Genomic DNA, 56392 nt, shown 5'->3' on the forward strand with positions numbered 1-56392 from the left:
CGCCAACAGCGACGGCACGGTGCAGACGCGCGGCACCAACGGCACGGTGATCAACAATGTGACGCCGGCAACCTGCAGCACGGTGAAGGGCGTCGATGCGACCGGTTCCGGTTTGTGCGCGCAGGCCACCAAAGACGGCGCAACGGCATTCGGTTCCAACGCCCAGGCAACCGATACCAATACCACTGCTGTCGGCTTCCGTGCCTTGGCGTCGCAGGCCGGATCGGTGGCGATTGGCAATAACGCTCAGGCGACTGGCGATCCTACTGTCGCGATTGGTCAGAATGCGCTGGCCTCGGGGAATAACTCTGTCGCCACCGGTGCAGGGGCGCAAGCCACAGCGAGCAATTCAGTTGCGTTAGGTGCTGGCGCAATAGCGGATCAGGCAAATACGGTGTCGATTGGAGCCCCTGGTAGCGAACGCCGGATTACCAATGTGGCACCAGGGATCAATCCTACTGACGCGGTAAATGTGTCTCAGCTTCAAAATGTGCAAAACCAGGTTGGTGACGTAAAACGCATTGCCTACTCCGGTGTCGCTATGGGTGCAGCTCTTTCAGGTGTGGTAATGCCGACTGTGAATCCTGGGAAGAAGGGGGTAGGAGTGGGGTTGGGCTCGTATCAGGGCTATAACGCGCTTGCATTGCAATTCAAGCAGGTTAGCAGTAGCGGCAATAGCGCTTGGGGAGCGGGTGTCAGTACTACAGGTCAAAACACCGTCCTCCAGGTTGGATACGGTTTCACCTGGTAGGTTTGACCGGCAGCACATCATGTTGGTGTGCTGCCGCAGCAGTTCTTAATTTTCGTTGACACCTCGTCGACCATGTATTAGTTAAAAATATCCCTCAGCACCCTGGAAAGTCGTCGTTTTTTCTGTGGGTTTTTCAAGGGTATAAGTGGGGGGAGTGCGGGGGTATACCGTCCTACGACACCTCCGCAAAAGCGCATGAAATAGAGGCCTTAAATTGGTTCGAGTCCAATCGCATGGGCAAGTGGTGAATTGATCGTTTGAATCATCGAAGAGGGACTGGGATAAGAGGTCCATATTCCATGGCATCGAACGGCATGAGTTCCTATGGAGTATGACCCTTGGTTGCCTTAAAAATACCCTTGCAACAGAAATGCATTGCCGATCAAAGGTCATTTGGACAAACGATGCAAGCGGGGTTTTTGCGGAGCAAACCATGGATTGCGGAGCGCAAGAAAAAAGGCCCTCATCGCTGAGAGCCTTTTAGTAATTGGTGCCCGAGGCCGGACTTGAACCGGCACACCCTTACGAGCGAGAGATTTTAAGTCTCTTGTGTCTACCGATTTCACCACTCGGGCAAGTTTGCGGGTTTGCATGAAAACCGCAAAAAGTATCGACAGAAACGGCCTGCGATACTGGGCAGGGCCGAATTTTAACAGGTTCTCCCTGCTAAGGCCATCTTCTCGTAAGCAGTTGCTTTGACAATGAAATTGACTGCCTAGGCGGCGAAACTGACTTCAGCTGTCGCCACCGCCGTGATTTTCGGGCCAAAACTGTCGACGTTCTGCAATGTCGCATTTTCATGGATGCGTATCTGCAGTCCTGTGGCATGCGGCTTGTCATGGGTAGTGTGGGCATCGGACACCAAGGTTACCGGATATCCCAGCGCGGCAGCGCGCCGGACGGTGGTGTCGACGCAGAATTCCGAGGCATAGCCGCAGATCACCAGGCGATCGATGTTCCATGAGGTCAGCAGATCCTGCAACGCGGTACGGAGGAAGGAATCGCTGGTCTTCTTGCGCAGCTTGGTGTCGCTGTCTTTTACCTGTAAGCCAGCTTGCAGTTGCCAACCCTGGGAGTTGTACTCAAGCGGACTGGCGGGTTCCTCGTGCTGGATGAAAACTACCTGGGCGCCGGCGGAGCGCGCCTTGGCGGTGAGGGCGTTGATGCGTTCGACAACCGCATCGGCTTCAAACGGCCGCCTGGCGCCTTCAAAAAGATCGTGCTGGACATCGATGATTAACAGAGCGGATTTCATATTGTCCTGCAGATGAAAAACGGATGATTCCGTCAGATTTTCATTGTGCGGCATCCGCCTAGGTGGAAGGCGGGCGCCGTTGTTCGCCTGATTTTCAGGTTTCCGGCAGTGCCTGGCTGGCCGGTGCTGAACCGAATCTGTTCGGGTCTTTCGGTTCCTGGATCAGGAAGTAGATTTCGATGATCCAGCCCAGGACCGGGACAAACCCCAGTAATTGCCACCAGCCGCTACGATCCGTATCGTGCAAGCGGCGCGTTGCCACGGCGATGGAAGGCAGCAGCGTGGCGAGGGAAAAAAGCCCGCTCAGCTTATTGCTGACTACGCCTGTGGCAACCGTCCCCAGCACGAGAAAAAGTATGAACCACCAGTATTCGGAGCGCGATGCTCTGCCATTGAAATCGACGTACTTGGAAAAGCAGATCTTGATTGATTCTGTAAATGTCATGTTTATCCCCTGAAGTTGTGCCGGCATGGGCGAGGCCTCCGTTTGTGACGATGCGATGCCCATGCAGTTCGGTAAGGTTACCGGGAAGTAATAATAACAAAAGCTGCCGCAATTCTCGTAAAAAGTTAGTTGATCGTAAATTTCGCGGCCTCGTCATATTTCATCCATTCCTCTCGTCAAGACTTCTCCCGCGCCATCTGCTGTGTGTGGTTATCTGGCTGCAAAAATATATCCATGTAGAAATATTTCTATGAAGTAATGAAATGTAAGAAAAAGGCGTGCATACTTTAATTGCCGAAGAGAAACAATAAGACTTATTACTATAGATGCACGACTGAGTATGTGAATGCAGCAGGCCGATATGCCGATCGTTGATCGGATTGAAGTTAATGCACATATATGTGGGAGGCGTTATGGGAAAAGAATTGTCTCGCCAGAATTCGCTGTCGATCATCTCAGTTGCCGTATTGATAATGATGTCAGGTTGCGGCGGAGGCGGAGGAGGCAGCAGCAATCCAAATCCGGTCGCTACTCCCGTACCCAGCGTCCCGCCTGCTCCAAGTCCCGCACCAGCCCCTGCTCCTACCCCGCCCGGCAATACCAGCTCTGTAACTCCACCACCAGTCGTGACGCCGCCAGCCATGCTGAATGTACTTGACCCCAGCAATGTCGCTGCCGCCCGCGCGCAGGGAATAACTGGCGCAGGCGTTACCGTGGGGGTGATCGATACCGATTTCGATGTCAGCAATCCGCAGATTGCCGGACGCATCAGCAAGACGGTGTATAACGCCAGCGGCGCGGACGGCAATATGCACGGCACCGAAGTGGTGGAAGTCCTGGCCGGCAACACCCTGGGCGTGGCCTCCGCTGTGCGGATACAGGCGGCTGCAGCCGGCACCACGGACAACAACGTGCTGTTCAACAGCCAGATGTACCAGGACATGTTCGCTAAGGGCGTGCGGATTTTCAATCAGTCCAGCGGCATCAGCAGCAGCGGCGCGACAGTCGGCCAGGCGCTGGCCCTGCACGCCATGTACCAGCCGCTGGTGGCGCAGCAGGGTTTGTTCGTCTGGTCCACCGGCAACGATAGCGGCGCGCAGCCGAATTTGAACGCCAGCCTGCCCAAGCTTTTTCCAGATCTGCAAGCCGGTTGGCTGGCCGTGACAGCCGTCAATGCCGCCGGCGGCAGCAACGGCTACAGCGCCAGCGATACGGTGCCGGGCATGATTTCCAGCTACGCCAACCGCTGCGGCGTCGCTGCCAACTGGTGCCTGGCGGCGCCCGGCGACTTCATTTCCAGCAGCAGCGGCGGCCGCGTCTTCGGCACCTCCTTCGCCGCACCCGCCGTGACCGGGGCGGCGGCGCTGGTGCAGCAAGCCTATCCCTGGATGAATGCCGACCTGATCCGCCAGACCATTCTCTCCACCGCGACCGACATGCACGATACCGCCACCTATGGCTGGGGCTTGCTGAACGCCAGCAAGGCGGTCAACGGCCCGGCCTTGTTTGCCCAGAGCCTGGCGCTGGGACCTAACGTCAATGTGCAGTTCGACAACGCCTCTTCTGTCTTCAAGAACGATATCGGCGGCGATGCCGGCCTCAACAAGAGCGGCAGCGGCCAGCTGACCCTGGCCGGCAACAATACCTACCTGGGCGACAGCAATGTCCTCGGCGGCAGCCTGAACATCACCGGCGCGGTCGCTTCCAATGTGAATGTTGCCAGTCTGGGCCGACTTTCTGGCGCCGGCGGCACGGTGCATGGCAATGTCAGCAACAGCGGCCGCCTCGACAACAGCGGTGCCGGATTGACGATCGGCGGCAACTATGTGGCCACGCCAGGCGCAATACTGGCCAACCAGCTCAACAGCACGCTGACGGTAGGCGGCGCGGCCATCCTCGGCAACTCGCACCTGATCGCCACCACGCCGGCCGGCAGCAGCGATCCGTCCGGCTATGTGACCCAGCAAGCCGGTCTTACCGGCAAGGTGCTCACCGCTGCCGGCGGCGTCAGCGGCCAGTTCGGCACGCTCAGCTTTGAAGCCGATGGCGTCAGCTTTACGCCGGGCGTATTCATCGTGGCCAACTTGTCTTACCAGGCGAAGGAAGTCGACCTGCTCATCAGCCGCACGAATGTCGCCACCATGGCGGCGCAGGCTTTCGCCGGCGACGCCACCCGCAACAATGCCGCCGCGGCCCTGGAGAGCGGCTTGCAGGCGGCTGACCGGATGGTCGCCAGTGGTAATGTCAGTGGCGTGAACGGGCAATTCCTGGCTAGCGCCGCCGCCGTGCAGAAGAGCGCCAGCGTGGCGGTCGCGGGGCAGGTGCTGGACAGCCTGTCGGGCCAGATCCACGCCTCGGCGCAAGCCTTGACCTTCCAGCAATCGCAGGCCATCAACCGCGACCTGGCCAACCGCTTGTCGCTGCTGGGTAACCAGCCCGGCGGGCATGACGGCACAGGCCTGTGGGTCAGCGCCATCGGCGCCTCCGGCAAGCTGAGCCAGAGCGGCTACGCCAGCGGCGATACCTCTCTGTGGGGCGGCCAGTTCGGCGTCGATACCAGGCTGGGCGCCAACACCATCGTCGGCGCTGCCATCGCCTATTCGGACAGCAAGGCCAGCTTCGACCGGCTCGGCGGGCAGTCGAAAAGCCGCGATACCGGCGTTTCGCTATACGGCCGCCAGGCGTTTGGCGAGCAGGGCTGGTATGTTTCGGGACGGGCCGGTGTAGCGACAGTCGACAGCACGGTGACGCGCGAGGCGTTGATCGGCAACAGCACGCAGAAGCTTGACGCCGAGCATACCGATAGCCTGTGGTCGGCCTATGCCGAAAGCGGCTATGTCTTGCCCTTATCCGGCAGCACGCGGCTGACGCCCTATGCCGGCCTCGCCTATGACCGCCTCAAGCGCGGCGGCTTTACCGAAAACGGCGGCGTGTTCGGCCTGACCGCGGATAGCCGGGCGTACCGGCAGACGGCGGGCATGCTCGGCGTGCGCGGCGACACCAGTTTCCAATGGGCGGGCGGCAACAGCGTGCTGCAAGCGTATGCGGCCTGGCAGCATGCCTTTAACGACGGCAATCTGGATTTCAATGCGTCTTTTGTAGGCGCGCCGGGGGCGGGCTTTACGGTGCAGGGAATAGGTTTGGCGCGCAGCAGCGGCTGGCTCGGACTGGGTTTGAATACGGCGGTAGACAAGCGCTGGGGCTGGTATTTCAACTACGATGCGCAGCTAGGGGGCGGCGGCTTGCGCAATAATGTGTTTGCGCTGGGTTTGCGTTTTGCGTTGGATTGACGCGAGCGGCGGTTGCCGTCGAAGGTAACCGCCTGATGTCAATCGCAGCCGTCAATCACATATCGCTGGCGGCGGGCGTTTCTTCAGCTGCAGGCGTCATTGCCGGCGCTTCATCTGTCGTCGCCGAGGAGGTTTTCATGACGCGCTTCTTGCCCATCAGACCCAGGTCCGCGCCGGTAATGCCGTATTCCTGCATCTTGGTTTTAATTTCGGTAATCACGTCAGCAATTTCGGCCTGGCGCAATTCTTCTGCCTGTTTCCTCAATTGCTCGATTTGTGCTTGCAGTTCTTTGTAGGTCGTCATTTCTATTGCTTTCTTTCCGCGTTTTGGACGAGCAAGTATACCGTAAGCGGAGTGCGGCATGAAACGTCCGCCGGCGCCCGATCTTGCCCCGCATTTTTTGCGTTCTGATACATGCTGTTGCAAACATTACTGAATTGTATCGACCATTCGGTTGCCGCAAACTATATTGAATACAGGGAGACACTGTTGTGGCGCCGCCTGGGGCGGCGGCATGGGAAGTAAGAGGTCTTGCTATGAAAAAGTTTTTGATTTTTTGGTTGGCCACGCTGGCGCTGCTATTGTCCGGCGCCGCCGGCCCGGCGTTTGCCCGCGACGGTGACGGCTTCCATGGTGGCGGCGCCCACAGCGGCGGCCAATTTCATGGCGGCTTCCATGGCAATAACGGCGGCCAATTTCATGGCAACGGCCCGCAAGCGCGTCACGGATTCCACCGGTTCAGGGACTTCCATGGCCGCGCCGTGATAGTGATCGGCGGCCCGTTCTTCTGGGGGCCTTATTACTACGATCCGGCGCTTTACCCGATGGGCACTGTCTATACTGCGCCTGACGGCAACTACAGCTACTACTGCAACGATCCCGCCGGCTATTATCCTGAGATTTCCAGTTGCCCGAGCGGCTGGTTGCGCGTGGTTCCGGGAGATCCTCCTGGCTATTGACGACCGGCGCCTGCCTTGAGCGCCATTGAACAAACAAACGCTACCCAGAAATCGGGTAGCGTTTTTTGTGTGCCGCGGCAGAAAGCTTCAGCGAATTTCTCAGCGCGTATCTTGCTGCCGGCTAACATGGCAGGTAACATGAAGCTCTGAGTAACCAGACCTTCTATCCCGGAGAAATACATGTCGATTCATATGATTGAAGCAGTGCGTTTTAATGTCGAGGGCGACCGGGTCGAGGAAGTGCGCTGGGGACGGGCCAAGCCGCAGGACGACGGCTCTATCGGCTGGGAACACAAGACGTCGGAGCAGGACGTCAGCCTGGTGGTCGACGCGCTGCACTTCGGCGATGAAGTGGCGACAGCATTTTCCGTGGAAGGCAAGATTGTGCGCGGCCCCAGCATCGCGCTGGTGATCTATGAACACGGCATCGAAGGCATCGGCATAGCTGAGCGCGACGCCTCCGGCCGCACCCTGGCCGATTTGCCGCGCTTTTAGCCCCTGTCTGACAGCATCAGAAGCTGTTGGATGAGGCCGGATCCTGGCTTGCGCCGGTGTTGAGCGGGCTGCCGGCGGTCGTTGCTTCACCACGGTTTTCCCGCCACTGCTGGCGCTGCCATTCGAGTTCGCTCCACTGATCTGTGCGCCGTTTTGCCCAGTCGTTGCGTTCACGCCAGGCCGGCGCTATTCTCACCGACGGCGGCGCCATGAATAACGGTTGCGCATGCATGTCTACGCCATATGGAGGCGGTGCAAACAGCGGCGCCTGGCCGGCAATCGGCAGGCCGGTGCCATTATCGGCAATGGCCTGGCCGGGCATGCCGGCCGAGATCCCGCCCAAGAGTAGTACCAGCAGTATTTTTTCCATATGCCCCTCCGCTTGGCCAGCCTGCATGAAACAAGCCGACGGTAAAGTGTTGCGACCAAATCTTCAGGATTTCATTCTAGGAAACAAAGCCGCGCTAAGCTAATAGAGAATCGCTTGCTGGCCCGCTTTCTCCCCATCTTTGGCCATCGCCTGCATTGATTAGTTGCTGGTGGTAATGTTTATCGTCTGTTGTCAGTAAAGGTTGTTTTGAGGTATCAATAACCGCAGGGGATTTTTCCAGGAAAAATCTTCCGGCACGATTTCATATTGGAGAGATTGAATGCCATCCCAGATCGAGAAAGCCAAGGTTTTCCAGCAGCTCCACGCGCGCGAGGGCGCTTTCATCATTCCCAATCCCTGGGATATCGGCAGCGCCCGGTTGTTGGCTTTGCTGGGATTTGAAGCACTGGCCAGCACCAGCGCCGGTTATGCGTTTTCCCGCGGATTGCTGGATGGCGCCATCGGCCGCGAGCAGATGATGGCGCACCTGGCCGAACTGACGGCGGCTACCGGTTTGCCGTTCAGCGCGGACTTGGAAAACGGCTTTGGCGACTCGCCCGCAACGGTGGCGGAAACCATCCGGCTGGCGGCGGCCGCCGGCATCGTCGGCGGTTCCATCGAAGACGCCAGCGGCCGGCGCGAGGATCCGATTTACCCGCTGGAACTTGCTGCTGAGCGGGTACGCGCCGCCGCCGAGGCGGCGCGCGCGCTGGATTTCCCGTTTACGCTGACCGCGCGCGCAGAAAATTTCCTGGTCGGCCGCACCGATCTGGCAGACACCATCAGACGACTCCAAGCCTATCAGGAAGCCGGCGCCGACGTGCTGTACGCGCCCGGCCTGAAAAGCAGGGAAGATATTGCCGCGGTGGTCAGTTCGCTGGACAAGCCGGTGAATGTCGTCATGGGATTGCAAGGTGTGCAGCTCAGCTTGCAAGAGCTGGCGCAGATCGGCGTCAAGCGGGTCAGCGTCGGCGGTTCTCTGGCGCGCGCGGCGCTCGGCGCCTTCCTGCGAGCCGCCGAGGAAATGCGCGAGCATGGCACCTTCACCTATGGCAATGAAGCGGTCGGCATGCGCCAGATCAGTGAGATGCTGCAGGCTGCAAACAAGCTTTAAGCGGCAAAGAGCTTAATTAAGTTCTATGCTGGTTAGTGTAAGATCTTTGCTTTTCCGCGCCGACGAATGCCGCATCATGAAAGTCTACAATTTAGCTTGTGAACAGAATCATCGCTTCGAGGGCTGGTTCGGCTCGGAGGATGATTTTATTTCTCAATCGGCGCGGCAACTGATCGTCTGTCCGATCTGCGACAGCGTCAAAGTGGGCAAGCTGCCGTCGGCGCCGCATTTGAATCTCTCCGCCGCCAAGTCCGCAACCGCCGCGCGCAAGGAAACCGGCCCGCATTCGCCAGCAGCGGCGCAGATGCAGAAGCGCTTGCTGGACATGGCGCGCCATGTCATGGAAAACACGGAAGACGTGGGGGAAGGTTTTGCCGAAGAAGCGCGCCGGATCCACTACAAGGAAGTGCCTGAGCACGGGATCCGCGGCGTCGCCACGGTCGAGGAATGCGATGAACTGGCGGACGAGGGCATCGACGTTTTCCAGCTGCCTTTGCCCGCCTTGCACAAATCGACGCTGCAATAAGCCGTCGCCGCGGCCGCATGCAGGTTCATCAGGACTATCAGTTACGGTCGCGCAAGATCCTGGTGACGCCGCGGATGCGGCGCACATTGCGCATCAGGCGCGCCAGATGCACCCGGTCCTCGACCTGGATGGTGAACACCAGTTGCGTCATCAGCTGGTCCTTGTCATCGTCCATGTTGACATAGATGATGTTGGCATCGGAATCGCCGATTTCAGCGGCCACCCGCGCCAGGATACCTTTGTCGTTGTGGACCAGCACCTTGATGCGGCAGTCGAAGCGGCGGTTCAGGTCTTCGCCCCACAGCACTTCAATCCAGCGGTCCGGATCCTTGTTGCGCTGGCGCTTGGCGATGTTGCAGTCTTCCGCGTGCACCACCAGCCCCTGGTCGCGCTTCAGCTGGCCGGTGATATGGTCGCCCGGAATCGGCTGGCAGCATGGCGACAGCTGCACCGAGATGCCTTCGCTGCCGTAGATCACCACCGGATCCATCTTGGCCGGGGTGGCGACGCCTTCCATGTCGAGCAGCGGTGTCTGTAAAGGTTCGTTTTCCAGCAAGCCCATGATATGGCGCGCCACCAGGGTCGCCATGCGCTTGCCGACGCCGATGTCGGCGTAGATTTCGTCCAGCGACTTGGCGCTGGATTCGTTCAGCAGGCGGTCGACCACCACCGGCGCCAGCGCCGGATTGAGGTTGAGCGTGGCCAGGGCCTGCGACAGCAAGCGTTTGCCCAGTTCTACCGATTCGCCCAGGTTGATGGTGCGCAGGTGATGGCGGATGGCGGAACGGGCCTTGCCGGTGCGCACAAAGCTGAGCCAGTTGGGGCTGGGGCGCGAGCTGGTCGAGGTAATGATTTCAACGATGTCGCCGTTATGCAGTTCGGTGCGCAGCGGCGCCGGTTCGTGATTGATCTTGGCGGCGATGGTCTGGTCGCCGACATCGGTGTGGATGGTGTAGGCAAAATCCAGCGCGGTGGCGCCGCGCGGCAGGGCGATGATCTTCGATTTCGGCGTGAACACGTAAACCGAATCAGGGAACAGGTCGACCTTGACGTGCTCCAGGAATTCGGCCGAGTCACCGGTCTGCTTCTGGATATCCAGCAGCGACTGCAGCCAGGCATGGGTGCGCTGCTGCAGGTCGCTCAGGTTGCCTTCTTCATCCTTGTACAGCCAGTGCGCGGCTACGCCGGATTCGGCGACGCGGTGCATGTCCTGGGTACGGATCTGGAATTCCACCGGCGTGCCGTAAGGGCCGATCAGCGTAGTGTGCAGCGACTGGTAGCCGTTCAGCTTGGGAATCGCGATGTAATCCTTGAACTTGCCCGGCATCGGCTTGTACAGAGCGTGCAGGGTGCCCAGCGCCAGATAGCAGTTGGCGAAGGTGTCGACCACGATGCGGAAACCGTAGACGTCCAGCACCTGCGAAAACGACAGATGCTTGTTGTGCATCTTGCGGTAGATGCCGAACAGGCTCTTTTCGCGGCCGTCGATCTGGGCATTGATGCCGGTCGCCGCCAGCGTGGTGCTGACCGATTCGAGGATCTTGCTGACCACTTCGCGGCGGTTGCCGCGCGCTGCCTTGACGGCTTTCGCCAGGGTGCGGTGGCGCAGCGGGTACAGGTGCGAGAACGCCAGTTCCTGCAGCTCACGGTAGATATTGTTGAGTCCGAGCCGATGCGCGATCGGAATATAGACCTCCATGGTCTCGCGCGCGATGCGGCGTTTCTTTTCCGGGATCATCACGCCCAGCGTGCGCATATTGTGCAGGCGGTCGGCCAGCTTGACCAGGATCACGCGGACGTCGCGCGCCATCGCCAGCAGCATCTTGCGGAAATTTTCCGCCTGGGCCTCGATCTGGCTCTGGAATTCAATCTTGTCCAGCTTGGAGAGGCCGTCGACCAGGGTCGCCACCGGTGCGCCGAAGCGTTCGATCAGCTCGTCCTTCTTGACGTCCTGGTCTTCCATGACGTCGTGCAGCAGGGCGGCCATGATGGCTTGCGCGTCCAGCTTCCAGTCGGCGCAGATTTCGGCGACGGCGATCGGGTGTGAAATATAGGGCTCGCCGGATTTGCGCATCTGACCCAGATGCATTTCATCCGAAAAGCGATAAGCTTCCTTGACCTTCTTCAGCTCGGCTGGGGTCAGGTATTCGGCAAGCTTGGTGGTCAGGTGCGTAATCGAGGCGACGCCGGGCTGGAGGGCGGGCTGAGGATCTGGCAAGGGGGGTGTATTAGCAGGTTTTCTGGCTGAGCGGGGGGAGGCCGCCCGTTTTTTTGTGGTTGCGGCTGATGACATGCTTGAATCTGGAGATGTCAGGTTCATACTTGGTCGATAGCAGCCGCATGAGTTTTATCAATTGCAGGACAGAGTCGTGAAGTCGCCAAGGCGTACCGCATCAGTGACGTAACAACGCTGCCCTCAATTCATCAAAATTAACCAGGTACCTTCTTGAGCATTTCAATGCCGATCTTGCCGGCAGCGATTTCGCGCAGGGCGATCACGGTTGGCTTGTCCTTGGCGTCGATCTTCGCTGTGTGGCCTTGCAACAGCTGGCGTGCGCGATAAGTCGCGGACAGCGTCAACTGAAAACGGTTAGGGATCTGTTTCAGACAATCTTCGATAGTGATGCGGGCCATAAAATTCTCCAGAATGCGGTACTGCCAATTGGTGGCTGAATACCAGTTGGCTAAATATTAACTTAAATTTGCGTGGATGCCCAATTGGGCAAATAAAGACGCGTTTCGCACTGCCTGTTGCGAAAAGCGGCAGCGAGTAGCTTTGACAATCGCTGTTAATTCCGACAGAGCAGATGCAAACTCTTGATTAATAATAACATATTCAAACTCGGGGGCGTGCGCGATTTCACCGCCGGCGGCAAGAATCCGTCGCGTGATGACCTGCGGTTCGTCCTGGCCGCGCTTTTTCAGGCGCTCTTCCAATGCGGCGATCGATGGCGGCAGGATGAAAATGCCGACTGCGTGCGGAAACTGCTTCTTGACCTGCTGCGCGCCTTGCCAGTCGATTTCCAGCAAGACGTCGGTGCCGGACTGCATCTGCTCGGCGATTGCCAGGCGCGAGGTGCCGTAGTAATTGGTGTGCACTTCCGCCCACTCCAGGAATTCACCCTGCTTATGACGGGCGCGGAAGTCTTCCACAGTGGTGAAGTGGTATTCGCGGCCATCCTGTTCACCCGGGCGCGGCGGCCGCGTGGTGTAGGAAATCGACAGTTTGATCGTTTGCTCTTGCGCCAGCAGCGCATTCACCAGCGTCGATTTGCCGGCGCCGGAAGGGGCGACCACCATGAACAGGCTGCCCGACATCGGGTGCTCGTCGGGCATGGCCGCGCTGTTGACCAGTTCGGCTGATGGAGTAGTTAGTGGAGGTGTCATAACAATTGAAAGATGTGCGGGCTCTCAGGTATGCAAAATGCCTGAATAGTAAGTGTGACATTGTATCAGCGTGGCAATGAGGCTGCAGCGAGGATTTGTATCTTTTATGAATGACGCGTAGGCCAGGTATATTGGTGTAGTGATAACGGCAGGCCAGGGCTTGGTGTACATTTATGGGTTTCCCAAAAAGCGTGGGCAATGTTGGCGCGCTTTGATGATGTACAACAGACAAGGATCAAGGCAATGGCGATCAAATTGCAGCAAGCGGAACAGAAAGACCTGGCCGGCGCCATTCAGCGCTACTTCAAGGAAAACATGGAAGAGCCGATCGGCGACCTGAAGGCTGCCATGCTGCTCGATTTCTGCCTGCAGGTGATCGGCCCGGCCATCTACAACCAGGCGATCGCTGATGCGCAAGCCCATATGGAAGCGAAAGTCGCCGACCTCAGCGTCGAATGCTACGAAGAGAGCGGCAACTACTGGAAGAAAAAATAAGCTCGGGCCAACCCGTCTGCGCCGCCAAAGCTGACAGCAGCAGGGTAGCGGACGCTATAATGCATGCAGCAGCCCATCTTCACCCGCCAATTACCTACGCCATCCACACTATGCATTATGTTTCGACTCGCGGCCACGCAGCCGCACAAAATTTTTCCGAGATCCTGTTAGGCGGCCTGGCGCCGGATGGCGGCTTGTATCTGCCGGCCGAATATCCGCAAGTCACTTCAGCCGAACTGGATCACTGGCGCACGCTGTCCTACGCCGACCTGGCGTTCGAAGTGCTGAAGAAATTCGCCACCGATGTGCCGCAGGCCGATCTGCGGGAACTGGCACACAAGACCTATACCGCCGAGGTCTACCGCAATGTGCGGGCAGGCGAGGATGCAGGGCAGATCACGCCGCTGAGCGTGCTGGAAGAAAAGGACGGCGCCAAGCTGCTGCTGCAAGCCTTGTCGAACGGCCCGACGCTGGCCTTCAAGGACATGGCGATGCAACTGCTCGGCAACCTGTTCGAATACACCTTGGCCAAGAAGGACGCCAAGCTGAACATTTTCGGCGCCACTTCCGGCGATACCGGCAGCGCCGCTGAATATGCGATGCGCGGCAAAAAAGGCATCCGCGTGTTCATGCTGTCGCCGCACAAGAAGATGAGCGCATTCCAGACCGCGCAAATGTTCAGCCTGCAGGATCCGAACATTTTCAATATCGCGGTCGAAGGCGTGTTCGACGATTGCCAGGATATGGTGAAAGCGGTATCCAACGACCACGCCTTCAAGGCCAGCCAGAAAATCGGCACGGTCAATTCGATCAACTGGGCGCGCGTGGTGGCGCAGGTGGTGTACTACTTCCGCGGCTACCTGAGCGCGACCACCAGCAACGAGCAGAAAGTATCGTTCACCGTCCCCTCCGGCAATTTCGGCAATATCTGCGCCGGCCACATCGCGCGCATGATGGGCCTGCCGATCGACAAGCTGGTTGCCGCCACCAACGAGAACGACGTGCTCGATGAATTTTTCCGCACCGGCATCTACCGTGTGCGCAAGTCGGCCGAGACTTACCACACCAGCAGCCCGAGCATGGATATCAGCAAAGCCTCCAATTTCGAGCGTTTCATCCACGATCTGCTGGACGGCGACAGCGAACGCGTGCGCGCCTTGTTCCACAAGGTCGAGACCGAAGGCGGTTTCAGCCTGGCAGGCGGCCCCGGCAGCGACGGCGACGAATTCACCCGGATCGGCCGTTTCGGCTTCCAGTCCGGCAAATCCACGCACCAGGACCGGCTAGCCACCATCCGCGACATCCAGCAGCGCTACAACGTCACCATCGATACCCACACCGCCGACGGCGTCAAGGTCGCGCGTGAATACATGGCGCCGGGCGTGCCGATGATCGTGCTGGAGACCGCCTTGCCGGCCAAGTTCAACGAAGCCATCCGCGAAGCATTGGGACGCGATGCGCAACGGCCGGCCGGTTTTGAAAACATTGAAGCATTGCCGCAGCGGTTTGAAGTGATGGCCGCCGATGTCGCCCAGGTCAAGAGCTTCATCGCTACCCACACCGGCTTGTAAGCTGCAACGAAAGCGGTAGAGAAAATGATGCAAAAGCCACCGATGTTAACTGTCGCCGAAGCCCTGGCGCTGCTGCTGTCCGCCGCCCGCCCGCTAGTCGATAGCGCCGCGACCGAACTGGTGCCGACGCTGGAAGCGAACGGCCGGGTGCTGGCCGGCGCCCAGACTTCGCAGCTCAATGTGCCGCCGGCGGACAACACGCAAATGGACGGCTACGCGGTGCGCGCCGCCGATTGCGGCAGCGGCGCGGCGCGCTTGCCGGTGTCGCAAAGAATCCCGGCCGGACACGTCGGCGCGCCGCTGGCAGCCGGCAGCGCGGCGCGGATCTTTACCGGCGCCATGATTCCGGCCGGCGCCGACGCCGTGGTCATGCAGGAAATGTGCGAAGCCGACGGCGATGCGGTAGTGATCAGGCACACGCCGAAAGCCGGCGAATGGGTGCGTCGCGCCGGCGAGGATATCCGGAGCGGCAGCGTGATCCTGGCGGCAGGCACGCGCCTGCGGCCGCAGGATCTTGGCCTGGCGGCATCGGTAGGCCTGGAACGGCTGCCGGTGCTGCGTAAGCTGCGGGTGGCGATGTTTTTCACCGGCGATGAACTGGCCATGCCCGGCCAGCCCTTGAAGCCGGGCGCTATTTATAATTCCAACCGTTTCGTCCTGCGCGGTTTGCTGGAAAATCTCGGCTGCCAGATTACCGACTACGGCATCGTGCCGGACAACCGGGAAGCTACCCGCGAAGCGCTGCGGCGCGCCGCGCAGGAACATGATCTGATCCTGACGTCGGGCGGCGTCTCGGTGGGTGAAGAAGACCACGTGAAGCCGGCGGTGGAAGCAGAAGGGCGCCTCAACATGTGGCAAATCGCGATGAAGCCTGGCAAGCCGCTGGCGTTCGGCGAGGTGCGCCGCGCCGCTGGCGGCAACGCTTTCTTTATCGGCTTGCCAGGCAATCCGGTTTCCAGTTTCGTCACCTTCCTGATCTTCGTGCGGCCCTTCATCTTGCGTCAGCAAGGCGTGGCGGCGGATGCAGCGGCGCCGCAGGCGCTGGCCATGCGCGCCGATTTCGACTGGCCCAAGGCCGACCGCCGCCAGGAATTCCTGCGCGCAAGAATCAATGCCAACGGCGGCCTGGATCTGTTCCCGCATCAGGGCTCCGGGGTGCTGACTTCTGCTGTCTGGAGCGATGGCCTGGTCGACAATCCGGCCGGGCAAACCATTGCCCGCGGCGATATGCTGCGCTTCCTGCCGTTTTCTGCTTTACTACAATAAGTAGTGAGCAATAAGTAGTTAGTCGGCTGAGACTGATCAATAATGAGAATGCAATGAAAATCGAGCTGCGTTTTTTTGCCAGCCTGCGCGAGACGCTCAAGCTGTCGCAGGAAGTGCTGGAGTTGCCGGAGACGGTGACTACCGTTGGCGCCGTGCGCGCGCATTTGCGCGCCCGCGGCGGCGTCTGGGCCGAAGCGCTGGCGGACGGCCGCGCGCTGCGGATGGCTTTCAATCAAGAGTTGGCGCACCCCGATACCGTCGTCACCGACGGTGGCGAAGTCGCATTTTTCCCGCCGGTCACCGGCGGCTGATGTATTGCCGGCAATGAGGTACTGACTATGCCAATCCGCGTCCAGACTGAAGATTTCGATTTCGCCGCCGAGCTGGCGCAACTGCGGCTGGGCAACCCCCGGATTGGCGCCGTTGTCAGTTTCCTGGGCACCGTGCGCGATCTGAACGACGGCAGCAGCGTCGCCCAGATGGAGCTTGAGCATTATCCCGGCATGACCGAGAAGGCGCTGGCCGCCATCGTCGCCCAGGCCAAGCAGCGCTGGGAAATATTCGACGCGCTGGTGATACACCGCATCGGCCCCTTGCTGCCGCAGGACCAGATCGTGCTGGTGGCGGTCACCTCGGCGCATCGCGGCGATGCCTTCGCCGCCTGTGAATTCATCATCGACTACCTCAAGACCGAAGCGCCGTTCTGGAAGAAAGAGCACACCGAACAAGGCGCGCGCTGGGTCGATGCGCGCAGCAGCGACGACGAAGCGCTCGCCAAATGGGAGCAGGATGGCTTGCCTTTGCCTATGCGTGAAAGCAAGAAATGAGCTGACTGGCCTGGTAGTGGCGGCGTTTGAATCGTATCTCGCGCTGCAGACGGAATGGCGCTTGCCGGTGATCACCGGCTTGCTTGGCGGCCTGGCCACTTTTTCCACCTTTTCAGCCGAATCGATGCCGTTGCTGCAAAATGGCGAATACGGCTGGTTCCTGAGCCATACTTAGTTTGCCTGTACGCGCTTGAAATCAGACGGCATGTCCCAATTTTCTATCTATCAGATATTTTGGAGGAACCATGCGTTTCGATAAATTAACCACGAAGTTGCAGGAAGCGATTGCCGACGCGCAGAGCCAGGCGGTCGGTAACGATAATCAATACATAGATCCGGTGCATGCCTTGATTGCGTTGCTGAACCAGGACGATGGCAGCGCCACGTCGCTGTTGCAGCGCGCCGGCGTCAACGTGGCGGCGCTGGGCGCCGGGCTTAAGGCTGCGCTAGGCCGCCTGCCCAAGGTCAGCGGCAGCGGCGGCGAAGTGCAGATCGGCCGCGAGCTGCTGGCTTTGCTCAACCTGGCCGACAAGGAGGCGCAAAAACGCGGCGATCAGTTCATCGCCAGCGAAATGCTGCTGCTGGCCCTGCTTGACGATAAATCCGATGCAGGCCGGCTGGCACGCGAAAACGGCCTCACGCGCAAGGCGCTGGAAGCGGCAATTACCGCAGTGCGCGGCGGCGCCAATGTCGCTTCGCAGGATGGCGAAGGGCAGCGCGAAGCATTGAAAAAATACACGCTGGACCTGACCGAACGGGCGCGTCTCGGCAAGCTCGATCCGGTGATCGGCCGGGACGATGAAATCCGGCGCGCGATCCAGATCCTGCAGCGCCGCAGCAAGAATAATCCGGTGCTGATCGGCGAACCCGGCGTCGGCAAGACCGCGATCGTGGAAGGCCTGGCGCAACGCATTGTGAATGGCGAAGTGCCTGACAGCCTGAAATCCAAGCGCGTCTTGTCGCTCGACATGGCGTCCTTGCTGGCCGGCGCAAAATTCCGCGGCGAGTTCGAAGAACGCCTGAAAGCGGTGTTGAAGGAAATCGCCCAGGATGAAGGGCAGACCATTGTCTTCATCGACGAGCTGCACACCATGGTCGGCGCCGGCAAGGCGGAAGGCGCGATGGATGCCGGCAATATGCTCAAGCCGGCGCTGGCGCGCGGCGAGTTGCATTGCGTCGGCGCCACCACCCTGGACGAGTATCGTAAATACATCGAAAAGGATGCGGCGCTGGAACGCCGTTTCCAAAAGATCCTGGTGGACGAGCCTAGCGTCGAAGCCACGATTGCGATCCTGCGCGGCTTGCAGGAAAAATACGAAGTCCATCACGGCGTGGAAATCACCGATCCGGCCATCGTCGCGGCGGCGGAATTGTCGCATCGCTACATCACCGACCGTTTCCTGCCCGACAAGGCGATCGACCTGATCGATGAAGCGGCGGCCAAGATCAAGATTGAAATCGACTCCAAGCCGGAGGTGATGGACAAGCTTGATCGGCGCCTGATCCAGCTCAAGATCGAGCGCGAAGCCGTGCGCCGCGAGAAAGACGAAGCGTCGCAAAAACGTTTCACCCTGATCGAAGAGGAAATCGAGAAGTTGTCGCGCGAATATGCCGACCTGGAAGAAATCTGGAAGTCGGAGAAAGCCAGCGCCCAGGGCAGCAAGCATCTGAAAGAGGAAATCGAGAAGCTGCGCCTGCAGATCGACGAGGCGACCCGCAACAGCGACTGGCAAAAGGTGTCTGAGCTGAAATACGGCAAGCTCAACGAGCTTGAGAAAGCGCTGGAGGCGCAGTCGAAGCAGGACGCGCTGGCTGAGCAGCATCCGGATCCCGAAGGCAAGCCGCAGCTGGTGCGGACTCAGGTCGGCGCTGATGAAATCGCCGAGATCGTGTCGCGCATGACCGGCATCCCGGTGTCGAAGATGCTGCAGGGCGAGCGCGAGAAACTGGTCAATATGGAGGCGGAACTGCATCGCCGCGTGGTTGGCCAGGACGAGGCCATCGTCGCCGTCTCGGACGCCATCCGCCGTTCGCGCGCCGGTCTGAGCGATCCTGACCGGCCCTACGGTTCCTTCATGTTCCTGGGCCCTACCGGCGTCGGCAAGACCGAGCTGTGCAAGGCGCTGGCCAGTTTCCTGTTCGACAGCGCTGACTCGATGATTCGCATCGACATGAGCGAATTCATGGAGAAGCATTCAGTGGCTCGCCTGATCGGCGCACCGCCGGGCTATGTCGGCTACGAGGAGGGCGGTTATCTGACCGAACTGGTGCGGCGCAAGCCCTACAGCGTGATCTTGCTGGATGAGATTGAAAAAGCCCATCCGGACGTGTTCAACGTGCTGCTGCAGGTGCTGGACGACGGCCGCATGACCGATGGCCAGGGTCGCACCGTGGATTTCAAGAATACGGTTATCGTGATGACATCGAATCTCGGTTCGCACCGGATCCAGGCGATGGAAGGCAGCGATCCGGCGGTGGTGAAAATGGAAGTCATGGCAGAAGTGAGGAACCATTTCCGTCCGGAGTTTATCAACCGTATAGACGAAATCGTGGTGTTCCATGCGCTCGACGAGAAAAACATCGGTGCGATCGCCCTGATCCAGCTGAAGATACTGGAGCAACGCCTGGCGAAAATGGACATGGGCCTGGAAATCTCGGAAGCCGGCCTGCAGAAAATCGCCGAGGCTGGCTTCGATCCGGTGTACGGGGCGCGGCCGTTGAAGCGGGCAATTCAGCAGCAGATAGAAAACCCGCTGTCGAAATTGATCCTGGAGGGAAAATTCGGGCCTAAGGACATTGTTCATGTAAATGTTAACAATGGTGATATAGTTTTCAAAGTAACAACTTAAGCTCGAATTTCGCAGGCGCAAAAGAGTAAAATCACAACAAGCTTCATCCTGTTGCTTTATAAAGGTCACATGGCGTCGCCGTGTGGCCTTTTTTCAGATTGATGCCGTTTAGACTGCTGTCTTGGTGCTGTAATAATCGAATGTTATAAATTGTGCATTTAAATCTGCTGTAAAGCAGCATTCGCGTTGGTAACGCCAAGATGCAGGCGTAGTTTCTTTAAGTCGGATATTGCCGATTCTTGTGTTATTTCGAGGCAATTTTGAAGCGAACTTCACTGCAACGCTTATTCATTTTGCCGTTTGCAGCGCTATTGTTATGTCTGGCCGTCTCAGTCGGCTGGCTTCTTTATCAGGCTGGCCAGGATGCTACCGATGCGTTATCGCAAAAGGTCCTGGCAGACATGATGGGAGGCATCAACAGTGCAATCAACAGGCAACTTTTCGACGCCGGCGCGGCGTTGCGGGTAGTCGCGCCTGATCAAGTCGCCGATGCCGCCAACAAGACGCCTACGCCGATTCCCTTTCCTGCCAATGTGCGCCGGCTGGAAGAGCGCATGTGGATCGCCAGCGGCCTGTTTCCGGCGGTCGGCGGCTTTATCGGTTTTGCCGGCACGGACGGGCATTTCGTTGGCATCCGCCGTACCGCCGCCAATGAATTCCGGGTCCGCCTGAGAGGCGCCGGCGACGAGCCCAGCCACTTATACCGCAGTCGCGGCCCGGCAGTCGAAATGACTTTTCTGGAGACGGAGGAGTACGAACCGCGTACGCAAAGCTGGTACCTGAATGCCGTCAGCCAGAAAAAAGATGCCTGGTCGCCGGTGTTTGTCGAGGCCGCCAACAATGAGCCGGTCCTGATGCTGGCGCGGCCGGTGTTTGACGCCAGCCACGATCTGATCGGCGTGGTCGCCAGGGAACTGTCGCTCAAGCCGCTGCGGGAATACCTGCAGGCGCTGCCGATGGACAGGAATGGCGTGGCCTATATTGCCGAGCGCAATGGCGACCTGGTTGCTGCGTCCAATGGCGAAAATGTGTTCATCCCTGATGCCAGCGGCAAGAGCCTGCGTGTCAGGAACGGGCTCGGCAACATCGCTTCACCGTTCATGCGCCAAAGCTGGCAACTGGTGCAAACCTATCTGCAGAAGCACCCCGGAGTGGTGCCGATCACCGACCCGGTCATTCCCTCGACGCTCAATCCGCCCAAGCCCGGCAAGCTGATCATCGGCGCCTTTCCCAGCGCCTCCGGACAGATCGAGGTGGCCGCGCAGCTGCATCGCGATGCAGCCGGACTGGAATGGATCGCCGTGGTGGCTTTGCCGCGCTCCGATTTCTGGGGCGCGATCAACTCCAGCGTCTACAAAAGCCTGTATCTCGGCCTGCTGGTGATCCTGCTGGCTTTGCTGGCCGGCTACGGGATCTTGCGCTGGGCCTTGCGCGATATCCGCAAGCTGACGCTGGCGGTGCGCAGCATAGGCAGCGGGCGGCCGTTTGCCAAGCTCAATATCGACCGCAAGGACGAGATCGGCGAACTGGCAGAGAGCTTCCAGGAGATGGAACGCCATCTGCGCACCGACCGCCTGACCAGCCTGCTGAACCGCGATTCGCTGATTGCGCAAATCGAATTTCGCCGCCGCACCGACGTCGAGCCGCAGCTGTTCCGGTTTGCGGTGCTGTTCGTCGACCTGGACAAGTTCAAGCAGGTCAACGATCACTACGGTCACGATGAAGGCGACCGGGTCCTGATCGAAGTCGGCCTGCGCCTGCAGAACGCCTTGCGCAAAGAGGATGAAGTAGCGCGCTTCGGCGGCGATGAATTCATCGTCTACCTGCCGGGCGTGGCCGATGAAGAATCGGCGCTGGCGATATCGGAAAAAATCTATGCGGTGCTCAACAAGCCGATCCTGATGAGCAACGGCGACCATTGCCAGATCGGCGCATCCATCGGCGGCGCGCTGTATCCGGCCGACGGCCTTGACCTGGAAACCTTGTTGAAAGTCGCCGACAAGCGGATGTATAGTGTCAAGAAATTCGGCGGCCTGACATTTTCGGCCGAGCCGCCCGAAGAACCCAGCTGACCAACACTGCCTGCAACGGAGATGCAATGACTTTCGCCACCTGTGATCTGTGCGACGCCAACGAAGACAAGCTCGGAAGCGCCGCCCTGGCGGTATTGCCGCCGGTGTTTATTTCTCTCGGCAAGCGCCAGGCGTTTTGCGGTCCGGCGCGCACCCTCAAGGTACATGAAGACAATGTGCTGGTGCGCAGCACGCTGGAAACCGCCGGCGACGGCCAGGTGCTGGTGGTCGATGGCGGCGGCAGCCTGCGTTGCGCGCTGGTCGGCGGCAACCTCGGCGTGCTGGCGCAGAAAAATGGCTGGGCCGGGATCATCGTCAACGGCTGCGTGCGCGATTCGGCGGAGCTCAATGCCTGCGATATCGGCGTTCGCGCGCTGGCGCTGCACCCGCAACGCAGCGTCCGCAAGGGAGTAGGGGAGCGCGACATCAGCGTCTCGATCGCCGGCGTGACGATCGCGCCCGGCGCCTGGATTTATGCCGATGCTGACGGCGTACTCGTGGCCGCCCAGAAACTCGACTGAACGGGTAACTTAAAACGGCCATGCGCGACAAGCCGCATGGCCGTTTTTCAAGCCGGCAGGGATCGGCTCCTGAGTCGGCTCTTGAACCAGCTCTTGAACCAGCTCTTGAACCAGCTCTTGAATCAGCTCTTTTTCAGCTGGTCCCGGATCGGCAGGTTGCGGATGCGCTTGCCGGTCGCCGCGAAAATGGCGTTGCACAAGGCCGGCGCGATGGGCGGCGTGCCCGGCTCGCCGACGCCGCCGAGCGGCATGTCGTATTTGTGCGGCACCATGTGGACCCGCAGGTCGCGCGGCGCGCTGAAGGCGCGCAGCACTTCGTACTCATGGAAATTGCCTTGCTCCGCGCTGCCGTTCTTGAAGGTGATTTCCCCCGTCAGCGCCAGGCTCAGGCCCATGATGCAGGCGCCTTCGACTTGCGAGCGGATGCGGTCCGGCGTGATCTGCGGGCCGCAATCGATCGCCATGTCGACCCGCGGAATGCTGATCTCGCCATCGGCGCCAACCGCCACTTCGATTACCGCAGCGACATACGACATGAAACTGTAGGCTACCGCCAGGCCCAGTCCATGCCCCTTGGGCAGCTTGCGGCCCCAGCCGGCTTCCTTGGTGGCCAGCTCGACCACCTGCCGCATGCGGCCGGTATCCAACGGGTACAAGGCCGGTGATTCGCCATAGTTGGTGCTGTCCGACATCTCTTGCGGATTGACCTGGCGCGCCGGGCCGATCAGTTCCAGCAGGAACTCCCGGTGGTCGCGCTTGGCCGCCGCCGCCAGCTCGGCGACAAATGACTGCACCGCGAATGCATGCGGGATGTTGTAGACCGAACGGAACCAGCCGATGCGCGTGTGGGCCTCGACTTCCGGCGCTTCGATGCGGATGTTCGGAATCACGAAGGGGATATTGATCGCGCCCATGCCCAGTTCACCTGGCTGTTCGCCCTTGGCGCCGGCGACGAAGGTGGAGGCGATGGTCGGCGCGGCAGTGCGGTGCAGCCAGGCCAGCGGCTTGCCTTTGGCGTCCAGCGTGCTTTCCAGGTGTTCCAGCGAAACGGTATGGAAGTAGTCGTGGCGCAGGTCATCCTCGCGCGTCCAGGTGACCTTGACCGGCGCGCCGTCCATGGCTTGCGACAGCAGCGCCGCTTCGGCCGCGAAGTCCGGCTTGGATTTCCGGCCGAAGCCGCCTCCCAGCAAGGTCACATTGACCTTGACGGCGTCGCTCTTCCAACCCAGGCGGTCCGCCACTGTGTCGCGCGTGGCTTGCGGATCCTGCACGCAGGCCCAGACTTCGCACTTGCCGTTGGCGGTGCGGGCAGTGGCTGCCGGCGGCTCCATGGTGGCGTGCGCCAGGTGCGGGATGTAGTACTCGGCTTCGATACGCTTGCCGGCCTGCGCCAGCGCGGCCATGGTGTCGCCGTTGTTGCGCACCACCTTGGCTGGCTTGCGCGCGGCTTCCTGCAAGGTAGTCTTGAAGGCGGTGGAATCGTAGCCGGCGTGCGGGCCGTTGTCCCAGGTGATCTTCAAGGCTTCGCGGCCCTTGATGGCGGCCCAGGTATTGCGCGCGACGACAGCGATGCCGCCGAGCGGATTGAACTTGGCCGGCGGCGGACTGCCTTTCAGTTCGATCACGCGCACCACGCCCGGGATCTTCAGCGCGTCGGCACTATCGAAACTCGCCACCTTGCCGCCGTATACCGGCGGCCGCGCAATCACCGCGTACAGCATGCCGTCCAGACGGGTATCGATGCCGTAGTGGGTATTGCCGGTGACGATGTCATGGAAATCGACGCTGTTGAAGACGTCTTTGCCGATATAGCGGAATTGCGCCGGATCTTTCAGTAGCACCTGGGTTGCCGACGGCACTTTCAGCTTGGCGGCGTCGACCGCCAGCTCTCCGTAACCGAGCTTGCGGCCGCTCTTGGCGTGCAGCACCTCATGATTCTTGGTCGTGATCTCCGCTTCCGGCACGCTCCAGCGCGCCGCCGCGGCGGACACCAGCATGGCGCGCGCGGTGGCGCCGACCTGGCGCATCGGCGTGAAGAAGTGGCGCATGCTGCGCGAGCCGTCGGTATTCTGGTTGCCGTAGCGGCTTTCGTCGGCGTTGGCCTGCACCACGCGTACGCGGCCCCAGTCGGCGTCGAGTTCATCGGCCACTACCAGCGGCAGGCTGGTGCGGATGCCTTGCCCCATTTCCGAGCGGTGGGCAATGATGCTGACGATGCCGTCGGCGCCGATGGTGACGAAAATCAGCGGATCGTTGACGGTGCCGCCGGGCATGCCGGCGCCACCGTATTTTTTTGCCGGGGCGGCGGCATCGGCCGCGCTGACCAGGCCGTTGACGCCGACCGTCAGCGCCAGTCCGGCAAATGCGCCGACTCCTTTGAGCCAGGTGCGGCGACTGATGGAGGCGATGGCCGGGGTTTTGCCGTCGCCGGCATTGGTGTTAGCGCTATCTTTATCGAAATCGAAAGCGGCGCTCATTTTGCGGCTCCTTTGTCCGCAACCTGCTTGATGGCTGCGCGAATCCGGGTATAGGTGCCGCAACGGCAGATATTGCCGCTCATGGCGTCGTCGATTTGCTTGTCGGTCGGCTTGGCGGTGGTTTTCAGCAGGGCGGTGGCGGACATGATCTGGCCGGCCTGGCAATAGCCGCATTGCGGCACGCCCAGGGCAATCCAGGCTTCCTGTACCGCATGGCCTACCTTGTCTTCGGCCATTGCTTCGATGGTGGTGACTTTCTTGCCGGCAGCGGCGCTGATCGGCGTGATGCAGGAGCGGATCGGCTCGCCGTCCAGATGCACGGTGCAAGCGCCGCACAGGGCCATGCCGCAGCCGAATTTGGTGCCGGTCAGGCCGACGTGGTCGCGCAGGGTCCACAGCAGCGGGGTGTCTTCGGGCAGATCGATATCGTGTTGTTTGCCGTTGATGTTCAGGCTTGTCATGGCTTTTACCTTTCCAACTTGGGGTTGATAACCTATTGAAGGATATTGAAAGCGTTATTCGCCATAGCGTGGCTTATTTAATAACGTTTGTTTCTAAATCCTGAGCTGATTTTGTCAGGACAGCTTCCCAGCGGGCATTGTAGACCGAAGTCAAATTTTTGGATGGAGAGCAACTGTTTCGAGGATAATTAGCGCATTGCAATTTTTAGTGATGGAGTTTCGATGTCCGATTTGCTTAGTAAAAATGGGCGCATAGCCGATAATGTTTCGCTGCCGGAATTGACGGTACGCGGCATTATCCTTGGCGCTTTGATAACCGTCGTCTTCACTGCCTCCAATGTCTACCTGGGCTTGAAAGTCGGCCTGACTTTTTCTTCCGCCATTCCCGCCGCCGTGATTTCCATGGCCGTGCTGCGCATGTTCAAGAGCGCCAACATCCTTGAAAACAATATGGTGCAGACCCAGGCTTCAGCCGCCGGCACCTTGTCTTCTATTATTTTCATCCTGCCGGGCCTGGTGATGATCGGCTACTGGCAAGGCTTCCCATATTGGCAAACGCTGGCGATCTGCGCCGCCGGCGGCATGCTGGGCGTGATGTTTACGATTCCCTTGCGCCACGCGATGGTGGTGCAGAGCGATCTGCCCTATCCAGAAGGCGTGGCGGCAGCGGAAATCCTGCGTGTCGGCAGCGCCGACGTCGAAGCCGATGCGGTCAGCGGCAAGCCTGGCGCGAAAGCTGAAACCGGCATTGTCGATATCATGGCCGGCGGCGTGGTCGCCGCGGTCGTGACCCTGGCCTCATCCGGCTTCCGGATCTTGAGCGAGGGCATCAGCCTGTGGTTTGCCGCCGGCCCCGCCGTGCTGCGGATTTCCAGCGGATTTTCGCTGGCCTTGCTCGGCGCCGGCTACCTGATCGGCATCGTCGCCGGCATCGCCATGCTGATCGGCCTGCTGATCGCCTGGGGCATCGCCGTGCCGGTGCTGACTTCGATGCATGCCATTCCGGACGGCATGACCCTGGCCAAGTACGCCACCGGCCTGTGGAGCAAGGACGTGCGCTTCATCGGCGCCGGCACCATCGGCGTCGCCGCGGTATGGACGCTGATCACGTTGTTCAAGCCTATGCTGGAAGGCGTCAAGACTTCCTTCCGGGCCCTGAGCGGCGGCAACGGCCGCATCAACATCCCGCGCACCGAACAGGATATGTCGCTGGTCTGGATTGTCGGCATCACGCTGGTGCTGGTGGCGATCCTGGTCGTCACTTTCGGCAGCTTCCTCAGCGCCGCGCCGCTCAGCTCGGGCGTGATGTGGGGGCTGGTGGCTTACAGCGTCCTGTTCGCCGTGATTTTCGGTTTCCTGATCGCCGCCGCCTGCGGCTACATGGCTGGCCTGATCGGTTCGTCCGCCAGCCCGATTTCCGGCGTCGGCATCGTCGCCGTGGTGCTGGTCTCCTTGCTGATCCTGCTGGTTGGCAGCGCCGACGGCTTGCTGGCGACCGAAACCGGCAACAAGCTGGGTATCGCGCTGGCGATCTTCACGACTTCCGCGGTGATTGCCGTGGCCACCATTTCCAACGATAACCTGCAGGATCTGAAAACCGGCTGGCTGGTCGGCGCTACTCCTTGGCGCCAGCAGGTGGCCTTGCTGATCGGCTGCGTGGTCGGCGCCGTGGTGATCCCGCCGGTGCTGGAGCTGCTGTACAACGCCTATGGCTTCGCCGGCGCCATGCCGCGCGCCGACATGGACGTGGCGCATGCCTTGTCGGCGCCGCAGGCGACCCTGATGACGGCGATCGCCACCGGCATCTTCACCCATCAGCTGAACTGGGACATGATCCTGATCGGCCTCGGTCTCGGCGTGGCGCTGGTAATCGTCGATGAAATCCTTCGCCATCGCGGCGGCATGGCCCGCTTGCCGGTGCTGGCGGTCGGCATCGGCATCTACCTGCCGCCGACCGTGGCGTCGACCCTGGTGCTGGGCACCTTGCTGGCCTGGGGCATCGAGCGTGTTTTGAAGAAGCGCGCGCAGCAAAAGGGCGTGCCTTACGAACAATACGCTGAACCGTCCAACCGCCGCGGCGTGCTGCTGGCGTCCGGCCTGATCGTCGGCGAAAGCCTGGTGGGCGTGGTGCTGGCCGGGATCATCGGTTTCAGCGGCACGGATTCGCCGCTGGCGCTGGTCGGACCGGCGTTTGAAGGCACCGCCCAGTGGTTGGGCTTGATCGTGTTTGTAGCGGTTGCCTGGGTCTTCGCGCGGCGGGTGTTGAACGCAAAGACGCACTAAACGGCGCAAGGTTCTGACCGGACCTTGCCGCGGTTAAATGGATCGTCTGATGTACGTGGTTTTATCGCGTGGATCAGCCGGTCCATTTTCTTTGGCCCGGCAGATCCTGTTAGGCCTCAGTGCCTGCTCAGTGCTTATGTTGATGATGGATGTCAGGATAGTGCGCGTGGCTATGGCTGATCGGCAGATGGCGGTGCGGGTGGCTGTGCGGTTCGCGCCCGTCCCAGGCGAAATCGTGCTCATGCTGGTGATGCAGGTCATGGCTATGGCTGTGGCCGTGCTCGATTTCTTCGTGGGCATGCGGATGCTGGTGACGTTCCGTCAGGTGCAGCCAGATGCCGAATCCCATCAATGCGGCGGCCAGCCAGAACATGCCGCCGACAGCCTCATGCAGGACCAGCAGCGAAATCGCCGCGCCGATGAAGGGCGCCGCCGAGAAATAGGCGCCGGTGCGGGCGCTGCCAAGATGGCGCAGCGCCAGCACGAACAGCACCAGGCTGAGGCCGTAGCCGCTGAAGCCGATCAGCGCCGCGGCGCCTATCCTGGCAACGTCCGGCAGGCTTGCCCCCAATAACAAAGCCAGCGCCAGGTTCACCAGGCCGGCCACCAAGCCCTTGAGCGCGGCGATCTGTACCGCATCGCTGGCGGAAATCCGTCGCGTCAGGTTATTGTCGATGGCCCAGCACAGGCACGCCGCCAGGATCGCCAGCGGCCCCCAGGGCAAGCCGAATACCGGCATCTGCTGCCACGACAGCAGCATGCCGGCGAGGACGATGGCAATCATGCCGAGCACGATGCGGCGGTCGAAATTTTCCTTGAATACGAACCAGGCCAGTGCAGCAGTCAGCACGCCTTCCATGTTCAGCAGCAGCGAAGCGCTGGAAGCAGGCGTCTGCGCCAGCCCGAACATCAGCAGCACCGGGCCGGCGATGCCGCCGCTGAGGATCGCTGCCGCCAGCCATGGCAAGTCGGCTTTGCGCAAGCCGTCGGCAGCGCCCTGGCTGCCGGCGCGCAAGCGGCGCAGCCCGTACCAGAGCGAGAGGCCGAGGCCGCTGCCGAGATACAGCAGGGCGGCCAACATCACCGGCGACACCTGGCCAACCAGCAGCTTGGCGAAGGGGGTGCTGGCGCCGAAGAAGGCGGCAGCCAGCAATGCGAAAATCACACCTTGATGCATGCGTTGTTTCCTGATGGGTAAAAAACCAGGCCGTCAGGCCTGGTCCAGCGTGATGCCGAACTCCGCCGTCAATGCGCTGCGGCCCGCGGCGGTGATGGCGACCACGCGCGAATGCTTGCTACGCGTCAGCCAGCCCAGTTCAATCATGCGCTTGGCCAGCGTCGCTCCCAGAGCGCCGGCCAGATGATCGCGGCGTTCGCTCCAGTCCAGGCAAGGGTAGGCGAACTGGCGCCGGCTCTTTTGCAATTCATCGGTGTTGATGCCGAATTGCTTGAACCAGGCTTCGCCGGACGCCGACAGCGCAAACAGGCCGTCATCGGCATCCAGCAAGCCGCGCGCAACCAGCGCTTCGGTCAGGCGGGTGCCCAGCTTGCCGGCCAGGTGGTCGTAGCAAAAACGCGCGGTGCAGATCGCATCGTTGCCGGGTCCAACCCGCTTGCGTTTCGGCGCGAACACCATCAGCGATTCAATCAGGCGCGCCACTTCCGGCGACGCCAGCCGGAAATACTTGTGCCGGCCCTGGCAGGTCATCTCCAGCAGGCGGTCTTCCATCAGCTGCTTCAGGTGGCTGGTGGCGGTCGCCGGCTTGATCTCGGTGCCGTAGGCCAGCTCCTTGGCGGTCAGGGCGCGCCCCTCCATCAGCAGCGCCAGCATTTGAATACGGGTAGGATCGCCTATGGTGCGGGCCAGTCGGCTGAGGTCGGGTTCGTTGTCCATAGTTTGATGGTAACCGTACTGTTGTTGTGTGACAAGCGACCCGGACGCGCTCAGAATCAAGACTTGCTTACTTTGCGATTGGATGACTGCAATGACTTCTCCTCAAGCCGCGACCGCTCTCAAGCCGATGCTCGCCGTTGCGAATGAAACAACTGCCGCGGTCAGGTGGACGATTGCCGCCAGCAGCTTCGCCTTCATCATCGTCCAGCTCGACGTCACCATCGTCAACGTTGCCTTGCCGCAGATCGGCGCTGATCTGGGCGCGCGCGTATCGGCCTTGCAATGGGTGGTCGATGCCTACACGCTGGGATTCGCGGTATTCCTCCTGTCGGCTGGCGCCCTGGGCGACAAGTTCGGTTCCAAGCGCCTGTTTTTGGCCGGATTTCTCTTGTTTGCGCTGGCTTCCATGGCCTGCGGACTGGCGCCGAACGCCGGCTTCCTGAATCTCGCCAGGGCAGTGCAGGGCATAGGCGCGGCGTTGCTGGTGCCAAGTTCTCTGGCGATCTTGAATCATGCCTGCGCCCACGACAAAAAACTGCTCGCCAAGGCTATCGGCCTCTGGACTGCCGCCGGCGGGGTGTCTATCGCGGCCGGACCGGTCATCGGCGGCCTGCTGCTGGCGACCGCCGGCTGGCGCAGCATCTTCCTGGTCAACCTGCCGATCTGCGCGCTCGGCTTTTTGCTGACCCTGCGCGTGGTGCCGGCGATCGCCGCCAGCGCGCATGCGCGCTCCTTTGATCCGTTCGGGCAGCTGCTGGCGGTCATCGCGCTGACCGGGCTGGTCGGTGCGGTCATCGAATTCCATCCGCTAGGCATGCAGCATCCGCTGGTGATCGCCGGATTCTGCGTCGCCCTGATCGCCGGCGCCGCCTTCATCATGGTCGAGCGCAAAGTGCCGCATCCCATGCTGCCGCTGAATTTCTTCCACCAGACCAGTTTTACGGCTGCGGTGCTGTTCGGCGTGCTGGTGAATTTTTCCTATTACGGCGTGATCTTCGTCATCAGCTTTTATTTGCAGAAGGTGCAGAACTACAGCGTGCTGCAAGCCGGGCTGGCATTCCTGCCCCTGACCGGCACCTTCATTTTCTCGAACCTGGTCAGCGGCTGGCTGATCGGCAAGGCCGGCATCCGCCTGCCGATGGTGCTGGGCGGCCTGATCGGCGCCTCAGGCTACGGCTTGTTGGGCAGCATCGGCATCGCCGAGCACGCCAGTTTCCTGCACATGCTGCCCGGCTTCGTACTGATCCCGGCCGGGATGGGGCTGGCGGTGCCGGCCATGACCACGTCGATCCTGTCGAGCGTGGAGAAGAACAGGGCCGGCACCGCTTCGGCGGTATTGAATACCGCAAGGCAGGTCGGCGGCGCGGTCGGCGTCGCGGTATTCGGCGCACTGGTGAGCGATGGCGCGGCCGGCGACATGAGCAGCGGGGTCAGGATCGCTCTGGCGACCGCGACTGTGCTGTTATTGATTGCGGCAGGGCTAGGTTATCTGGTCAAGCCGAAAACCTCGGCGCAGTAAGCGGCGCTTTGTTGCCGGCGTGATTTATTTTGCAAAAAATGTCATGGCTGCCTGAAAGCGCTTCTACAATTGCAGGTCACGCAGTTGCTTATAGCGCGCTGTTTTCACCAAGGAGCCATGAATGAAGAAACGCCAGTTCATATCAACCGCTGCCGCCTCCATTGCCGGGGCGCTTGGCGTGTCTGCGCTACCGGCATTCGCCGCTGCCGGCACAGCATCGGATGTCAAATCCACCGGCCCGGCCGTGCTGACCATCGCCGGCGCCATCGAGCGCAGCAACCGCGGCCCGGTCGATGCGGTGATCGACCAGATGCTGCACAAGCAGAATGTGCAATTCAAGCGCGCCTTCACCTTCGACCTGGCCGCGCTCGACAAGCTGCCTGCTGTGACCATCAAGCCGACGCTGGAATACGATGGCAAGCCGCATCAGCTGCGCGGCCCGCGCCTGACCGCGTTGCTGGACATGCTCGGCGCCAGCAAAGCGGCGGATACCCAGATCGTGTTCCATTCGGTCGACGGCTACATGCCGCAGCTGAGTTTCGAGCAGTTGCGCAAATATGACTACATCCTGGCCACGCAGATTGACGGCATGCCGCTGGCTATAGGCGGTTTTGGCCCCATCTTCGCCATTTATGACGCTGACCGCATTCCTGAACTGGCGCAGAAGCCGCTGGCGCAGCGGTTTGCGCTTTGCCCTTGGGGTTTGTATTGCATCGAGGTTGTGAGCGGGAAGTGATGCGATGCTTTCGATCAAATAATTTGTATTAGCAAGTCATTCCAAAGCGTTTCGTCGCGGCGTTTTGGAAAGGCTTGCGTTACCTGCATTTGCAACGGTAGATGCGTTGCGGAAAATAAAATCGCGCCCACACAGATCCGCAACGATGTGATCGAGTACCGTATCTTGCGGTTTGCCTTAGGTAATGCACGAGCAAAACGTGCAATGCAAATTCGACGCTGCTGCAGATTCGGCTCATGCCGAATTCGTCGATTTGCACAGAAACCGCCTGATCAATATCTCTTGTCTTCGCCCCTGAAAACCACTTCGATTTAAGGGAAATCGTAGCGGGTTGTCTCGTATGGCGACCAGGCAGCAGGAGATTGTTTCCATCGGAAAAAGTTCCGAATATTTAACAATTTGGAAAATAGTCAATTGTTTTCTGGAAAAGAATTGTAACTTTTAATTCTTTTGCTTCCCCGTAGAAAGCTTGCTAATATCCCACAAAATGTTACGTATGCTAACAAATAGATACATTGCGCTACATGATATTGGACTTGGGAATTGTTACTTGGTCAATATAACATAATTAACGTATGGAAATTTTTCTGAGTAAGCAGGAAAAATTGTTGTTTTTTTTGAGTATGGGTATTGAAAGTTTTTATGCACGCCGATTTAGCCTTGCAAATGATGGCAGACATGTTTTGGACGGGTTTATTGGTGTGTATGCCAGTCCTGGCCCTGAGCATGCTGGTGGGGCTTGCCGTTAGCATTTTGCAGGTGGTGACGCAGGTGCAGGAAATGTCGCTTACTTTTGTGCCCAAGCTTCTTGCGGCGGGCGTTGCGCTGATGGTGTTCGGTCCCTGGATGCTGCATAAGCTGGCGCAATTTTCCACCCGGCTCTGGTCCGGCATTCCTTCAATGTTCTAGCCTGGGAAAGTAAGCATATGTTTTCCCAAAATGGCCTGTTCATTGATATGTCCTGGCTGTTCACCGTATTTCTGCTGTCATTGAGGCTCGCCGCTGTATTCCTGATGACGCCTGTCATGTATGCCTTCTCCATGCCAGCCACTGTGCGTGTGTTCCTGGTGATTGCCCTTTCCGTTGCGCTGACTATCGGCTTTCCCGATATCCGTGTGTCAGCCGCACTCGGCGCCGGAGAATTGCTGCAAGCGGCTTTGACCGAGATGATCCTTGGCGCGACCCTGGCTTTGGGGCTGATGCTGGGATTCGCCGCATTTTCCGTAGGCGGCGCTCTGCTTGATGTGCAGATCGGCTATGGCATTGCTCAGGTGTTCGATCCGGTCAGCCGGCGTCAGCTTCCTATTCTCACCAGTGCTTTCAATCAGCTGGCGGTAGTGATGTTCTTCGCGCTTAACGGTCATCACGCTTTGCTGCGCGGCTTTGCCTATAGCCTGGAGCGCTTTCCGCCCGGACGCACATGGTCCCTGGCGAACGCCGCCGGCCCCGTCATCAAACAGGTTGCCGCCATGTTTACTCTGGGTTTTTCCTTGGTTGCTCCCGTCGTCTTTTGCATCTTCCTGGTGGAGCTGGGCTTGGGCGTACTGGCGCGCAATCTGCCGCAGATGAATATGTTTGCGATGGGGATTCCGATCAAGATCGTGGTTGGCCTGACGGCGCTGTCGTTATGGATGACCGGCGCCGGCAGCGTCACTTCGCGTATCTATGCATCGATCTTTCAAACCTGGAGCGATATTTTTGGGGGCGCCCGATAATGGCTGAACAGGATCTCGACCGCAACGAAGCGGCGACGCAATATAAACTCAATGAAGCGCGCAAACGCGGACAAGTATCCAAAAGCCCGGACGCTATTTCCGCGATTGTGTTTGCTGTCGCCGTAGTCTATGTCAACTGGCAGGGATGGGAGAATTTCCGCGATCAGTTTCGTTTCGACCAGGCGCTGCTGAATCTGGCCGGGCGCGTAGACGCCAGTCCAGCCGTCCTGTGGCAGCTGATTTCGCATGGGCTGACCAGTAGCCTGACTTTGCTGGCGCCATTTTTTGCAACCATCATGCTGGCGGCGATTGTCGGCAACCTGATCCAGATCGGACCTGTGTTTTCCACGAAGCCGCTAGGCCCCGACTGGGACAAGGTGAATCCGGCCAACGGCTTCAAGCGCCTGTTTTCACTGCGCACCTTGTTTGACGGCGCCAAGGCCTGTCTCAAACTGACCCTGCTGGTGTGGGTGGTGTATCGCGCATTGAAGAGCCTGGCGCCGCAGTTCTTCAATCTGGCGGGATACTCGCCGCAGGGTTATATCCGCACTTTGCTCGGCGACATGACCTCGATCGGCATGAAGCTGATCCTGATGATGGGGCTGATCGCCATCTGCGACTGGCTCTACACCAGGCATGAATTCGCCAAGAAAATGCGCATGAGCCGCCGCGATCTGCGCGATGAATCCAAGCATCGCGACGGCGATCCGCGCATTCGTGCGCGCCTGCGCGAGCTCCGCAATGAAATGCTCAAGCGCAGCCTGGCTCTGGGCAAAACGGGCGACGCTGACGTTCTGATCACCAATCCTACGCATCTGGCGGTCGCCTTGCGCTATACCCATGGCGAAATGTCCTCGCCGCAAATGGTTTCCAAAGGCGCCGGACTGATCGCCGCGGCGATGCGCAAGATTGCCGCGGAAAAAAGGATACCCGTGGTGCAGAACCGTACCCTGGCGCGCAAATTATTCCACGAGGTAGGTGTCGACCAGCAAGTGCCGCCGGCGCTGTATGCCGACGTCGCGCGCATTATCGTCTGGGTGTTCGCGATGCGCCAGGCACGTGAAAGCGGCGGGCAGCCGGTGCAGGCTGCTGCTGGAGGAAAGATTTGATGGAAATGCTGCGACGATTCTTTGGCAAGCATAGCGATATCGTTATGGTGGTGCTGGTGCTGGGCGTGCTGGTGGTGCTGTTCGTGCCGATTCCCGCCGGCCTGCTCGATTTTCTGATTTTGACCAATTTCAGCTTTGCCTTCCTGATCCTGCTGCTGACATTTTATATGGCGCGGCCGGTGGAGTTTTCCACCTTTCCGTCTTTACTGCTGATTGCCACCTTGTTCCGGCTGTCGCTCAATGTGGCAGCCACGCGTCTCATCCTGTCGAATGGCGACGCCGGCAAGGTGATCTCCGCCATCGGTTCCTACGTGGTGGGCGGTAACTACGTGATCGGCCTGATCGTGTTTTTCATCCTGATCGTGGTCCAGTACGTGGTGATCACCAACGGCGCCCAGCGCGTGTCAGAGGTGGCGGCTCGCTTTACGCTGGACAGCATGCCGGGCCAGCAGATGAGCATCGACGCCGACCTGAACATGGGTTTCATCGATCAGACGGAAGCCCAGCTGCGCCGCAAGAATCTCAGCAAGGAAGCCGGCTTCTACGGCGCCATGGATGGCGCCAGCAAATTCGTCAAGGGCGATGCGATTGCCGGCATCATCATTTTGCTGATCGATATCGTCGGCGGCCTGGTGATCGGCGTCATGCAGCATGGCATGCCATGGGCACAGGCCTTGCAGACCTACACACTGCTGACCATCGGCGACGGTATTGTTACGCAGGTGCCGGCGCTGGTGATCGCACTCGGCACCGGCATTATCGTTACCCGTTCTGCGTCGGACGCCAATCTCAGCCAGGAGGTCGCACGGCAGATGACGTCCTTCCCCAAGACACTGCTGATCGTAGCGGCTGCGCAAGTCGGCCTGCTGCTGATGCCTGGGATTCCGGCCGTGCCCGTGCTGGCCCTGGGCTCATGTGTGCTGATTGCGGCCTGGTTCGCATTCCGCGCCGCCAAAGCTAAAGTGGCGCCGGAGACAGCTGTCAGCGATGCCGAAGACGCCGTTGTTGCCGGCGAAGACGATCCCTATGCCTTGTTAAAGGTGGAACCGATCGAAGTGAATATCGGACGTCACTGGGTGCCGTTGGCCAACCAGCCCGGCAGTCTGTTCATGGAGCGCATTGCCACTTTCCGCAAGCAGCATGCGCAAGAATTCGGCATGGTGTTGCCGCGGGTTCGCTTTCGGGATACCTCGCGGCTGGGTGCGGATCAGTACGAAATCCATCTTGACGGCGTATTGACGGCACGCGGCGAAGCACGCGCCGACCGCCTGCTGGCGATACATCCGGGTGGAGACGTCAAAGCCATTCCAGGCGAGGCGACGCGCGATCCCACCTATGGTTTGCCGGCGTTGTGGATCGAAGAGTCGCAACGTTCCGCCGCGCAGGCCGCCAAGTTTACCTTGGTCGATGCCCAGACTGTCTTCATGACCCATCTGACCGAAGTGTTGCGGCGCGAGTCCGCGACCTTGCTCACGCGCGCTGAAACCGAACGTTTGCTGACACGGGTACGCCAGGCGCAGCCAAGCCTGGTGGAAGATCTGATTCCCACGGTGCTGGCCATCAGCGATGTCCAGAAAGTGCTGCAGAGCCTGCTGCGGGAAAAAGTCAGCATCCGTCACATAGAAGCCATCCTGGAGACGCTGAACGACTCTGGCCGCGCCAGCAAGGACAGCCACTACCTTACCGAAGCAGTGCGCCATCGGCTTGGCCAGGCGATTTGCCAGGGACTGGTCGGCGACGCCAATGCGCTGCATGTAATGACGCTGGATCCGGCGATAGAGAGCCAGTTCATGCACAGCATTCAATCCGCCAACGGACAGCAGCCTTTTGTGCTGGAACCGAAACTGGCCGAGCAATTCGTGTCCCGCCTGGTGCAGCAGGCTGAACGCATGATGAAAAGCAATCTGCTGCCGGTGCTGCTGTGTTCACCAGAACTGCGCCGCCATATCCGCATGCTGTCTGAACGCGTGGTGCCGCATTTGCGGGTGCTGTCCATGACCGAAATACCGCTTTCGATTGAACTCAAGTCGTACAGCGTGGTGACTTTGTGAGTGTAATTTCATCAATCCCTGACAGGCCTGAAAGATAGAAATGGAAGAATTATTGGGAGTAGCTCTGCAGAGCATGCAGCAAGACATGGCCAGGGTCGACCGCGTGGCGATGAACCTGAGCAATGCCTTGACCCCGGCATACAAGCGCGAAGTCGCGGTGGTGCGTGCTCAGTCCGCGACGCAAGGACCGTCGTTTGCACGCATGTGGGACGCCGGCATGGCGGAGGCCATGGGGCGTGAGTTGTCCGGAAGCCAGGTCGAGGTGCTGTCGGACACGCGCCCCGGCACGCTAAAGTCGACCGGTCAGAATCTCGATCTGGCGATTACCGGATCCGGGTACTTCGAGGTGCAGACCGACAACGGTACAGCCTATACCCGGCAAGGCAATTTCCGCATGGATGCGCGCGGACGCCTGGTGACGGCGCAAGGCTATCCGGTGATGGGCAAAGGCGGGGATATCTATCTGAATACCTCGCAACCTACTATCGACGCGGCCGGCAATATCGTTGAAAACAAGCTGCCGGTGGCGCAACTGAAGATCGTTCAGTTCGACAAGCCGGCAAGCTTGCGTCGGCTGGGCGACGGCCTGGTGGCGGCGGGCGAGGGCATGGCACAGCTGCAGGATGCCGAGATACAGGTCAGGCAAGGCTATCTGGAGAATGCCAATGTCAGCTCGATGCGGGAAATGGTCGAACTGACGCAAACCATGCGCCATTTTGAATCCATGCAAAAAGTAGCGCAGGGCTATGACGAAATGCTGGGAACAGCGATTCGCAAACTGGGCGATATGTAACACCGGTAACCGTGGTAACGGCGCAGTCGTGACGACACGGATTAACAACAATTAAAGTTTGAGTGAGGGATTTTATGCTTGATGCTCTTTATATCGGCGCCACCGGAATGCAGGCACAGCAGCTGAACGTTGATACGATCGCCAATAACCTGGCCAACGTGAATACCACCGGCTTCAAGAAGGCACGCATCAGCTTTGCCGACCTGATGATGATAGGCACTCGCCAGCTCGCCATGTCCAAAGGCTCAGAAGGCGACAGCGCTCTTCTGGGCGGCGCCTCGCAGTTGGGCTCCGGTGTCGGCATCGCCAATCTTTCAAAAATGTTTGATGTGGGCGATATCAAGAAGACCGACTCTGCGCTCGACGTCGCCATCCAGGGCGACGGCTTTCTGGAAGTGACGATGCCCGACGGCTCGCGTGCCTATACCCGTGGCGGCACCCTGAAGGTGAACGCGGACGGCATGCTGTCGACCCAGGCCGGATATCCTCTCAGCCCTGGGATCACGGTCCCGGACAATGCACAGAACATGGTGATCAATCCGACCGGCCGTATCACCATCCAGGTGCCTGGCCAATCGGCCCCGATCGAGGCTGGCAAGCTGGAACTGGTGCGTTTTTCCAGTCCTGGCCTGCTGAGTGCGCAGGGCGACAATCTGTATCGCACTAACGAATCTTCCGGAGAGCCGATTACCGGCCGGGCCGCCGAAGACGGCGTCGGTGTGTTGCAGCAAGGCTTCCTGGAAGGCTCCAACGTCAAGATGGTGGAAGAAATGGTCAACCTGATGGTGGCGCAGCGTGCTTACGAGGCCAGCGTGAAAGTGGTGCAGGCATCGGATGAGATGCTCGGCATGGTAAATAACCTGCGCAAATAAATTTAACAACATGTCCATCCAAGCATTCTTCCTGCATCGTCTGCTTCAGGTTTTGGCCGGCGTTCTCCTGGTTGCCGCCGGGGGTGTTTCGCACGCCCAGCCGGAAGAAAAGAATTGGCCGGTGAAGATTGAATTACGCGCGAAGGTACAGGTAAGACATGCACAAGTCACCTTGGGAGACGTGGCCAACCTGAGCAGCGGCGATCTGGCGACCTTGTATCAATGGATGAAGCTGCCGCTCGGTAGTGCGCCACGCGCCGGGCATATGGTCAGTCTGGAACGTGGCGAGATTGAACGCTGGGTTCGCTCGCGCCAGTTGACGCAAGGATCTGCCGTCTGGAGCGGCGCTGAACGCGTAGAGATAGACGCATCCGAGCAAACACTTGCTGGTGAAAAAGTGATTGAAAGTGCCCGCCAAGAATTGGCGCGCTGGCTGCAATCGCGGGTCACACGCAGCGAAATCAGTGAAGTCAGCGAAGCGCGTGATGTTTCTTTGCCGCAGGGGAAAGTCGAACTGCGCGTAAGGCCCTTGCCTGAGGGCAGGCCGCCCAGCCGTCGCATGTTGCTGTGGGTCGATATCTGGATAGATAACGCTTTCAGCCGTTCCATTCCGGTGAATTTTGAGGTGCGTGCCTATCAGGACGGCTATGTCGCATCGCAGGACCTGATGAGCGGCAGCCTGGTCACTCCGGCTAGTTTTGTGAGACGCGAAGTGGATATTGCGGATGCTCCGCATGAAACCGCGGTTAGCGCCAGGAACCCGAACGATAGTGCGCTCTGGCGCGTGCGCCGCAGCGTCAACAAAGGCGATCCGGTATTGCGTTCACAGATCGAGGCGGCTCCGGCAGTAACCCGCGGCGAACAGATTACCCTGCGGACGCATACTGGAATGGTGTTGCTGGAGGGACGGGTCGAGGCTCTGCAGGATGGTTACCAAGGGCAGATGGTGAGAGTAAAGGCAGCGTCGGCGACCAGTTCGGTGATGGCGCGCGTGGCCGGCCCGGGGATGGTGGAGATAACACAGTGATAAGGAAAAATATGCGCGGTTTCGGTTCACGGTTCCTGTTTGGCTGTCTCATGCTGGCCTGTGTGCCGGCATTGGCGGAGAGCCTGTATCAGGAAAATTTATATCGCCCTTTGGCTGGCGATAACAAGGCATTTCGTGTCGGCGACGTGGTGACGGTGCAAGTGCTGGAAAATTCCAGCGCGTCGACCAATGCGGACACCACCACCAGGCGCAAGAACGGCATCAACGCCGATTTGACGCTGAGCCGCAATCTTCCGATTAACGGCAACCTGAATATCGGCGGCGATTTTGACGGCGGCGGCAGGACCCAGCGCGCCAGCAGGTTGCTGGCGCAGTTGACGGTCGCCGTCACCGAGATCATGGAGAACGGCGACTTGCGCCTCGCAGGCGAGCAATCGCTGCTGGTGAATGGCGAAAAGCAGAACGTCAAGCTGGAAGGGCGGGTGCGGCCGCTGGATATATCCGACGGCAATGTAGTCATTTCCAGCCGCCTGAGCGAAGCCAAGATTACCTATGTTGGCGATGGCGATTTGTCGGATCGCCAGCGGCGCAGCTGGTGGCGCAGCGTAGTTGACTGGCTGGGATTCTGATGATGAAGCGTTCTTGTTTTTCCGTTGCTATTACATCCGCTCTGGCGGCAGTCGTGTTGCTGGCCGGTTACCCTTCGGCCTGGGCGCTGGATTCGATCCGGGTCAAGGATCTCGGACGCATGCGCGGCTGGCGCGACAACGCCCTGGTTGGCTATGGCGTAGTGACCGGCCTGGCCGGCACCGGCGATTCGCCGACCAACCGCACTACCCGGCAGGCACTGGCGAATGTGTTTTCCCAGTTCAACCTGACAGTGGCGCCGGAGCAGGTGCAAAGCCGCAACGTTGCGGTCGTCATGGTCACCGCGGCGCTGCCGACCTTCGCCCGCGAAGGCGACACCCTGGACATCACGGTGACTTCGGCCGGCGATGCCCGCAGCCTGGTCGGCGGCAGTCTCTTGATGACGCCGCTCAAGGCTGCCAACGGCCGCGTGTACGCGCTAGCGCAAGGGCCGTTGTCCGTCGGCGGCTATCGCTACGACGCCAACGGCAATGTAGTGCAGAAAAACCATCCGACCGTCGGCTCGGTGCCTTCGGGCGCCACGGTTGAGGTTGGCGTCAGTGCGCAAATGGTGAATGCCGAGCAGAACGTGACTTTCATCCTGGCTGAGCCTGACTACACGACAGCGAACCGGATTGCCGCCGCCATCAACCAGCAGCTGGGTGTGGGGCTGGCCAAGGCGCGCGATGCGGCGGGCATCGAAATTCACGTGCCGGACGCCAAGCGCGAACAACTGGTCAGCTACATGACGCAAATCGAAAACGTCATGGTCGAACCAGACCGGCGCGCCAAGGTGGTGATCAATGAACGCACCGGCACGGTTGTTTCCGGCGGCGATGTGCGGATTTCGAAAGTCGCCATTTCCCATGGCGACCTGAAAATTTCCATCGCCACGCAAAACACTGCCTCGCAGCCGTTTTTCATCGGTCACGGCGGCGCTGACGTGCGCACCGCGATCGTCACCAACAGCCGGGTCGACGTCGAGGAGCAAAACGGTCCCGGATATGTGGCGCCGACCAACGATACGGTGGCGGACCTGGTGGAATCGCTGGCCAAGCTCAAGACCAATACGCGCGACATCATTTCCATCCTGCGGGCCATCAAGGCCGCAGGCGCGCTGCATGCAGAACTGGTAGTTCAATAAGCTGAGATAGATCGGGGAGAAATTGACATGACACAAGGACTGGAAAGCGTAACCACCGCAATTCTCGGTTTGGCGATGGATGCAGCAAGTCTGCGCCAGCAGGCAATTGCCGCCAATATCGCGAATGCCAATACGGCCGGCTATGTACCGCAAGGGGTCAGCTTCGAGGCGCAGCTGGAAGATGCGCGCCGCGGCCTGCGTACCGAGGGGCGCATAGATCCGTTTGCGATTGCAGGGGTCAAGCTGCAGATGCAGGCCTTGCAAGGCATCAGCGGGCAGGCAGGCCCGATTCAGCTGGATACTGAAGTCGCCGCGCTGGCCCAGAACACGATGCAGTACCAGGTCCTGGCAAAGGGCCTGAACAAGCACTTTGCGATCCTGGAAAGCGCATTCAGCGACGGCAAGCGATAGGAGATATCAATGGATTACACACATACATTCGCCATCAGTGCAGCCGGCATGTCGGTCGAACGTACCCGGGTCGACGTCGCCGCGCTCAATCTCGCCAATGCTCAGACATTGCAGGGCGCGGACGGCAAAAGCTACCAGCCGCTGCAGGTCGTGGCGCGCACCGCCGGCAGCGACGCCGCATCGTTCAATCACCTGGTGAGCCGGGGCCTGCAAGGCGGCGCAGATTTTACCCAGGATCTGCCGGTAGCCAGCGTGGAAGCATCCAACGCCAGCCCGCGCCAGGTGTACGAACCGGGCCACCCATTCGCTAATGCGCAAGGCTTCATTTCCTACCCGGGGGTGGATCCGGCCAAGGAAATGGTGTCGCTGATGACAGCGATGCGCTCCTATGAAGCCAACGTGGCCGCGATGAACGCCGCCCGCACGATGGCGTTGAAGGCTTTGGATATCGGAGGATGAGCATGAGTCTCGAAAGTATTGCCAGCATTGCCAACGTTTCAATGGTCGACCCGGCGTTCGGCTCGATGGCCGCAGCGCAGCAGCAGGCCGGTTTCAGTCAGATGGTGAGCAAGGGACTGGGCGAGGTTAACCAGAAGCTGTTGTCGACCCAGACCGATTTGCAGCAGCTGGCCGTGGGCGATGTGCAGAACCTGCATCAGGTGATGATCAACCTGGAAGAGGCCCGCATGTCCTTCCAGCTGCTGATGCAGGTGCGTAACCGGGTGCTGGAAGCCTATCAGGATGTCATGAAAATGTCGGTGTGAGATGAAAGAATTGATGAGAACTTACAGAAATTGTATAGCGGCGGGAGCGTATCGTGATTGAGACGTTCTGGAAAGACTTGGGCCGCTCCGCCCGCATGGGACTGGTTGCCGGCGTATTGCTGATACTTGCCTTCCTGGCGTTGACGGTCTGGTCGTTGCGGACCGAATACCAGGTGCTGTTTTCAGACCTGGCACCGCAAGACGCGGCAGCAATGGTGGCCGAGCTGGACAAGATGAAAGTCCCTTACAAGCTGGGCGACAGCGGATCCTCGATTCTGGTCGACAAGGACACGGTGCATCAGACCCGTCTGAAATTGATGAGCAAAGAATTGCCCCTGCACGGAACAGTCGGTTTTGAACTGTTCAACAATACCGATTTCGGCATGACCGAGTTTGCGCAGAAAATCAATTATCAGCGCGCCCTGCAAGGTGAAATTACACGCACGATCCTGTCGCTATCGGAAATCCAGGCCGCACGCGTCCACCTGGCCTTGCCCGAGGAAGGCTTGTTCAAGCGCAGCAATAATGCGCCTACTGCTTCGATCACCTTGACCATGAAGGAAGGAAAGGTGCTGCGTGCGGAGCAGGTAAGCGGCCTCCAGCGCCTGGTTTCGGCTGCGGTACCGGGCATCGCCGTCAGCGACGTCACGATTGTCGATCAGCACGGCGTGGCGTTGACCCATATGGCGCGCGGCGAGGGTGAAGTCGAGACGACTTCGATCCGACTGGAACTGAAGAAGGAAACCGAAAATTATTTGAGCCGCAAAGCCAACGAAGTCCTTGAGCGCACTTTCGGTGCGGGCCAAGCGCTTGCCAGCGTGGACGTGACCTTGAATATGGACCAGGTGCGCACCACCACGGAAGATGTGGTGTCGCCGCCGGGACGCAACGGCCAGACGCCGACCGGCGTCGTTGTCCGCGAGCGCGAAGTGATGCGCGATAACGGTCCGCCGCTGGATACCAAGTTCTCCACCGGCGGCAGCGGCGGCTCGCAGCACGAGATCGAATACACCGTGGGTCGCAGGGTGGAGCAAGTGGTCGCCGTCCCCGGTTCGATTCGCCGGATCCAGGTGGTTGCCGTGGTCCCGAAATCACTGGATGACGCCCAGGTCGAACGCATCAAGAATGTCGTCGCGGCCGCCGTCGGTGCTTCGCGCGAACGGGGCGATACGGTTGTGGTCCAGCCTCTGAACGCCTTCGGTGCCACGGATCGCAAGCCTGCGGCTGACGCAGCGGCAGGCGCTGAAGAACGTGCGGCGCGCGAAACATCTGAACCGGCTGCGATCGTTCAGGGTGGCGGTTTGCTTGATGGCATTGCCGGCGTTTCCGGCAAGATTAATCCTTTGGTGCTGGCGCTGTTTGCCTTGCTGTCAGTTGCTGTGATTGTGCTGATGGTGGCGGGCCTGCTGTTTCGCCGCAAGGCGACGCCTGCAGCGGCGCCGCTATCCGATGAGCAGCGGGAAGCGATCCTGGCGCAGATACGCGGCTGGATGCAAGAGCCTGGCGTGGACGACGGACCGCCAGCGAGAGGCAGAACGTGAGCGACTCCCTGAATTTCCGCCGTACCGCATTGTTGCTGCACGCGATGTCAGCGGCAGATCGCAACTGGACGCTGACCAGGCTCGGCGGCGCCGTGCAGACCAGCTTGAACGGCATGCTGGATGAGCTGGCTGCGCTAGGTATTCCTGCGGATCGGGATTTGCTCAGCCGCGCCGCGGAAAGTACCGCGCCGGCGCGTCATGCAGCGATGCCTGCGACAAGCCCAGAGGAACTGGATGCTGGCAATGCCGCTGAATTTTTGCACGCCGATCCGCTGGCGCATGCTATTGCCGCTTTGAAGAATGCAACACCGGTATTGTTAGCCCAGGTTCTGAAAGAAGAGCCGCCGGAGCTGATCGCGCGCCTGCTGGCATGTCATGCATGGAGCTGGCGTGAAGGCTTGCTGGAGCAGCTTGGCCAGGCGCGACGCTTGCAGGTTGAGCGCTTCGCGCATGCGTTTTCCGGCAGCGCGCCGCGCCTGACGGAAATCCTGCTGGATTCGCTGGCCAGCCGCCTGAAAATTGCTCCAGCTATCAAGCAGGGAAGCAATTCCGCAAGCGAAAGAAATATCGGATCCCGTACAGTCTCAACTAGCTGGTTCAAGAAAATCGGACATGCGTTCAAGCTTCATCGGCAATTTTCCAGCCTTAAGCGAGGCGCCAGATGACAGAGAAAGACCCGCTTTCGTCCAAAGTTCTGCATCAGCTTGCATTGCATCCTTTGCCGCGGGTCTTGTCGCGTCCCGGCCGGACGCCTGAATCGAAAGAGATCGCCAAGTCCCCGAAACCACTGACGGCGGCGCCAGGAGCCGCGCCGCAGAAGCCAGTGACTGCGGTCTCTGCGAGTCTTTCGCTGGCTGAAGTTCAGGAGCGGGCGGCGCGCGAAGGCTACGAAAAGGGCTTGAGCCAGGGCCGTGAAGACGGCCACGGCATGGGTAAAGAAGAGGGTTTCCGCAGCGGCCGCGAGGAAGGCCTTGCCGTGGCCGAGAAAGAAAGCCTGCTGTCGGTGCAGCACGCAATCACCGCCGCCAAGGCAGCGCTGCACAAGCAGGAGCAGCAGCTGCTGCAGCTGGCTCAAAGTATTCCGGCGCAAATCGCCGCATGCCTGGCGTCGTCCGAAGACGACATGGTGGCCCTGGTGCATGAGTCGGTCTGCCGCATCGCCGGCAAGCTGGCGCTGTCGCCGGATGGCGTTCGTCAGATCGTGTCGCAGGCCATGGCGCAGTTGCGCGCCAGCGAACAGATCACCATACGCTTGCACCCGACGGATTGCCTGCTGTTGACAGAGGCCTCGAAGGCGTCGCCTTGGTCTGGACGGGAAGTCTCCTATCTGCCGGATAACCAGGTCTCCGTGGGCGGATGCCTGATCGATTATCCGCAAGGAACTTTGGATGCGCGCCTGGAAACGCAACTCCGGCAGTTCACCGATCTGCTCATGCATGTGCGCCAATCCGCTGCAGTGGCTGAAGCTGTGATAGTTGCGCCGCTACCGGCGGCGCCTGATCAACCAGTGGGAGAAACGGAGTGAGAACGGCCTATCTTGACACTATGCACGGCGCCGAGCTGACCCGGAAAATGGGTTACGTGCGGCAGTTGAGCGGACTGGCTGTCACTGCCAGCGGGCCGGATGTGGCGATTGGCGAGATTTGCCGGATTTTCCCGCGCGATGCGGCAGCTGGCGCGGGCACTGACGGTATGTCTGCCGGTAAACGCGGCGTTTTGGCGGAAGTGGTCGCCGTCAAATCGGGACAGATCACCTTGATGCCTTACGGCTCGGTGCAAGGCCTGGCGGCGGGATGCGAAGTCGTCGCCGACGGCGCAAAGACCGAGATCGGCGTTGGCGACGCCCTGCTGGGGCGGGTTGTGGATGGCTTTGGACATGCCATGGACGGACGTGCCGATCCCGAAACCGCAGCGCGCCGGAGCCTGAAGGGATTGCCTATCAATCCGATGCAGCGGCCGCGTATCACTGAGGTGCTTGAAACCGGCATTCGCAGCATCGACAGCCTGTTGACGATAGGCCAGGGGCAACGGGTTGGCATTTTTTCCGGCAGCGGCGTCGGCAAGAGCACCTTGCTCGGCATGGTTGCCCGGCACGTCAAGGCCGACATCAATGTAATCGCGCTGATCGGCGAGCGCGGGCGGGAGGTCCGCGAGTTCATTGACAAGCAATTGGGCGAGGAAGGTTTGCGGCGTTCGGTGGTCGTGGTGGCCACCTCGGACCAGCCGGCGCTGGCGCGGGTGCGCGCCGCTTACGCCGCCGTTGCCATTGCTGAGCATTTCAGGGATGAAGGCAAGCAAGTCTTGCTGACCATGGACTCGATCACCCGTTTCGCCATGGCCAGGCGCGAGATAGGCTTGTCGGCGGGCGAACCGCCTACAGCGCGCGGTTATACGCCATCGGTGTTTGCCGAACTGCCGGAAATTTGCGAGCGTTGCGGCACGGCGCCGTCCGGCGGCGCCATCACAGCCTTGCTGACCGTGCTGGTGGAGGGAGACGATCTGAACGAGCCGATCTCGGACAGCTTGCGCTCCATACTGGATGGCCATCTGGTTTTGACCAGGCAACTGGCGCACCAAGGGCAGTATCCGGCGCTGGACGTCCTGAAAAGCGCCAGCCGCCTGATGCCTGATTTGACCACGCCCGAACAGCGGCAGCTGGCGCTGCATGCCATCAAGGTCCTCGCCTTGCTAGAGCGTAATCGCCAGATGGTGGATATCGGCGCCTACGAACGCGGCAGCAATCCAGAATTGGACCGCGCGTTGGCGCTGGAGCCGGATCTGCTGCAATTCCTGCGCCAGAACCATGGCGGAGTGCGTCGTGATGAAGCGCTGCGTACCTTGATGCAGGTGTTTGGAGCGACGCAATGAGCGGCGGCATGGCGACCGATCTGCGCGGCTTTGTGTATCCGCTGGCGTCGATACAGCAGCGTTATCAATGGCAGCTGGATATTTTGCAAGGGAAGCTGGGCGCCATACAGAAGCAGATGCAGGCGCAACAAGAACGCCTTGCCGAGATGAAGCGGCAAATGGCGTTGCAGACGGAGTGCATTGCAAAAGCCGTGTTGCAGCGTCTGAACCCGCTTGCGCATCAGCGTTCGATTGCCTATCTGATGCAAAGCAACCAGCAGATCCAGGAACAGGAAAAACACCTGGCTGCACTGGAGGAGGAACGTCAGCGGATACGACAGGAATGCATAGACCAGCAGCAGCGCCTGGAGCTGACGGAGCAGCATCGCTTGGATTGTTTAAAGGAATACACAGAGCTTGAGCGGATTCGCCAGAGCAATGAGGCGGACCGTGACTGGATTGCGCGCAGCGTCTGGAAAGAACGGCTGCATGCTCAGCCGGCAGTGAAGATGCCACGATTGGAGAGCAAAGCATGAGCATGATTTCAACCTCGCCGCTGTTTTCTGCCGCGCTGCCTGCGCCGCCAGATGGCGGGATAGAGCAAGGGCAACAAGATATTGGCGGCGGATCTCGGCAGTCGGCCTGGCAACGAGAGATGGAGCGCGCGCAGATGCAAAACTGGCTCAGGCATCCTGCCACCGAAGCAAAAGCGCATCAGTTGCCGGATATGCGGCCTGCCGCCGCATCGCTGGCAGCGGGCAGAGCCGGGGTGGCGCAAACGATGTTGGCGCCGGGCGCCTCGATACATAGTCCGATCGCGGTGACATCCACGTCGACCGTCCAGCTACCGTCCTTGAACCCGGCGAACCAGGTGCAGCTGGCAAACGCTGCCAAATCTGCAATGACGGCTGCCAATGCGCAAGCACTGGGCCAGGATCTACTGCAGCAGCTGAAGCTGAGCTTGAACCTGCCGACGCTGAGCGAAGCCGGACCGGCGTCTCACTTGGACGCCGTGCCGCGCGATCCGCAGGAATTGGCTGCTGCCGGCACGGCGGGCGTCGTTGCCGCTGCAGAGGCGCGCCAACCGTTGCGCATTCACGCGCAATGGCAGGGACGGGACGTGCAGCTGTGGCTGGGTGTCGACGGCCGTCACGAACTGCCGCCGGCACAGCTTGAGCAGATCGTGCGCGCGTCGCAATCCTGGCTGGCCTCGCAGGGGGCGCGGCTATTGTCCGTGGTCTGTAACGGCCAGGCGATTTATACGGCGCCTAGCGTAAGCCCGGCAGCAACAGAAAAAACTGCGCCAGCGGTACTCGCACACACGCAGCAGAACCGTCCATCGTTTGCTGGACATTTTCCTTATTCTTATTTTGATTCTCAGGAGGCATGATGGCTATCGACGCAGTCGGCGGTTCCAGTAATTTGCAAGCCAATGGCCTGAACATGCAGGATTTCCTGAAGGTGCTGCTGACTCAGCTTACCTACCAGGATCCTCTGAAGCCAATGGACAACCAGCAGTTCATGGCGCAAATGGCGCAGTTCACCACTTTGCAGCAAAGCCAGCAGCTCAACAGCAAGATAGATCAGCTGATTTCAACCCAGTCGTCGCTGCAGTCGGTAGGGTTGATCGGCCGTACGGTGGATATCAACACTACCAGCGGCGCCGTCACCGGCACCGTGAAAGCGCTGGCCTTGAGCGGCGATACACCGCAATTGACCATTCAAACGACAGCGGGAGCGACACTGGCGAACATCAGCCTGTCGCAAATCGTCACGGTGCGCTGAGCGTCGAACGCACCGCATTTCTAATAGGAATACATCATGCTTGAATCGATCTATCTCGGTATGACCGGATTGCTGGGCTACTCTCGTGGCTTGAAGGTCATCGCCAATAACACTGCGAACATGAACACGCCGGGGTTCAAGGGATCGACCCTGCAATTTGCCGATCTGTTTTACTCCAACGGCAACCTCGGCAGCGGCAGCGGTGGCAGAAACTATGGGCAGGTTGGCTATGGCCTGGATACCAAGGGCACCACTTTCAATTTCCGCCAGGGCGAGTTAAGGCAAACCAGCAACGACCTGGATGCGGCAATTGACGGTCTTGGGCTATTTAATTTGAAGGACGATGCCGGCAATATCCACTACACCCGTGCCGGCCAGTTTCAATTCAATGCCGACGGCGTGCTGGTCAACCGTAGCGACAATGCCAAGGTCATGGGCCTTGACGCCAATGGCGCATTGGCGGAAATCAGCCTGTCCGGCTTGAAGACACATGCCGGTGCGGTGACCAAGACGATCAAGTTCAGCGGCAATCTGTCCAGCAGCACGACCGACCAGACGGTCAAGGGCATCACTGTGATCGACGCCGTCGGCGGCGAGCACGCGCTGACCCTGAACTTTACCGGCTTTGCCGGCAATACTCCAGGTACGCCGCCGACGCCGGGCCTGCCACCGACACCGGGTCTGCCGCCAACACCTGGCATCCCGCCGATCCCGACTATTCCGACCACGCCAAACACGCCGGGCTTCTGGAATGTCGCGCTAATGGATGGCAACACAACCGTCGGCACTGGGATGATCCGATTCCAGGACGGCAAGCCGGACCCGGCCACGGCCAAGATATCGATGACTTACAGAGCGAAGAATCTGGCGCCGATTCCGCTGACTTTCGATTTCAGCGGCGATGTCACGTCGTTTGCCGGCGGCACCCTGTCGACACTGGCGGTGGCGTCGCAAGACGGCTACGGTCCGGGCGCCATGAGCAAGGCTACTTTCGATACCGACGGCAACCTGGTGCTGACTTATTCAAACGGCCAGACCAGCAAGGCCGCTCGCCTGGCGTTAAGCCGTTTCGATTCGCTGGACGCGGTGACCGCCGTCGGCAATAACCAGTTTGCCGCCAGCGGCACGCAAGCATGGCAGCTTGGGAAGGCGGGCGACGGTGGATTCGGCGCGGTGCGAGCAGGGCAGATCGAGATATCCAATGTCGACCTGTCGCAAGAGTTCAGCGATCTGGTGGTGATGCAGCGCGGCTATCAGTCTTCGTCGCAAGTCATCACGACCGCCAATGAAATGCTGCAAGAGCTGTTCTCGATGAAGGGTAAATAATCAATGCAGGCCGTCAACAATACGACGCAGGCCGGCGCAGCAACCGGCCAGACCTTCCGCACCATGCATTGGTGGCCGGAAGCAGATCTGGCGCGGCTGGCGCAAGCGCTTGATATTGCGAGAACACGCTGGCGTTGCGCGTGGCTGGACCAGCTTTCGCCTCATGCGAACGAGGATGCCATGACGGATATCGTCTGCGTCCTGGCGCATCAGGCAGATGCCCAGCCAGGCGCCGGCAGCTGGCAGCCGGTGCTTGCGGAAAACGAAGATGCCGATTCCCAGGTATGGCTTGACGCCAGCCTGGTTTCCGGCGAAGCGCTGGCGGCAGTGCTGCTGAATATGACGGCGCCGCAATCGCTGCCGGCAAAAGGTGCGCCGGGCCTGGTCAGTGAGCTGGTGCAGGCGGCATGGCAAGACTGCATCAAGGCGCTGCGCAGCTCCCTCGGAAGCGCTTCGGTTCTGTACCCGGAATCCGGCAGGCAGCCGCAATTCGGCGCAAACGACGGCGTCGGCCAGGCATTGCCTGTCCGTCATATGTCGGCGTGGTCGGGCGCTGTGCGCGTCTCGCTGCCGTGGTACGGCTTGCAGCTGGCGCTGCATATCGGACCGGGGCGTGTCGCCAGCTTGCTGGGGGCGGATAAGAAGGAAACGTTGCTGGCAGCGCCAGCGGCTAGCGATGCCTTGGTGCCGCTGCATAAAGCGCTCCGCCAGCAGCAAACCAGCTTGCGGCTGGAGCTGTCGGCGGTTGAACTGGATCTGGGAAGCCTGCAAGCGCTGGTGGTGGGCGATGTCATACCGCTGTCGCACAAACTGGAACAGCCGTTGGCCGTTATCGGCGAGGACGGCAAGCTTCTGTGCGGCGCTTTTCTGGGACAGCAGCAAGGGATGCGCGCGATTGAGCTGGTCCGCGCCCATGCCGGCGAATTTCCGGCGGCAGCGCCCGCCCTTTAATTTCAATGACAATACGATATGAACAAAATGAGTGAATCTTTCGCAAACCATCAACCTGTTGCCCAGGTCATCGCCTTGAACGAGCTGAATAATGCTGACCGTTCGTCGGAAGCAAAGATCGTAGAAACGCTTAACCCCCTGCACCAGATCAAGGCGCGCCTCAGCGTCTGCGTCGGCGAAGCCGTGATGACGGTCGGGGAGCTGTTGGGGGCCCGAGAAAACCAGGTGATCAAGCTCGACCGCCATGTCGAACAGGCTATCGACCTGTTGCTGGAAGGGCGGGTTGTGGCGCGCGGGCAGCTGGTTGCAGTGGACGACCATTTCGCCGTGCGCGTCACTGAATTGCCAGTCCCGCTGAAGGCGTAATGCAGAATGCCTGATCAGATTGTGCGTTGTTTTTTTAAGAGCGGCCGCTTGGCCGTAGCATGTTCGGCGGCTGGCCTGCTGCCGGGCTGGGCGTGGGCGCAAGCCAGTGCAGCAGCGTCTGCCGGCGCTCTGCCTTTCAAGCAGGACGGCGCCGGTGCCGATTTTCCCGCCGGCGGCGGTGTATTGCTCAGCCTGTTGCTGTTCGCGCTGCTGCTGTGCTGCCTCTATGCCGCCTGGCGCGGCAAGGGCGGAGTGGCAAAAAAATCTCCCTGGCTGTCCTGGCTGCCGGTACCGCCTGCAAGCGCCGGACTCAAAGTGACCGCGGGCGCTCGCCTGGCGGGACGGACTTCGATTCATGTCATCGAATGGGAGGGAGGCAAGCTACTCGTTTCTTGCGGCGAGCAAGGCGTGGTGCGCCTGGCCGCCATGCCCCCAGACGTCGATGTTGCAACATCGGTGCAAGCGCCTGCCGCAGGGGAATTGTCTTGATGCGGCAATCCATTTATTATCTGGCGCTCCGTATTTGCGCCGTCATTCTGCTATGCGGCGTTTTTGCTTCCGCGCAGGCGGACGCCGGCTCGGCGCAATCCGGTTTTACCGTTGCCGACACGCTGTCCGGTACTAAAACAGCGGCTCCCGCAGCCAGGCCGAGTTCTGCATCGAAAGCCAGTGCGGCAACCCCCGGGGTTGAAATCCGCTTCAACGGCGGCGCTGCCGGGAAATCCGATGACACCGCGTTGGCGATACGCGTAGTGATCGGCATGACCTTGCTGGCTGTGCTGCCAGCCTTGCTGATGTCGCTAACGGCATTCCTGCGCATCATCATCGTGTTATCGATGCTGCGCCATGCGATTGGCATGCAAGAAACGCCGCCGAACACGGTGCTGATCGGATTGGCCTTGTTCCTGACGCTGATTACCATGCAGCCGGTGTTGCAGAAGGTGAATGACGATGCATTCCAGCCTTTCATGCAAGGAAGCATTTCCATGGATGGCGCTTATGCCAAAGGCCTGCCCCCGATCCGTGACTTCATGGTGCGGCAGACGCGCGAGCAAGACCTGGCGCTGATGGTGGAATTATCCAAGGCCAAGGCGCCGCGCAATATGGATGACATCAGCAATGTGCAATTGATTCCGGCATTCATGCTGTCGGAACTGCGGGCGGCGTTCCAGATCGGCTTTGTGATCTTCCTGCCTTTCCTGCTGATCGACCTGATTGTCTCCAGCATCTTGATGGCATTGGGGATGATGATGATGCCGCCGACTACCATTGCGCTGCCGCTCAAGATCCTGATGTTTGTCCTGATCGACGGCTGGAGTCTTGTTCTCAAGGCACTGGTCGGCTCGTTTCACTGAGCTGGCAGGCCATTGTTGTGAGCGACCGGCGCCCGTTTGCCAGCCATCTGTCATTGCAGGAAAATGAAATGGCTGGAAGGCAGATCGACAATAGCGAAGAATCGCTATTGTGGAAGCGCTGGCGCGCGGATGCCGACAGCGCAGCGCGCGACAGGCTTGCCCGCCACTACCTGTCCTATGCACGCACTGTGGCCGCTTCCTATTATGCGAAGCGGTTTCACGATGAAATCGAATTCGCCGAATACTTGCAGCTGGCTTCGGTCGGCATGATGGAGGCACTGGATCGCTACGATCCAAACCTCGGCGTCCAGTTCAAGACTTATGCTGCGCGCCGCATGCATGGGGCGATTCTCAACGGCCTGGAGCATCTCACCGACAAGCAGCAGCAGATCGCGGTGCGCCAGCGCGCACTGCATGAACGGCTCGACGCCGTCAAAAGCCTGGATCGGGACGAAATCAGTCAGCCTGACAAAACGTCAACAGAATTGTTCCGTGAACTGGCGCAAATCGGCGTCGGCCTGGCGCTGACCTGGCTGCTGGCGGACAGTGGGATGATAGGCGGCAGCGCCGAAACCGCAGGCGAGAGCACGCCGGTTTACCGCGGCCTGGAACTCAGGCAGCTGCAGCAGCGGGTGCGCAGGCTGGTGCAGGATCTGCCGGACCAGGAGCAACTCGTGATCAACCGTCATTATCTGCAGGGGATGCAGTTCGAAGAAATTGCCGAGATGCTTGCGCTCAGCAAGGGCCGTATCGCCCAGATCCATCGTAAAGCGCTACGTTCCCTGCGCGATGCCTTGCGCGAACAAAAGGCAGGTGATGTTTTTTGGTAAATTTTTAGCTGACTGCAAAAATATTTTAAAAATCGCTAAACAAGTTCTGTAAAGACGGGATGTATTGGCAAGAAGCGGCATTCGGAAGCGGATCCCGTGGTGCCGCACACAATACTTACTGAAGACAGGATGAACTATGGTAGCGATCGTCAGCGGCAACAGCCTTGGTGTGAGTTTGACTTCCCTGAACACGCTGGGCCAGCGCGGTGCACTGGGGGCGGCGACACAGGGGCGCAATGGAGAACTGACCTATGTGAACGTCTTCAGCGGCAATCTGGTGCTGCAAGACCGCGACGATCTGCTGGTCAACCATGGCATCGACGTTACGGCGCTGCGCACCTATAACAGCCAGGGCAAGTTCAGCGACGACAATGGCGACAACTGGTCCAACGGCGTCTATAAGCAGCAGCTGCGGCTCAGCGGCGTCTTGCTTGCAGCCGGCAGCAGCATTATCCGCACCGGACGCGATGGTTCCGAATCGACCTATCAGTACGATGCTGGGCGGCAGCTATATGTCAGCACCAATGGCGGCGGCGCCTACGACACGATCGCCGTCGATGCCGGCCACAACCAGCTGGTCTGGACCAGCGGCAGCACCGGGCGCAAGGAAGCCTACGACGGCGCCGGCACAGGCCGCTTGCTGTCGTCGACAGACAGCAATGGCAATGCCATCACTTACAACTACGGCGCCAACGGCCTGCTCTCCAGCGTGGCGGACGCGGCGGGCGAAGCCACCTATTACGATTACAGCGGCACGAACCTGAGCCAGATCCGTACGGTCACCGCCGACGGCCACACCCTGACCCGGGTGCGCTACAGCTACGACGCCAACAACCGGCTGTCAGTGGTGACCGTGGACCTGACGCCGGCCGACAATGCGATCGCCGACAACCAGGTCTACCAGACGACCTACACCTACGACGGCGACAGCAAGCGCATCGCCAGCGTGACGCAGAGCGACGGCAGCGTGCAGCGCTTTACCTATGTTCAGGTCGGCGCCGACTACCGCATCGCCACCGTGCAGGATGGCCTGACCCATATCACCAGCTACAGCTACGATACCGCCAGCGGCCGCACCACGGTGATCGATCCGCTAGGCCTGAAGACGCTCTACGACTACGACAGCGCCGGCCAGTTGACCCGTATCACCACCCCGGCAGTGGCCGGCGTGGCGGCCAGCACCAGTTTCAGCTATAACGCCAACGGCGACGTGATCCAGGTGGTCGATGGCGAGGGCCACGCCATCGACATGCAATACGATGGCAACGGCAACCAGATCCTGCAGCGCGACGCCGCCGGCAATACCGTCACACGCACATATGACGGCAATAACCAGTTGCAGACGGAAACCACCTACCTGGCGCCGGATCCGGACGGTGCCGGCCCCGGTCAGCCTGGTACGCCGCTGACGACGCGCTATATCTACGACAGCGGCAACCATAACCGGTTGCGCTTTGTGGTGAGTGCGGAAGGGCGCGTTACCGAACACCGTTACAACAGCTACGGTGAGCGCAGCAGCAGCTTCCAGTACCTTGGCGCTTCTTATGATGTGTCAGCGCTAGGGGCGACCCAGGTGCCGCTGGAAGCGACGCTCGCTACCTGGGCCGGCAGCCAGAACCAGGCGCAGATGAGCCGCACCGACATGGTCTACGACGCGCGCGGGCAACTGCAGAGTTCGTCGAGCTGGAGCGCGCTGGACGCCAGCGGCAACGGCGTGGCCAATGGCAGCCAGATAGTCACGCAATATCTGTATGACCAGAGCGGACAGCTACTCAACACCATCGGCGGCCGCGGCGGTCTGACCCTGTACACCTATGATGGCCTGGGCCGTGTCCTGACCAGCAAGGATGCCGCCAATCAGCTGACCATCACCAGCTATGACGACGCCAACCACAAGACCACGGTGACGCAGGCCAACGGCTTGTCTACCATCAGCGCCTACGACCAGGCGGGGCGGCTGATCAGCGTCCAGCAAAGCAATGCCGGGCAGGCGCTGGGCACGACGCAGTATTTTTACGATGCCGACGACCGCCTGCGCATGACGCAGGATGCGACTGGCGTGCGTGCTTTCATCCTGTACGACGAAGCCGGGCGCAAGGCGGCCGATATCGACGGCAACGGCAGTGTGACAGAATATGTGTACAACAAGGATAACCAGCTGACGCAAACCATCTCCTATGCCAACGCAATCGATGTGAGTCAGCTGGCCGATGCGACGGGCAAGCTGACGGCGGCGACGCTGGCCGGCATCCGTCCCGGTGCGAACGCCCTGGATCACAAGAGCTGGCGCGCGTATGACAGCGCCAACCGGCTCTCGAAGACGGTGGACGGGCAGCCGGGCCTGGTGACTGAATACCGCTACGACGGCGCCTCGCACCTGGTCGGTACGACCGTTTACGCGACGCTGGTAGATACCACGAACCTGGGCAGCAATCCAAGCGCCGTCAGCATCGCACCGGCAAGCGCGGGCGGCGACCGCATCAGCCGTAGCTTCTATGATAACGATGGACTATTGCGCGCCACGCTGGATGCAGAAGGTTATCTGACGGAACAGCGCTACGACAGCGCCAGCCGTCTGAGCAGCCGGGTAGGGTATGCCACAGCTACCGACGCCAGTTTGCGCGCCAATGGCAGCCTGGCGCAATTGCTGCCGGCGGCCGGCAGCGGCGACATCGTCGCCTGGCTGCTGTTGAACAGCAAGGGACAGGTTGCCGGCGAGATCGACGGCGAAGGCTATCTGACCGAGAAGGTCTACAACGGCAATGGCAATCTGGCGCAGACGGTGCGTTATGCCAACAAGGTCGCTGCGCTTGTCTCGAACACCACAACCGTCGCCAGCGTACGTCCGGCATCCAGCGCCGATGACCGTGTCATGACGATGGACTATGATGCCTTGAACCGCATCAAGCAGCAGACCAATGCGGAAGGGACAGTCACCCAATACAGTTACGACAATGCCGGCCGCCTGAGCCAGACCGTCAGTGCGGCAGGCAGCAGCGATGTGCGCGCTATCGGCGCTCGCTATGACGTACAAGGCCGCCTCACGGGAGAGTTGACTGGCGAAGGCAGCGCGCAGCTGACAGGCAGCCAGACGCAGGCGCAGATCGACGCCATCTGGAGCAGCTACGGCCTGACGCATACGTATGATGCGGCCGGGCGGCGCACCAGCACCACTGACCAGAACGGCAGCAAGACCCTGTTCTTCTACGATGCCGACAACCGCCTGACCCAGACCGTCAACGCCATGGGCGAGGTATCTGAGAAACAATACAACGGTCTGGGCCAGTTGGCGGCAACCGTGCAATACGGCACCCGGATCAGCACCAGCGGCCTGACGGGAGGCCTGGTGAGCG

General features: G+C 60.1%; 55 protein-coding genes and 1 tRNA gene (1 of these 56 cut by a window edge). 44 read left to right on the forward strand and 12 right to left on the reverse strand.

Annotated elements, in window-relative coordinates; genetic code table 11:
• The coding region (locus tag AC07V8_RS23220; RefSeq protein WP_494680603.1) for a YadA family autotransporter adhesin at positions 1–751 on the forward strand (751 nt) is incomplete at its 5' end.
• Between the two features lie 488 nt (positions 752–1239).
• Here the strand turns inward: AC07V8_RS23220 and AC07V8_RS23225 are convergent.
• From AC07V8_RS23225 to AC07V8_RS23235, 3 genes are all read right to left on the reverse strand, one after another.
• A tRNA-Leu gene (locus AC07V8_RS23225) sits at positions 1240–1326 on the reverse strand.
• 140 nt (positions 1327–1466) lie between these two features.
• Entirely contained in the window at positions 1467–2006 is a 540-nt protein-coding gene (locus tag AC07V8_RS23230) for a cysteine hydrolase family protein (protein WP_494680602.1), read from the reverse strand.
• Between the two features lie 94 nt (positions 2007–2100).
• Positions 2101–2478 (reverse strand): DUF805 domain-containing protein, encoded by a 378-nt coding sequence (locus tag AC07V8_RS23235; protein ID WP_494680601.1) that lies wholly within the window; start codon positions 2476–2478, stop codon positions 2101–2103.
• 614 nt (positions 2479–3092) lie between these two features.
• On the opposite strand from AC07V8_RS23235, the gene AC07V8_RS23240 reads away from it, so the two are divergent.
• Positions 3093–5741: an autotransporter domain-containing protein gene (locus tag AC07V8_RS23240; RefSeq protein ID WP_494680600.1), complete on the forward strand. Its 2649-nt coding sequence runs from the start codon at positions 3093–3095 to the stop codon at positions 5739–5741.
• 55 nt (positions 5742–5796) lie between these two features.
• Here the strand turns inward: AC07V8_RS23240 and AC07V8_RS23245 are convergent, their stop codons facing one another.
• Positions 5797–6105: an H-NS histone family protein gene (locus AC07V8_RS23245; protein ID WP_494680599.1), complete on the reverse strand. Its 309-nt coding sequence runs from the start codon at positions 6103–6105 to the stop codon at positions 5797–5799.
• A 185-nt stretch (positions 6106–6290) separates the two neighbouring features.
• Here AC07V8_RS23245 and AC07V8_RS23250 point away from each other — a divergent pair, with 185 nt between their 5' ends.
• Together AC07V8_RS23250 and AC07V8_RS23255 are read left to right on the forward strand one after the other, a co-directional pair.
• The gene (locus tag AC07V8_RS23250) at positions 6291–6701 is read left to right on the forward strand and encodes a hypothetical protein (protein ID WP_494680598.1); all 411 of its coding nucleotides are present in this window, start codon (positions 6291–6293) and stop codon (positions 6699–6701) included.
• A 180-nt stretch (positions 6702–6881) separates the two neighbouring features.
• Positions 6882–7196: a hypothetical protein gene (locus AC07V8_RS23255; RefSeq protein ID WP_494680597.1), complete on the forward strand. Its 315-nt coding sequence runs from the start codon at positions 6882–6884 to the stop codon at positions 7194–7196.
• Positions 7197–7212: 16 nt separating this feature from the next.
• Here AC07V8_RS23255 and AC07V8_RS23260 read toward each other — a convergent pair whose 3' ends face one another.
• On the reverse strand, positions 7213–7566 hold the full coding sequence (locus tag AC07V8_RS23260; RefSeq protein ID WP_494680596.1) for a hypothetical protein: 354 nt from the start codon (positions 7564–7566) through the stop codon (positions 7213–7215).
• 280 nt (positions 7567–7846) lie between these two features.
• On the opposite strand from AC07V8_RS23260, the gene AC07V8_RS23265 reads away from it, so the two are divergent.
• Positions 7847–8680, forward strand: coding sequence for an isocitrate lyase/PEP mutase family protein (locus AC07V8_RS23265; protein ID WP_494680595.1), 834 nt, complete (start codon positions 7847–7849; stop codon positions 8678–8680).
• Positions 8681–8756: 76 nt separating this feature from the next.
• Complete coding sequence (locus AC07V8_RS23270) at positions 8757–9206, forward strand: DUF1178 family protein (RefSeq protein ID WP_494680594.1); 450 nt, start codon at positions 8757–8759, stop codon at positions 9204–9206.
• Positions 9207–9243: 37 nt separating this feature from the next.
• Here AC07V8_RS23270 and AC07V8_RS23275 read toward each other — a convergent pair whose 3' ends face one another.
• The 3 genes from AC07V8_RS23275 to gmk form a co-directional block, all read right to left on the reverse strand.
• Positions 9244–11526: a RelA/SpoT family protein gene (locus AC07V8_RS23275; protein WP_494680593.1), complete on the reverse strand. Its 2283-nt coding sequence runs from the start codon at positions 11524–11526 to the stop codon at positions 9244–9246.
• A 110-nt stretch (positions 11527–11636) separates the two neighbouring features.
• Positions 11637–11840, reverse strand: a complete 204-nt coding sequence (gene rpoZ, locus AC07V8_RS23280) for a DNA-directed RNA polymerase subunit omega (RefSeq protein ID WP_092351791.1) — start codon at positions 11838–11840, stop codon at positions 11637–11639.
• Between the two features lie 57 nt (positions 11841–11897).
• On the reverse strand, positions 11898–12542 hold the full coding sequence (gmk, locus tag AC07V8_RS23285) for a guanylate kinase (protein WP_061941191.1): 645 nt from the start codon (positions 12540–12542) through the stop codon (positions 11898–11900).
• Between the two features lie 294 nt (positions 12543–12836).
• Between gmk and AC07V8_RS23290 the strand changes: the two genes are divergently transcribed.
• The 9 genes from AC07V8_RS23290 to rraA all read left to right on the forward strand — a co-directional run bounded on the left by AC07V8_RS23290 (position 12837) and on the right by rraA (position 22194).
• A complete protein-coding gene (locus AC07V8_RS23290) occupies positions 12837–13088 on the forward strand; it encodes a DUF2164 domain-containing protein (RefSeq protein ID WP_211441365.1) in 252 nt (83 codons plus the stop codon).
• A gap of 110 nt (positions 13089–13198) precedes the next feature.
• Positions 13199–14659: a threonine synthase gene (gene thrC, locus AC07V8_RS23295; RefSeq protein ID WP_494680606.1), complete on the forward strand. Its 1461-nt coding sequence runs from the start codon at positions 13199–13201 to the stop codon at positions 14657–14659.
• A 24-nt stretch (positions 14660–14683) separates the two neighbouring features.
• On the forward strand, positions 14684–15925 hold the full coding sequence (locus tag AC07V8_RS23300) for a molybdopterin molybdotransferase MoeA (RefSeq protein ID WP_494680592.1): 1242 nt from the start codon (positions 14684–14686) through the stop codon (positions 15923–15925).
• Between the two features lie 53 nt (positions 15926–15978).
• A complete protein-coding gene (gene moaD / locus AC07V8_RS23305) occupies positions 15979–16236 on the forward strand; it encodes a molybdopterin converting factor subunit 1 (protein ID WP_494680591.1) in 258 nt (85 codons plus the stop codon).
• A gap of 27 nt (positions 16237–16263) precedes the next feature.
• Positions 16264–16752 carry a molybdopterin synthase catalytic subunit MoaE gene (gene moaE / locus AC07V8_RS23310; protein ID WP_494680590.1) on the forward strand — a complete coding sequence of 163 codons (489 nt, stop codon included), beginning with the start codon at positions 16264–16266 and terminating at the stop codon, positions 16750–16752.
• A complete protein-coding gene (locus AC07V8_RS23315; RefSeq protein ID WP_494680589.1) occupies positions 16736–16927 on the forward strand; it encodes a CrcB family protein in 192 nt (63 codons plus the stop codon). Before moaE ends, AC07V8_RS23315 begins: the two co-directional genes overlap by 17 nt.
• A gap of 70 nt (positions 16928–16997) precedes the next feature.
• On the forward strand, positions 16998–19601 hold the full coding sequence (gene clpB / locus AC07V8_RS23320; protein ID WP_494680588.1) for an ATP-dependent chaperone ClpB: 2604 nt from the start codon (positions 16998–17000) through the stop codon (positions 19599–19601).
• A 401-nt stretch (positions 19602–20002) separates the two neighbouring features.
• Complete coding sequence (locus AC07V8_RS23325) at positions 20003–21673, forward strand: sensor domain-containing diguanylate cyclase (RefSeq protein WP_494680587.1); 1671 nt, start codon at positions 20003–20005, stop codon at positions 21671–21673.
• 26 nt (positions 21674–21699) lie between these two features.
• Positions 21700–22194, forward strand: a complete 495-nt coding sequence (rraA, locus tag AC07V8_RS23330) for a ribonuclease E activity regulator RraA (protein ID WP_211441359.1) — start codon at positions 21700–21702, stop codon at positions 22192–22194.
• A 122-nt stretch (positions 22195–22316) separates the two neighbouring features.
• Here rraA and AC07V8_RS23335 read toward each other — a convergent pair whose 3' ends face one another.
• The gene (locus AC07V8_RS23335) at positions 22317–24671 is read right to left on the reverse strand and encodes a xanthine dehydrogenase family protein molybdopterin-binding subunit (protein WP_494680586.1); all 2355 of its coding nucleotides are present in this window, start codon (positions 24669–24671) and stop codon (positions 22317–22319) included.
• Positions 24668–25132, reverse strand: coding sequence for a (2Fe-2S)-binding protein (locus tag AC07V8_RS23340; RefSeq protein WP_098496854.1), 465 nt, complete (start codon positions 25130–25132; stop codon positions 24668–24670). The genes AC07V8_RS23335 and AC07V8_RS23340 overlap by 4 nt, the downstream gene beginning before the upstream one ends.
• A 222-nt stretch (positions 25133–25354) precedes the next feature.
• On the opposite strand from AC07V8_RS23340, the gene AC07V8_RS23345 reads away from it, so the two are divergent.
• The gene (locus AC07V8_RS23345; RefSeq protein ID WP_494680585.1) at positions 25355–27415 is read left to right on the forward strand and encodes an OPT family oligopeptide transporter; all 2061 of its coding nucleotides are present in this window, start codon (positions 25355–25357) and stop codon (positions 27413–27415) included.
• 127 nt (positions 27416–27542) lie between these two features.
• On the opposite strand, the gene AC07V8_RS23350 is transcribed toward AC07V8_RS23345, so the two are convergent.
• Together AC07V8_RS23350 and AC07V8_RS23355 are read right to left on the reverse strand one after the other, a co-directional pair.
• Positions 27543–28592, reverse strand: coding sequence for a DMT family transporter (locus AC07V8_RS23350; protein ID WP_494680584.1), 1050 nt, complete (start codon positions 28590–28592; stop codon positions 27543–27545).
• Between the two features lie 33 nt (positions 28593–28625).
• Positions 28626–29309, reverse strand: a complete 684-nt coding sequence (locus AC07V8_RS23355; protein WP_494680583.1) for an ArsR/SmtB family transcription factor — start codon at positions 29307–29309, stop codon at positions 28626–28628.
• 127 nt (positions 29310–29436) lie between these two features.
• Here AC07V8_RS23355 and AC07V8_RS23360 point away from each other — a divergent pair, with 127 nt between their 5' ends.
• From AC07V8_RS23360 to AC07V8_RS23495, 28 genes are all read left to right on the forward strand, one after another.
• A complete protein-coding gene (locus tag AC07V8_RS23360; RefSeq protein WP_494680605.1) occupies positions 29437–30828 on the forward strand; it encodes an MFS transporter in 1392 nt (463 codons plus the stop codon).
• 121 nt (positions 30829–30949) lie between these two features.
• Positions 30950–31564 (forward strand): putative pterin-binding protein, encoded by a 615-nt coding sequence (locus tag AC07V8_RS23365; protein WP_494680582.1) that lies wholly within the window; start codon positions 30950–30952, stop codon positions 31562–31564.
• Between the two features lie 630 nt (positions 31565–32194).
• Entirely contained in the window at positions 32195–32473 is a 279-nt protein-coding gene (locus AC07V8_RS23370; RefSeq protein WP_494680581.1) for a flagellar biosynthetic protein FliQ, read from the forward strand.
• Between the two features lie 17 nt (positions 32474–32490).
• A complete protein-coding gene (locus AC07V8_RS23375; protein ID WP_494680580.1) occupies positions 32491–33279 on the forward strand; it encodes a flagellar biosynthetic protein FliR in 789 nt (262 codons plus the stop codon).
• A complete protein-coding gene (locus AC07V8_RS23380) occupies positions 33279–34388 on the forward strand; it encodes an EscU/YscU/HrcU family type III secretion system export apparatus switch protein (RefSeq protein WP_494680579.1) in 1110 nt (369 codons plus the stop codon). Before AC07V8_RS23375 ends, AC07V8_RS23380 begins: the two co-directional genes overlap by 1 nt.
• A gap of 5 nt (positions 34389–34393) precedes the next feature.
• A complete protein-coding gene (flhA, locus tag AC07V8_RS23385; protein WP_494680604.1) occupies positions 34394–36439 on the forward strand; it encodes a flagellar biosynthesis protein FlhA in 2046 nt (681 codons plus the stop codon).
• Positions 36440–36479: 40 nt separating this feature from the next.
• Positions 36480–37232, forward strand: coding sequence for a flagellar hook-basal body protein (locus AC07V8_RS23390; RefSeq protein WP_494680578.1), 753 nt, complete (start codon positions 36480–36482; stop codon positions 37230–37232).
• Positions 37233–37306: 74 nt separating this feature from the next.
• Complete coding sequence (gene flgG, locus AC07V8_RS23395) at positions 37307–38104, forward strand: flagellar basal-body rod protein FlgG (RefSeq protein WP_494680577.1); 798 nt, start codon at positions 37307–37309, stop codon at positions 38102–38104.
• Between the two features lie 10 nt (positions 38105–38114).
• Entirely contained in the window at positions 38115–39131 is a 1017-nt protein-coding gene (gene flgA / locus AC07V8_RS23400; protein ID WP_494680576.1) for a flagellar basal body P-ring formation chaperone FlgA, read from the forward strand.
• Between the two features lie 11 nt (positions 39132–39142).
• Positions 39143–39721, forward strand: coding sequence for a flagellar basal body L-ring protein FlgH (locus AC07V8_RS23405; protein ID WP_494680575.1), 579 nt, complete (start codon positions 39143–39145; stop codon positions 39719–39721).
• A complete protein-coding gene (locus AC07V8_RS23410; RefSeq protein ID WP_494680574.1) occupies positions 39721–40863 on the forward strand; it encodes a flagellar basal body P-ring protein FlgI in 1143 nt (380 codons plus the stop codon). Before AC07V8_RS23405 ends, AC07V8_RS23410 begins: the two co-directional genes overlap by 1 nt.
• A 27-nt stretch (positions 40864–40890) precedes the next feature.
• On the forward strand, positions 40891–41274 hold the full coding sequence (gene flgB, locus AC07V8_RS23415; RefSeq protein ID WP_211473810.1) for a flagellar basal body rod protein FlgB: 384 nt from the start codon (positions 40891–40893) through the stop codon (positions 41272–41274).
• A 9-nt stretch (positions 41275–41283) separates the two neighbouring features.
• Complete coding sequence (gene flgC, locus AC07V8_RS23420) at positions 41284–41733, forward strand: flagellar basal body rod protein FlgC (RefSeq protein ID WP_494680573.1); 450 nt, start codon at positions 41284–41286, stop codon at positions 41731–41733.
• Between the two features lie 2 nt (positions 41734–41735).
• Entirely contained in the window at positions 41736–42038 is a 303-nt protein-coding gene (gene fliE, locus AC07V8_RS23425) for a flagellar hook-basal body complex protein FliE (RefSeq protein ID WP_230411436.1), read from the forward strand.
• A 53-nt stretch (positions 42039–42091) separates the two neighbouring features.
• On the forward strand, positions 42092–43579 hold the full coding sequence (gene fliF, locus AC07V8_RS23430) for a flagellar basal-body MS-ring/collar protein FliF (protein ID WP_494680572.1): 1488 nt from the start codon (positions 42092–42094) through the stop codon (positions 43577–43579).
• On the forward strand, positions 43576–44244 hold the full coding sequence (locus tag AC07V8_RS23435) for a hypothetical protein (RefSeq protein WP_494680571.1): 669 nt from the start codon (positions 43576–43578) through the stop codon (positions 44242–44244). Before fliF ends, AC07V8_RS23435 begins: the two co-directional genes overlap by 4 nt.
• Positions 44241–45104, forward strand: a complete 864-nt coding sequence (locus tag AC07V8_RS23440) for a FliH/SctL family protein (protein WP_494680570.1) — start codon at positions 44241–44243, stop codon at positions 45102–45104. Before AC07V8_RS23435 ends, AC07V8_RS23440 begins: the two co-directional genes overlap by 4 nt.
• The gene (locus tag AC07V8_RS23445) at positions 45101–46447 is read left to right on the forward strand and encodes a FliI/YscN family ATPase (RefSeq protein ID WP_494680569.1); all 1347 of its coding nucleotides are present in this window, start codon (positions 45101–45103) and stop codon (positions 46445–46447) included. The genes AC07V8_RS23440 and AC07V8_RS23445 overlap by 4 nt, the downstream gene beginning before the upstream one ends.
• Positions 46444–46962 (forward strand): hypothetical protein, encoded by a 519-nt coding sequence (locus AC07V8_RS23450; protein ID WP_494680568.1) that lies wholly within the window; start codon positions 46444–46446, stop codon positions 46960–46962. Before AC07V8_RS23445 ends, AC07V8_RS23450 begins: the two co-directional genes overlap by 4 nt.
• Positions 46959–47816, forward strand: coding sequence for a hypothetical protein (locus tag AC07V8_RS23455; protein ID WP_494680567.1), 858 nt, complete (start codon positions 46959–46961; stop codon positions 47814–47816). Before AC07V8_RS23450 ends, AC07V8_RS23455 begins: the two co-directional genes overlap by 4 nt.
• Positions 47816–48211 carry a flagellar hook assembly protein FlgD gene (locus tag AC07V8_RS23460; protein ID WP_211473817.1) on the forward strand — a complete coding sequence of 132 codons (396 nt, stop codon included), beginning with the start codon at positions 47816–47818 and terminating at the stop codon, positions 48209–48211. The genes AC07V8_RS23455 and AC07V8_RS23460 overlap by 1 nt, the downstream gene beginning before the upstream one ends.
• Positions 48212–48247: 36 nt before the next feature.
• Positions 48248–49537, forward strand: coding sequence for a flagellar hook protein FlgE (locus tag AC07V8_RS23465; RefSeq protein ID WP_494680566.1), 1290 nt, complete (start codon positions 48248–48250; stop codon positions 49535–49537).
• A 3-nt stretch (positions 49538–49540) separates the two neighbouring features.
• Entirely contained in the window at positions 49541–50488 is a 948-nt protein-coding gene (locus AC07V8_RS23470; protein WP_494680565.1) for a FliM/FliN family flagellar motor switch protein, read from the forward strand.
• A 27-nt stretch (positions 50489–50515) separates the two neighbouring features.
• Positions 50516–50854, forward strand: coding sequence for a FliM/FliN family flagellar motor switch protein (locus AC07V8_RS23475; protein WP_494680564.1), 339 nt, complete (start codon positions 50516–50518; stop codon positions 50852–50854).
• Between the two features lie 48 nt (positions 50855–50902).
• Complete coding sequence (locus tag AC07V8_RS23480; protein ID WP_494680563.1) at positions 50903–51343, forward strand: hypothetical protein; 441 nt, start codon at positions 50903–50905, stop codon at positions 51341–51343.
• Positions 51343–52209, forward strand: a complete 867-nt coding sequence (gene fliP / locus AC07V8_RS23485) for a flagellar type III secretion system pore protein FliP (protein ID WP_494680562.1) — start codon at positions 51343–51345, stop codon at positions 52207–52209. Before AC07V8_RS23480 ends, fliP begins: the two co-directional genes overlap by 1 nt.
• A gap of 68 nt (positions 52210–52277) precedes the next feature.
• Positions 52278–53039, forward strand: coding sequence for a sigma-70 family RNA polymerase sigma factor (locus tag AC07V8_RS23490; RefSeq protein WP_494680561.1), 762 nt, complete (start codon positions 52278–52280; stop codon positions 53037–53039).
• A gap of 136 nt (positions 53040–53175) precedes the next feature.
• A protein-coding gene (locus AC07V8_RS23495) for a LysM peptidoglycan-binding domain-containing protein (protein WP_494680560.1) crosses the window boundary here: on the forward strand, positions 53176–56392 show its start. 12287 nt of this gene lie beyond the right edge of the window; 3217 of the gene's 15504 nt are visible here — the first part of the coding sequence; it begins with the start codon at positions 53176–53178; the stop codon falls past the right edge of the window.

The sequence above is a fragment of the Collimonas sp. GW821-FHT02H07 genome (genome assembly GCF_059421505.1).

Excerpts from the sequence above, each read along its gene's own strand:
- AC07V8_RS23230 (WP_494680602.1), bottom strand. The coding sequence starts at position 2,006 with ATGAAATCCGCTCTGTTAATCATCGATGTCCAGCACGATCTTTTTGAA.
- AC07V8_RS23235 (WP_494680601.1), bottom strand. The coding sequence starts at position 2,478 with ATGCCGGCACAACTTCAGGGGATAAACATGACATTTACAGAATCAATC.
- AC07V8_RS23240 (WP_494680600.1), top strand. The coding sequence starts at position 3,093 with ATGCTGAATGTACTTGACCCCAGCAATGTCGCTGCCGCCCGCGCGCAG.
- AC07V8_RS23245 (WP_494680599.1), bottom strand. The coding sequence starts at position 6,105 with ATGCCGCACTCCGCTTACGGTATACTTGCTCGTCCAAAACGCGGAAAG.
- AC07V8_RS23255 (WP_494680597.1), top strand. The coding sequence starts at position 6,882 with ATGTCGATTCATATGATTGAAGCAGTGCGTTTTAATGTCGAGGGCGAC.
- AC07V8_RS23260 (WP_494680596.1), bottom strand. The coding sequence starts at position 7,566 with ATGGAAAAAATACTGCTGGTACTACTCTTGGGCGGGATCTCGGCCGGC.
- AC07V8_RS23265 (WP_494680595.1), top strand. The coding sequence starts at position 7,847 with ATGCCATCCCAGATCGAGAAAGCCAAGGTTTTCCAGCAGCTCCACGCG.
- AC07V8_RS23270 (WP_494680594.1), top strand. The coding sequence starts at position 8,757 with ATGAAAGTCTACAATTTAGCTTGTGAACAGAATCATCGCTTCGAGGGC.
- AC07V8_RS23275 (WP_494680593.1), bottom strand. The coding sequence starts at position 11,526 with ATGAACCTGACATCTCCAGATTCAAGCATGTCATCAGCCGCAACCACA.
- rpoZ (WP_092351791.1), bottom strand. The coding sequence starts at position 11,840 with ATGGCCCGCATCACTATCGAAGATTGTCTGAAACAGATCCCTAACCGT.
- gmk (WP_061941191.1), bottom strand. The coding sequence starts at position 12,542 with ATGCCCGACGAGCACCCGATGTCGGGCAGCCTGTTCATGGTGGTCGCC.
- AC07V8_RS23290 (WP_211441365.1), top strand. The coding sequence starts at position 12,837 with ATGGCGATCAAATTGCAGCAAGCGGAACAGAAAGACCTGGCCGGCGCC.
- thrC (WP_494680606.1), top strand. The coding sequence starts at position 13,199 with ATGCATTATGTTTCGACTCGCGGCCACGCAGCCGCACAAAATTTTTCC.
- AC07V8_RS23300 (WP_494680592.1), top strand. The coding sequence starts at position 14,684 with ATGATGCAAAAGCCACCGATGTTAACTGTCGCCGAAGCCCTGGCGCTG.
- moaD (WP_494680591.1), top strand. The coding sequence starts at position 15,979 with ATGAAAATCGAGCTGCGTTTTTTTGCCAGCCTGCGCGAGACGCTCAAG.
- moaE (WP_494680590.1), top strand. The coding sequence starts at position 16,264 with ATGCCAATCCGCGTCCAGACTGAAGATTTCGATTTCGCCGCCGAGCTG.
- clpB (WP_494680588.1), top strand. The coding sequence starts at position 16,998 with ATGCGTTTCGATAAATTAACCACGAAGTTGCAGGAAGCGATTGCCGAC.
- AC07V8_RS23325 (WP_494680587.1), top strand. The coding sequence starts at position 20,003 with ATGATGGGAGGCATCAACAGTGCAATCAACAGGCAACTTTTCGACGCC.
- rraA (WP_211441359.1), top strand. The coding sequence starts at position 21,700 with ATGACTTTCGCCACCTGTGATCTGTGCGACGCCAACGAAGACAAGCTC.
- AC07V8_RS23335 (WP_494680586.1), bottom strand. The coding sequence starts at position 24,671 with ATGAGCGCCGCTTTCGATTTCGATAAAGATAGCGCTAACACCAATGCC.
- AC07V8_RS23340 (WP_098496854.1), bottom strand. The coding sequence starts at position 25,132 with ATGACAAGCCTGAACATCAACGGCAAACAACACGATATCGATCTGCCC.
- AC07V8_RS23345 (WP_494680585.1), top strand. The coding sequence starts at position 25,355 with ATGTCCGATTTGCTTAGTAAAAATGGGCGCATAGCCGATAATGTTTCG.
- AC07V8_RS23350 (WP_494680584.1), bottom strand. The coding sequence starts at position 28,592 with ATGCATCAAGGTGTGATTTTCGCATTGCTGGCTGCCGCCTTCTTCGGC.
- AC07V8_RS23355 (WP_494680583.1), bottom strand. The coding sequence starts at position 29,309 with ATGGACAACGAACCCGACCTCAGCCGACTGGCCCGCACCATAGGCGAT.
- AC07V8_RS23360 (WP_494680605.1), top strand. The coding sequence starts at position 29,437 with ATGCTCGCCGTTGCGAATGAAACAACTGCCGCGGTCAGGTGGACGATT.
- AC07V8_RS23365 (WP_494680582.1), top strand. The coding sequence starts at position 30,950 with ATGAAGAAACGCCAGTTCATATCAACCGCTGCCGCCTCCATTGCCGGG.
- AC07V8_RS23375 (WP_494680580.1), top strand. The coding sequence starts at position 32,491 with ATGTTTTCCCAAAATGGCCTGTTCATTGATATGTCCTGGCTGTTCACC.
- AC07V8_RS23380 (WP_494680579.1), top strand. The coding sequence starts at position 33,279 with ATGGCTGAACAGGATCTCGACCGCAACGAAGCGGCGACGCAATATAAA.
- flhA (WP_494680604.1), top strand. The coding sequence starts at position 34,394 with ATGCTGCGACGATTCTTTGGCAAGCATAGCGATATCGTTATGGTGGTG.
- AC07V8_RS23390 (WP_494680578.1), top strand. The coding sequence starts at position 36,480 with ATGGAAGAATTATTGGGAGTAGCTCTGCAGAGCATGCAGCAAGACATG.
- flgG (WP_494680577.1), top strand. The coding sequence starts at position 37,307 with ATGCTTGATGCTCTTTATATCGGCGCCACCGGAATGCAGGCACAGCAG.
- flgA (WP_494680576.1), top strand. The coding sequence starts at position 38,115 with ATGTCCATCCAAGCATTCTTCCTGCATCGTCTGCTTCAGGTTTTGGCC.
- AC07V8_RS23405 (WP_494680575.1), top strand. The coding sequence starts at position 39,143 with ATGCGCGGTTTCGGTTCACGGTTCCTGTTTGGCTGTCTCATGCTGGCC.
- AC07V8_RS23410 (WP_494680574.1), top strand. The coding sequence starts at position 39,721 with ATGATGAAGCGTTCTTGTTTTTCCGTTGCTATTACATCCGCTCTGGCG.
- flgB (WP_211473810.1), top strand. The coding sequence starts at position 40,891 with ATGACACAAGGACTGGAAAGCGTAACCACCGCAATTCTCGGTTTGGCG.
- flgC (WP_494680573.1), top strand. The coding sequence starts at position 41,284 with ATGGATTACACACATACATTCGCCATCAGTGCAGCCGGCATGTCGGTC.
- fliE (WP_230411436.1), top strand. The coding sequence starts at position 41,736 with ATGAGTCTCGAAAGTATTGCCAGCATTGCCAACGTTTCAATGGTCGAC.
- AC07V8_RS23440 (WP_494680570.1), top strand. The coding sequence starts at position 44,241 with ATGACAGAGAAAGACCCGCTTTCGTCCAAAGTTCTGCATCAGCTTGCA.
- AC07V8_RS23450 (WP_494680568.1), top strand. The coding sequence starts at position 46,444 with ATGAGCGGCGGCATGGCGACCGATCTGCGCGGCTTTGTGTATCCGCTG.
- AC07V8_RS23455 (WP_494680567.1), top strand. The coding sequence starts at position 46,959 with ATGAGCATGATTTCAACCTCGCCGCTGTTTTCTGCCGCGCTGCCTGCG.
- AC07V8_RS23460 (WP_211473817.1), top strand. The coding sequence starts at position 47,816 with ATGGCTATCGACGCAGTCGGCGGTTCCAGTAATTTGCAAGCCAATGGC.
- AC07V8_RS23465 (WP_494680566.1), top strand. The coding sequence starts at position 48,248 with ATGCTTGAATCGATCTATCTCGGTATGACCGGATTGCTGGGCTACTCT.
- AC07V8_RS23470 (WP_494680565.1), top strand. The coding sequence starts at position 49,541 with ATGCAGGCCGTCAACAATACGACGCAGGCCGGCGCAGCAACCGGCCAG.
- AC07V8_RS23475 (WP_494680564.1), top strand. The coding sequence starts at position 50,516 with ATGAGTGAATCTTTCGCAAACCATCAACCTGTTGCCCAGGTCATCGCC.
- fliP (WP_494680562.1), top strand. The coding sequence starts at position 51,343 with ATGCGGCAATCCATTTATTATCTGGCGCTCCGTATTTGCGCCGTCATT.
- AC07V8_RS23490 (WP_494680561.1), top strand. The coding sequence starts at position 52,278 with ATGGCTGGAAGGCAGATCGACAATAGCGAAGAATCGCTATTGTGGAAG.